The 57,671-nt window shown below is 72.0% G+C and carries 48 protein-coding genes and 1 pseudogene (1 of these 49 running past the window's edge); 29 read left to right on the top strand and 20 right to left on the bottom strand.

What is annotated here, in order from left to right; genetic code table 11:
- Positions 1 to 609, top strand: the 3' portion of a protein-coding gene (locus AB0C96_RS21295; RefSeq protein ID WP_362919236.1) for a serine hydrolase domain-containing protein. It extends 213 nt beyond the left edge of the window; 609 of the gene's 822 nt are visible here — the last part of the coding sequence; its start codon lies off the left edge, out of view; it ends in the stop codon at positions 607 to 609.
- A 76-nt stretch (positions 610 to 685) separates the two neighbouring features.
- Here the strand turns inward: AB0C96_RS21295 and AB0C96_RS21290 are convergent, their stop codons facing one another.
- Positions 686 to 1,381 (bottom strand): pirin family protein, encoded by a 696-nt coding sequence (locus AB0C96_RS21290; protein ID WP_362919235.1) that lies wholly within the window; start codon positions 1,379 to 1,381, stop codon positions 686 to 688.
- 58 nt (positions 1,382 to 1,439) lie between these two features.
- Here AB0C96_RS21290 and AB0C96_RS21285 point away from each other — a divergent pair, with 58 nt between their 5' ends.
- The 5 genes from AB0C96_RS21285 (at position 1,440) to AB0C96_RS21265 (ending at position 6,429) form a co-directional block, all read left to right on the top strand.
- The gene (locus tag AB0C96_RS21285; RefSeq protein ID WP_362919234.1) at positions 1,440 to 2,624 is read left to right on the top strand and encodes a helix-turn-helix domain-containing protein; all 1,185 of its coding nucleotides are present in this window, start codon (positions 1,440 to 1,442) and stop codon (positions 2,622 to 2,624) included.
- 89 nt (positions 2,625 to 2,713) lie between these two features.
- The gene (locus AB0C96_RS21280) at positions 2,714 to 3,670 is read left to right on the top strand and encodes an ACP S-malonyltransferase (protein WP_362919233.1); all 957 of its coding nucleotides are present in this window, start codon (positions 2,714 to 2,716) and stop codon (positions 3,668 to 3,670) included.
- A 13-nt stretch (positions 3,671 to 3,683) separates the two neighbouring features.
- On the top strand, positions 3,684 to 4,730 hold the full coding sequence (locus AB0C96_RS21275; RefSeq protein ID WP_362919232.1) for a ketoacyl-ACP synthase III: 1,047 nt from the start codon (positions 3,684 to 3,686) through the stop codon (positions 4,728 to 4,730).
- Between the two features lie 105 nt (positions 4,731 to 4,835).
- Entirely contained in the window at positions 4,836 to 5,084 is a 249-nt protein-coding gene (locus AB0C96_RS21270) for an acyl carrier protein (RefSeq protein ID WP_362919231.1), read from the top strand.
- 79 nt (positions 5,085 to 5,163) lie between these two features.
- The gene (locus AB0C96_RS21265; protein ID WP_362919230.1) at positions 5,164 to 6,429 is read left to right on the top strand and encodes a beta-ketoacyl-[acyl-carrier-protein] synthase family protein; all 1,266 of its coding nucleotides are present in this window, start codon (positions 5,164 to 5,166) and stop codon (positions 6,427 to 6,429) included.
- 78 nt (positions 6,430 to 6,507) lie between these two features.
- On the opposite strand, the gene AB0C96_RS21260 is transcribed toward AB0C96_RS21265, so the two are convergent.
- Both AB0C96_RS21260 and AB0C96_RS21255 read right to left on the bottom strand, forming a co-directional pair.
- Positions 6,508 to 7,428 carry an NAD(P)-dependent oxidoreductase gene (locus AB0C96_RS21260; protein WP_362919229.1) on the bottom strand — a complete coding sequence of 307 codons (921 nt, stop codon included), beginning with the start codon at positions 7,426 to 7,428 and terminating at the stop codon, positions 6,508 to 6,510.
- A gap of 90 nt (positions 7,429 to 7,518) precedes the next feature.
- A complete protein-coding gene (locus AB0C96_RS21255; protein WP_362919228.1) occupies positions 7,519 to 8,013 on the bottom strand; it encodes a DUF3145 domain-containing protein in 495 nt (164 codons plus the stop codon).
- 323 nt (positions 8,014 to 8,336) lie between these two features.
- Here AB0C96_RS21255 and AB0C96_RS21250 point away from each other — a divergent pair, with 323 nt between their 5' ends.
- The 3 genes from AB0C96_RS21250 (at position 8,337) to AB0C96_RS21240 (ending at position 11,244) form a co-directional block, all read left to right on the top strand.
- Entirely contained in the window at positions 8,337 to 9,242 is a 906-nt protein-coding gene (locus AB0C96_RS21250) for an SGNH/GDSL hydrolase family protein (RefSeq protein WP_362919227.1), read from the top strand.
- A 71-nt stretch (positions 9,243 to 9,313) separates the two neighbouring features.
- Positions 9,314 to 10,375, top strand: a complete 1,062-nt coding sequence (locus tag AB0C96_RS21245) for an aldose epimerase family protein (protein WP_362919226.1) — start codon at positions 9,314 to 9,316, stop codon at positions 10,373 to 10,375.
- A gap of 170 nt (positions 10,376 to 10,545) precedes the next feature.
- A complete protein-coding gene (locus AB0C96_RS21240) occupies positions 10,546 to 11,244 on the top strand; it encodes a DUF4097 family beta strand repeat-containing protein (RefSeq protein WP_362919225.1) in 699 nt (232 codons plus the stop codon).
- A gap of 122 nt (positions 11,245 to 11,366) precedes the next feature.
- Here the strand turns inward: AB0C96_RS21240 and AB0C96_RS21235 are convergent, their stop codons facing one another.
- A complete protein-coding gene (locus AB0C96_RS21235; RefSeq protein WP_362919224.1) occupies positions 11,367 to 13,955 on the bottom strand; it encodes a glycoside hydrolase family 3 C-terminal domain-containing protein in 2,589 nt (862 codons plus the stop codon).
- A 238-nt stretch (positions 13,956 to 14,193) separates the two neighbouring features.
- Here AB0C96_RS21235 and AB0C96_RS21230 point away from each other — a divergent pair, with 238 nt between their 5' ends.
- Positions 14,194 to 14,742, top strand: a complete 549-nt coding sequence (locus AB0C96_RS21230; RefSeq protein WP_362919303.1) for a TetR/AcrR family transcriptional regulator — start codon at positions 14,194 to 14,196, stop codon at positions 14,740 to 14,742.
- Positions 14,743 to 14,761: 19 nt separating this feature from the next.
- Here the strand turns inward: AB0C96_RS21230 and AB0C96_RS21225 are convergent, their stop codons facing one another.
- A complete protein-coding gene (locus AB0C96_RS21225; protein ID WP_362919223.1) occupies positions 14,762 to 15,604 on the bottom strand; it encodes a hypothetical protein in 843 nt (280 codons plus the stop codon).
- Positions 15,605 to 15,750: 146 nt separating this feature from the next.
- Here AB0C96_RS21225 and AB0C96_RS21220 point away from each other — a divergent pair, with 146 nt between their 5' ends.
- Positions 15,751 to 17,022 carry a pyroglutamyl peptidase gene (locus AB0C96_RS21220; protein WP_362919222.1) on the top strand — a complete coding sequence of 424 codons (1,272 nt, stop codon included), beginning with the start codon at positions 15,751 to 15,753 and terminating at the stop codon, positions 17,020 to 17,022.
- A gap of 66 nt (positions 17,023 to 17,088) precedes the next feature.
- The gene (locus AB0C96_RS21215; protein ID WP_362919221.1) at positions 17,089 to 18,540 is read left to right on the top strand and encodes a nitrilase-related carbon-nitrogen hydrolase; all 1,452 of its coding nucleotides are present in this window, start codon (positions 17,089 to 17,091) and stop codon (positions 18,538 to 18,540) included.
- Between the two features lie 52 nt (positions 18,541 to 18,592).
- Here the strand turns inward: AB0C96_RS21215 and rbsK are convergent, their stop codons facing one another.
- The 6 genes and pseudogenes from rbsK to AB0C96_RS21185 all read right to left on the bottom strand — a co-directional run bounded on the left by rbsK (position 18,593) and on the right by AB0C96_RS21185 (position 26,689).
- Positions 18,593 to 19,516 (bottom strand): ribokinase, encoded by a 924-nt coding sequence (gene rbsK / locus AB0C96_RS21210; RefSeq protein ID WP_362919220.1) that lies wholly within the window; start codon positions 19,514 to 19,516, stop codon positions 18,593 to 18,595.
- 175 nt (positions 19,517 to 19,691) lie between these two features.
- Positions 19,692 to 21,634 (bottom strand): annotated as a pseudogene (locus AB0C96_RS21205) (substrate-binding domain-containing protein).
- A 28-nt stretch (positions 21,635 to 21,662) separates the two neighbouring features.
- Positions 21,663 to 23,336 carry a sugar ABC transporter ATP-binding protein gene (locus AB0C96_RS21200; protein ID WP_362919219.1) on the bottom strand — a complete coding sequence of 558 codons (1,674 nt, stop codon included), beginning with the start codon at positions 23,334 to 23,336 and terminating at the stop codon, positions 21,663 to 21,665.
- Positions 23,337 to 23,536: 200 nt separating this feature from the next.
- Positions 23,537 to 24,538 carry a LacI family DNA-binding transcriptional regulator gene (locus AB0C96_RS21195; protein ID WP_362919218.1) on the bottom strand — a complete coding sequence of 334 codons (1,002 nt, stop codon included), beginning with the start codon at positions 24,536 to 24,538 and terminating at the stop codon, positions 23,537 to 23,539.
- 542 nt (positions 24,539 to 25,080) lie between these two features.
- Complete coding sequence (locus tag AB0C96_RS21190; protein ID WP_362919217.1) at positions 25,081 to 25,509, bottom strand: organic hydroperoxide resistance protein; 429 nt, start codon at positions 25,507 to 25,509, stop codon at positions 25,081 to 25,083.
- Positions 25,510 to 25,669: 160 nt separating this feature from the next.
- Positions 25,670 to 26,689: an NADP-dependent oxidoreductase gene (locus AB0C96_RS21185; protein WP_362919216.1), complete on the bottom strand. Its 1,020-nt coding sequence runs from the start codon at positions 26,687 to 26,689 to the stop codon at positions 25,670 to 25,672.
- Positions 26,690 to 26,778: 89 nt separating this feature from the next.
- Between AB0C96_RS21185 and AB0C96_RS21180 the strand changes: the two genes are divergently transcribed.
- Complete coding sequence (locus tag AB0C96_RS21180; RefSeq protein ID WP_362919215.1) at positions 26,779 to 27,219, top strand: MarR family transcriptional regulator; 441 nt, start codon at positions 26,779 to 26,781, stop codon at positions 27,217 to 27,219.
- Between the two features lie 248 nt (positions 27,220 to 27,467).
- The gene (locus AB0C96_RS21175; RefSeq protein ID WP_362919214.1) at positions 27,468 to 28,112 is read left to right on the top strand and encodes a disulfide bond formation protein DsbA; all 645 of its coding nucleotides are present in this window, start codon (positions 27,468 to 27,470) and stop codon (positions 28,110 to 28,112) included.
- Here the strand turns inward: AB0C96_RS21175 and AB0C96_RS21170 are convergent.
- Entirely contained in the window at positions 28,105 to 29,739 is a 1,635-nt protein-coding gene (locus AB0C96_RS21170) for an MFS transporter (RefSeq protein ID WP_362919213.1), read from the bottom strand. The two genes, AB0C96_RS21175 and AB0C96_RS21170, sit on opposite strands and share 8 nt — an antisense overlap.
- 170 nt (positions 29,740 to 29,909) lie before the next feature.
- Here AB0C96_RS21170 and AB0C96_RS21165 point away from each other — a divergent pair, with 170 nt between their 5' ends.
- A complete protein-coding gene (locus AB0C96_RS21165; RefSeq protein ID WP_362919212.1) occupies positions 29,910 to 30,950 on the top strand; it encodes a TetR/AcrR family transcriptional regulator C-terminal domain-containing protein in 1,041 nt (346 codons plus the stop codon).
- Positions 30,951 to 31,286: 336 nt separating this feature from the next.
- On the opposite strand, the gene AB0C96_RS21160 is transcribed toward AB0C96_RS21165, so the two are convergent.
- A complete protein-coding gene (locus AB0C96_RS21160; RefSeq protein ID WP_362919211.1) occupies positions 31,287 to 32,585 on the bottom strand; it encodes a helix-turn-helix domain-containing protein in 1,299 nt (432 codons plus the stop codon).
- A 31-nt stretch (positions 32,586 to 32,616) separates the two neighbouring features.
- Positions 32,617 to 32,763 (bottom strand): hypothetical protein, encoded by a 147-nt coding sequence (locus tag AB0C96_RS21155; protein ID WP_362919210.1) that lies wholly within the window; start codon positions 32,761 to 32,763, stop codon positions 32,617 to 32,619.
- A 314-nt stretch (positions 32,764 to 33,077) separates the two neighbouring features.
- On the opposite strand from AB0C96_RS21155, the gene AB0C96_RS21150 reads away from it, so the two are divergent.
- The 11 genes from AB0C96_RS21150 (at position 33,078) to AB0C96_RS21100 (ending at position 48,702) form a co-directional block, all read left to right on the top strand.
- Positions 33,078 to 34,139, top strand: coding sequence for a DUF3068 domain-containing protein (locus AB0C96_RS21150; protein ID WP_362919209.1), 1,062 nt, complete (start codon positions 33,078 to 33,080; stop codon positions 34,137 to 34,139).
- 574 nt (positions 34,140 to 34,713) lie between these two features.
- Positions 34,714 to 35,979, top strand: a complete 1,266-nt coding sequence (locus AB0C96_RS21145; protein ID WP_362919208.1) for a glycosyltransferase family 4 protein — start codon at positions 34,714 to 34,716, stop codon at positions 35,977 to 35,979.
- Positions 35,980 to 35,986: 7 nt separating this feature from the next.
- Entirely contained in the window at positions 35,987 to 36,712 is a 726-nt protein-coding gene (locus AB0C96_RS21140) for a class I SAM-dependent methyltransferase (protein WP_362919207.1), read from the top strand.
- Complete coding sequence (locus AB0C96_RS21135) at positions 36,709 to 41,550, top strand: alpha-(1->3)-arabinofuranosyltransferase family protein (RefSeq protein WP_362919206.1); 4,842 nt, start codon at positions 36,709 to 36,711, stop codon at positions 41,548 to 41,550. The genes AB0C96_RS21140 and AB0C96_RS21135 overlap by 4 nt, the downstream gene beginning before the upstream one ends.
- On the top strand, positions 41,547 to 43,340 hold the full coding sequence (locus tag AB0C96_RS21130) for a condensation protein (protein WP_362919205.1): 1,794 nt from the start codon (positions 41,547 to 41,549) through the stop codon (positions 43,338 to 43,340). The genes AB0C96_RS21135 and AB0C96_RS21130 overlap by 4 nt, the downstream gene beginning before the upstream one ends.
- Positions 43,337 to 44,215 carry a class I SAM-dependent methyltransferase gene (locus AB0C96_RS21125; RefSeq protein ID WP_362919204.1) on the top strand — a complete coding sequence of 293 codons (879 nt, stop codon included), beginning with the start codon at positions 43,337 to 43,339 and terminating at the stop codon, positions 44,213 to 44,215. The genes AB0C96_RS21130 and AB0C96_RS21125 overlap by 4 nt, the downstream gene beginning before the upstream one ends.
- A 312-nt stretch (positions 44,216 to 44,527) precedes the next feature.
- Positions 44,528 to 45,583, top strand: a complete 1,056-nt coding sequence (locus AB0C96_RS21120; protein ID WP_362919203.1) for a DMT family transporter — start codon at positions 44,528 to 44,530, stop codon at positions 45,581 to 45,583.
- Between the two features lie 12 nt (positions 45,584 to 45,595).
- Entirely contained in the window at positions 45,596 to 45,820 is a 225-nt protein-coding gene (locus AB0C96_RS21115) for a Trm112 family protein (RefSeq protein WP_362919202.1), read from the top strand.
- A complete protein-coding gene (locus AB0C96_RS21110) occupies positions 45,817 to 46,668 on the top strand; it encodes an FkbM family methyltransferase (protein ID WP_362919201.1) in 852 nt (283 codons plus the stop codon). The genes AB0C96_RS21115 and AB0C96_RS21110 overlap by 4 nt, the downstream gene beginning before the upstream one ends.
- A 139-nt stretch (positions 46,669 to 46,807) precedes the next feature.
- Positions 46,808 to 47,362 (top strand): hypothetical protein, encoded by a 555-nt coding sequence (locus AB0C96_RS21105; RefSeq protein ID WP_362919302.1) that lies wholly within the window; start codon positions 46,808 to 46,810, stop codon positions 47,360 to 47,362.
- A 308-nt stretch (positions 47,363 to 47,670) separates the two neighbouring features.
- Positions 47,671 to 48,702 carry a rod shape-determining protein gene (locus tag AB0C96_RS21100; RefSeq protein WP_362919200.1) on the top strand — a complete coding sequence of 344 codons (1,032 nt, stop codon included), beginning with the start codon at positions 47,671 to 47,673 and terminating at the stop codon, positions 48,700 to 48,702.
- 194 nt (positions 48,703 to 48,896) lie between these two features.
- Here the strand turns inward: AB0C96_RS21100 and AB0C96_RS21095 are convergent, their stop codons facing one another.
- The 4 genes from AB0C96_RS21095 to AB0C96_RS21080 form a co-directional block, all read right to left on the bottom strand.
- Positions 48,897 to 49,493, bottom strand: coding sequence for a histidine phosphatase family protein (locus AB0C96_RS21095; RefSeq protein ID WP_362919199.1), 597 nt, complete (start codon positions 49,491 to 49,493; stop codon positions 48,897 to 48,899).
- 11 nt (positions 49,494 to 49,504) lie between these two features.
- Positions 49,505 to 49,897 (bottom strand): thioredoxin, encoded by a 393-nt coding sequence (gene trxA / locus AB0C96_RS21090; protein ID WP_362919198.1) that lies wholly within the window; start codon positions 49,895 to 49,897, stop codon positions 49,505 to 49,507.
- A 340-nt stretch (positions 49,898 to 50,237) separates the two neighbouring features.
- Positions 50,238 to 50,600, bottom strand: coding sequence for a cupin domain-containing protein (locus AB0C96_RS21085; protein ID WP_362919301.1), 363 nt, complete (start codon positions 50,598 to 50,600; stop codon positions 50,238 to 50,240).
- Between the two features lie 399 nt (positions 50,601 to 50,999).
- Positions 51,000 to 51,152, bottom strand: a complete 153-nt coding sequence (locus tag AB0C96_RS21080; RefSeq protein WP_362919197.1) for a hypothetical protein — start codon at positions 51,150 to 51,152, stop codon at positions 51,000 to 51,002.
- Positions 51,153 to 51,169: 17 nt separating this feature from the next.
- On the opposite strand from AB0C96_RS21080, the gene AB0C96_RS21075 reads away from it, so the two are divergent.
- Complete coding sequence (locus AB0C96_RS21075) at positions 51,170 to 52,045, top strand: glycosyltransferase family 2 protein (protein ID WP_362919196.1); 876 nt, start codon at positions 51,170 to 51,172, stop codon at positions 52,043 to 52,045.
- A gap of 164 nt (positions 52,046 to 52,209) precedes the next feature.
- Positions 52,210 to 52,929: a GNAT family N-acetyltransferase gene (locus AB0C96_RS21070; protein ID WP_362919195.1), complete on the top strand. Its 720-nt coding sequence runs from the start codon at positions 52,210 to 52,212 to the stop codon at positions 52,927 to 52,929.
- Between the two features lie 70 nt (positions 52,930 to 52,999).
- On the opposite strand, the gene AB0C96_RS21065 is transcribed toward AB0C96_RS21070, so the two are convergent.
- On the bottom strand, positions 53,000 to 54,412 hold the full coding sequence (locus AB0C96_RS21065; RefSeq protein WP_362919194.1) for an amino acid permease: 1,413 nt from the start codon (positions 54,410 to 54,412) through the stop codon (positions 53,000 to 53,002).
- Positions 54,413 to 55,082: 670 nt separating this feature from the next.
- Entirely contained in the window at positions 55,083 to 55,745 is a 663-nt protein-coding gene (locus AB0C96_RS21060; protein WP_362919193.1) for a hypothetical protein, read from the bottom strand.
- A gap of 1,309 nt (positions 55,746 to 57,054) precedes the next feature.
- On the opposite strand from AB0C96_RS21060, the gene AB0C96_RS21055 reads away from it, so the two are divergent.
- Positions 57,055 to 57,582, top strand: coding sequence for a hypothetical protein (locus AB0C96_RS21055; RefSeq protein WP_362919192.1), 528 nt, complete (start codon positions 57,055 to 57,057; stop codon positions 57,580 to 57,582).
- Positions 57,583 to 57,671 lie beyond the last annotated feature (89 nt).

Raw genomic sequence — 57,671 nt, 5'->3', positions numbered from 1 at the left:
ACGGTCCGTCATCTGCTGGCGCACACCTCGGGCGTCGCCTTCGACGAGCAGCGGGCGATGGCCGCGCCGGGCAGCCGCCGGATCTACTCCAACGCCGGGTTCGAGGCGCTGGGCGACCACATCGCCAAGGCGACCGACATCCCGTTCCCGCAGTACCTGCACGAGGCGGTACTGGAGCCGCTCGGGATGACCGCGACCGACCTGCCCGGCTCGCCCGCCAAGGACGGCGTCTCCACGGTCGCCGACCTGATCCGGTTCGCCGCCGAGTTGCAGGCGCCGCGGCTGCTGGCGCCGCAGACGCTGGCCGCGGCGACGCAGGTGGTCTTCCCCGGTCTGACGGGTGTGCTGCCGGGCTTCGGGTACCAGAAGCCCAACGACTGGGGGCTCGGCTTCGAGATCCGCGACGGCAAGTCGCCGCACTGGACGGGCGCCGGGTCCTCGCCCCGCACCTTCGGGCACTTCGGGCAGTCCGGGACGTTCCTGTGGGTGGACCCGGACGCCGGGGCGGCCTGTGTGGCGCTGACCGACCGGGCCTTCGGGCCGTGGGCGATCGAGGCCTGGCCGAAGCTGACGGACGCGGTGCTGGACGAACTGGCACGGTCGGCCTGACGCGGCGAAAAAGCGGGCCGACGCGGCAAAAGAAGCGGGCCGGGCGGCGCCGGGAGGCGGCACCGCCCCCACCGACTCACCCGGAACCCGGCTCCGCGCCCATCTCCCACACCAGGCACTCCGACGCCGCCAACCCGGTCAACTCCAGGCCCTTGCCGTCGGTGATCCGCGCCGCGTCGCCCGCCTCCAGGCGCACGTCACCGAGCCGTACGGCGCCGCGCACCACGTGCAGGTAGCCGCGGGCGGCGTCCGGGACCGCGGTGCGCCCGCCGTCGGCCAGCCGGCGCAGGTGCAGCACGGCACCGGCCCGCGGGACCGGGTACGGGGTGCCGTCGGCGATCTCGCGCACCAGCTCGTACGACGGCTCGTCGCCGTCGTGGCCGGTGCGGCCGGCGTCGCGGGGCCGCTCCGCCAGCCACATCTGCACGAAGCGCAGCGGCGCGGTGCCCGCGTTGCGCTCCACGTGCCGTACGCCGCCGGCCGAACTGAGCCGCTGGAGATCGCCGGGGCGTACGGTGGTCTCGTGGCCGGCCGTGTCGCGGTGGGTCAGTTCGCCCTCGATCACCCAGGTCACGATCTCGGTGTCGCGGTGCGGGTGCTCGTCGAAGCCGGCGCCGGCCGCCAGCCGCTCCTCGTTGCAGGCGATCAACGCCCCGAAGCGCAGGTTGTCCGGGTCGTAGTGGGGCCCGAAGGAGAACGCGTGCAGTGACTCGATCCCGACGTCCCGATCGCCGCCCCGATACCGCTCCCCGCCCCTGCGCACCTGAATCATGGGCCCACGGTAGCCCCCGGCCCCTCACCACCTCGCCCCGATAGTGCAGGCTTGTCCCGTGTCTGAACCCGCATCGCGCGACGCGCACCCGCACTCGGCGACCCTCCGGCGTCTGGAGAACTCGTCCGGCAAGCTGGCCGCCGCGGCCATCGCCCGTATGGACGCCACGTTGCCGTGGTACCGCGCGATGCCGCCGGAGAACCGTTCCTGGATCGGCCTGGTGGCACAGGCCGGTATCGCCGCCTTCACCGAGTGGTTCCGGCACCCGGAGACCCCGCAGGCGATCAGCACCGATGTCTTCGGCACCGCTCCGCGCGAGCTGACCCGGGCGATCACCCTGCGCCAGACCGTGGAGATGGTCCGCACGACCATTGAGGTCATGGAGGCGGCGATCGACGAGGTCGCGGCCCCGGGTGACGAGTCGGTGCTGCGCGAGGCGCTGCTGGTCTATGCGCGCGAGATCGCCTTCGCCACCGCCCAGGTGTACGCCCAGGCCGCGGAGGCGCGCGGCGCGTGGGACGCCCGGCTGGAGTCGCTGGTGGTCAACGCGGTGCTGTCCGGGGAGGCGGACGAGGGCGCGGTCTCCCGGGCCGCGGCGCTGGGGTGGAACTCGCCGGAGCACGTGTGCGTCGTGCTGGGCACCGCGCCGGACGGCGACAGCGAGCTGACGGTGGAGGCGATCCGGCGGGCCGCCCGGCACGCCAAGCTCCAGGTGCTGACCGGTGTGCTGGGGTCCCGTCTGGTGGTGATCGCGGGCGGCTCGGACAATCCGCTCAAGGCCGCGAAGGCGCTGATCGGCCCGTTCGCCGCGGGGCCCGTGGTGGCCGGCCCGGTCGTCGCCGACCTGCTGGCGGCGACCCGCTCGGCGCAGGCCGCGGCCGCCGGACTGCGGGCCTGTGCCGCCTGGCCGGACGCCCCCCGGCCGGTGCTGGCGGACGATCTGCTGCCGGAGCGCGCGATGGCCTCGGACCCGGTCGCGCGGGAGCAGTTGGTGGAGGAGATCTACAGACCGCTGGAGGAGGCGGGCTCGGCACTCCTGGAGACGCTGAGCGTCTATCTTGAGCAGGCGAGCAGTCTGGAGGGCGCCGCCCGGATGTTGTTCGTCCACCCCAACACCGTGCGCTATCGGCTCCGACGTGTGACAGACGTCACCGGATGGTCACCTTCCGATGTGCGCTCCGCGTTCACCCTGCGTATCGCACTGATCCTGGGGCGTCTGGCTGACGGTGAGGCGCAACTCTAGACTTTTGTCGGAGACCAACAATTCCCCCGATGGTTCTTCGTCCTTGTCCCCACGGGCGGGCGGAACCACCCACAAGAGAGAGTGTGAGGGTGCTCGTACTCGTCGCTCCCGGCCAAGGCGCTCAGACGCCCGGCTTCCTGACCCCCTGGCTCGACCTCCCCGGTGTCGAAGACCGGCTCCGCGCCTGGTCGGACGCCATCGACCTGGACCTCGTCCACTACGGCACGAAGGCGACGGAGGAGGAGATCCGCGACACCGCGGTGGCGCAGCCGCTGCTGGTGGCCTCCGCCCTGATCTCCGCCCGCCAGCTGTTCGCGACGGCCGACGACGTCGCCGCGCGGGTCGGTGCCACGGCCGGCCACAGCGTCGGTGAGCTCGCCGCCGCAGCCCTGACCGGCGCTCTGACCGACGAGGTCGCGATGGGGCTGGTGCGCCGCCGTGGTCTGGCGATGGCCGAGGCCGCCGCGGTCACCGAGACCGGTATGGCCGCGCTGCTGGGCGGCGACGCGGACGTCGTCATCCCGCATCTGGAGCGGCTGGGCCTGACCCCGGCGAACGTCAACGGCGCCGGGCAGATCGTCGCCGCGGGCACCGCCGAGCAGATCGCCGCGCTGGTCGAGAACAAGCCGGAAGGCACTCGTCGGGTCGTACCGCTGAAGGTGGCCGGCGCGTTCCATACTCACCACATGGCACCCGCCGTCTCGGCCCTGGAGGCCGCCGTCCAGGAGCTGTCCCCCGCCGACCCGCGGACCCGTTACGTTTCCAACAAGGACGGGCAGGTGGTCTCCTCCGGCCAGGAACTGGTGGAGCGACTGGTCGGCCAGGTGGCCAACCCGGTGCGCTGGGACCGGTGCATGGAGACGTTCAAGGAGCTCGGTGTCACCGCGCTCATCGAAGCCGCCCCCGGCGGTACCCTCACCGGTCTGGCCAAGCGCGCCCTGCCCGGCGTGAAGACGCTCGCCCTCAAGACGCCCGACGACCTGGACGCGGCCCGCGAGCTGATCGCCACGGCAGCGGACGCCGCTCCCGCAGCATCGGCCGAATAGGAGTCGGAAGCGCATGACCTCGAAGATCAAGCCCTCGAAGGGCGCCCCGTACGCGCGGATCATGGGTGTCGGCGGTTACCGTCCGACCCGTGTGGTGCCCAATGAGGAGATCCTCAAGCACATCGACTCGTCCGACGAGTGGATCCGCTCGCGGTCCGGCATCGCGACCCGCCACTGGGCAAGCCCCGAGGAGACCGTCGCGACGATGGCGATCGAGGCGTCCGGCAAGGCCATCGCGGACGCCGGCATCACGCCCGAGCAGATCGGTGCCGTGATCGTCTCCACCGTGTCGCACTTCAAGCAGACCCCGGCCGTGGCGACCGAGATCGCGCACCGCATCGGTGCCGGCAAGCCGGCCGCGTTCGACATCTCGGCGGGCTGCGCGGGCTTCGGCTACGGACTGACCCTGGCCAAGGGCCTGGTGACCGAGGGCAGCGCGGAGCACGTCCTGGTCATCGGCGTCGAGCGGCTGTCGGACCTGACCGACCTGGAGGACCGTGCGACGGCCTTCCTCTTCGGTGACGGCGCCGGCGCGGTGATCGTCGGCCCGGCGAAGGAGCCGGCGATCGGCCCGACCGTCTGGGGCTCGGAGGGCGACAAGTCCGAGACCATCAAGCAGACCCTGGGCTGGGACGTCTACCGTTCCACCCCGCTCCCCGGAGGCGACGGCCCCGAGCGGCGCCCGGCCCCGGAGGAGATCCGATACCCCGCCATCACCCAGGAGGGCCAGGCGGTCTTCCGGTGGGCGGTGTTCGAGATGGCGAAGGTCGCCCAGCAGGCGCTGGACGCGGCCGGCGTCAGCCCGGACGACCTGGACGTCTTCATTCCGCACCAGGCCAACATGCGGATCATCGACTCGATGGTGAAGACTCTGAAGCTGCCGGAGAGCGTGACGGTCGCCCGTGACGTGGAGACCACCGGCAACACCTCGGCAGCCTCCATTCCGCTCGCCATGGAGCGGCTGTTGGCGACCGGGCAGGCCAAGAGCGGCGACACCGCGCTGGTCATCGGCTTCGGGGCGGGTCTCGTCTACGCCGCGACGGTCGTTACCCTCCCCTAGGCAAGATCTGCGCAGCGCAGTACGTCTTCGGATGTGCCGCCCGCCGCACGGATCTTCACCGCAAGTAACGCAGTTTCCCCTTAAAATGACCGAAGGAGCGCCATCATGGCCGCCACTCAGGAAGAGATCGTCAAGGGTCTCGCCGAGATCGTGAACGAGATCGCCGGCATCCCCACCGAGGACGTCCAGGTGGACAAGTCCTTCACCGACGACCTGGACGTCGACTCGCTGTCCATGGTCGAGGTTGTCGTCGCCGCCGAAGAGCGCTTCGACGTGAAGATCCCGGACGACGACGTCAAGAACCTCAAGACGGTCGGCGACGCGACCAAGTACATCCTCGAGCACCAGAGCTGATCCAGCTCTCCCGCGCATGTCGCCACCCCGCGGTGGCGCCGTCTATTCAGACCCCTCTACCCGTGGAGTAAGAATTCCCGTGAACGCGACCAATCGCACCGTGGTCGTCACCGGTATCGGCGCAACCACACCGCTGGGTGGCGACAGCGCTTCGACGTGGGAGGCCCTGCTCGCCGGACGCTCCGGTGTCGGTACCCTCCAGCAGGACTGGGCTGCCGACCTGCCCGTCCGCATCGCCGCCGAGGCGGCCGTCGACCCGGCGGAGGTGCTCCCCCGGCCGCTGGCCCGCAAGCTGGACCGCTCGGCGCAGTTCGCGCTGATCGCCGCCCGTGAGGCCTGGGCGGACGCCGGCTTCACCGCCAAGGCCGGCGAGGACACCTCGATCGACCCCGACCGGCTCGGTGCCGTCATCGCCTCCGGCATCGGCGGCGTGACGACCCTGCTCGGCCAGTACGACGTTCTCAAGGAGAAGGGCGTCCGCCGCGTTTCTCCGCACACGGTGCCGATGCTGATGCCCAACGGCCCGTCCGCCAACGTCGGCCTGGAGGTGAACGCCCGCGCGGGTGTGCACACCCCGGTCAGCGCCTGTGCGTCCGGTTCCGAGGCGATCGGCTACGCCATCGAGATGATCCGTTCGGGCCGTGCCGACATCGTCGTCGCGGGCGGTACGGAGGCGGCGATCCACCCGCTGCCGATCGCCGCGTTCGGCAACATGATGGCGATGTCGAAGAACAACGACGACCCCGAGGGCGCGTCCCGGCCGTTCGACACCGCGCGCAACGGCTTCGTCATGGGCGAGGGCGCCGGCGTCATCGTCCTGGAGTCGGCCGAGCACGCCGCCAAGCGCGGCGCCAAGGTCTACGCCGAGGCCGTCGGCCAGGGCATCTCCGCCGACAGCCACGACATCGTGCAGCCCGAGCCGTCCGGCAACGGCATCGCGCACGCGCTCCAGAACCTCCTCGACAACACCGACCTCGACCCGGCCGAGATCGTGCACGTCAACGCGCACGCCACCTCCACGCCGCAGGGCGACCTGGCCGAACTGAAGGCGCTGCGCAAGGTCTTCGGCGACGACACCGACCACATGGCGGTCTCCGCCACCAAGTCGATGACCGGCCACCTCCTGGGCGGCGCGGGCGGTATCGAGACGGTCGCCTCGATCCTGGCGCTGTACCACCGGGTGGCTCCGCCGACGATCAACATCGAGGAGCTCGACCCGGAGGCCGAGGCGGACATCGTCCGCGGCGAGGCCCGCAAGCTGCCCGCCGAGGGCCGGATCGCGGCCCTGAACGACTCGTTCGGCTTCGGCGGCCACAACGTGGTGCTCGCCTTCCGCACGGTCTGACCCGTACGCGCCGAGGCCGCCCGTCCACACGGACCGGGCGGCCTCGGCCGTTTCCGGGCGAACACCGCCCCTGAAGGTTCAGCCGCTGAACGAGGCGAAGTAAGCCGCCGCGCCGTCCTCTTCACCGTGACCCTGCGCCTCCGCCCGCCGGAACCGCTCCGCGGCCGCCTCGCCCAGATCCATCCGCACGCCGGCGTCCCGGGCTGCCTCCAGGATGAGCCGGGTGTCCTTGCGGGCCGCGGAGACCGTGAAGCTCGCCGGGTAGTTCCCGGACCGGATCAGCTCCGACTTCATCCGCAGGTACGGAAGGTCCAGCGATCCGCCGGCGATCGCGTCGAGGAAGTCCTGCGGGTCCACGCCGAGCCCCCGGGCGAGCGCCAGGGTCTCGCCGGTGCCGTTGATGACGGTCAGCACCCAGCTGTTGATGACGAGCTTGAGGCGACTGGCGGACCCGCTCGCGCCGTCCTCGCCCACCCACCGGGTGGTGCGCCCGATGACGTCGAAGACCTGGGCGGCGCGGTCCCGTACGTCGTTCGGGCCGGCCGCCAGGATCGTCAACTCGCCCTTCTCCGCCGGGGCCTTGGTGCCCAGAACGGGGGCGTCGACGAAGCGCAGTCCGTGCTCGTCGGCGAACCGGGCGAGGCCGGCGAGCCGTTCGGCGCCCACGGTGCTGGTCTGGAGCCAGAGGGCACCGGCCGCCAGCGCGGGGGCGGCCTGCCGCACGGCGTCGAGGACGGCGTCCCCGTCGAGCAGCATGGTGAGCACCACGTCCGCGCCGTCCACCGCCTCGGCGGGGGTGTCGGTGACGTGGGCCCCGTCGGCGGCCAGCGGCTCGGCCTTGGCGCGGGTGCGGTTCCAGACGCGGACGTCGAGCCCGGCCCGGGCGAGGTTGCGGGCCATCGCCGCGCCCATGATTCCGGTGCCGAGCACTGCTACTGAGAGGGTGTCGGAAGCGTGGTCGCCGGCCGAACCGGCGACGGAAGAGGTGTTGTCGACCATGGCCGGCACGCTAGGTGCTGGAGCGGACTCCAGGGCAACCTCGGCCGCGTGTCGGCCCCGCCGTGCCGTCGGCGGGGGCCCGGGACGGTGTCAGACGACCTGGTGGAGCCAGCGGACCGGGGCGCCCTCGCCGGCGTACCGGAACGGCTCCAGTTCGTCGTCCCAGGGCTTGCCGAGGAGCTTGGCGACCTCTTCGGCCAGTTCGGTCTCGCCGCGCGCGGAGCGGGCGAGCGCGGCGCGCAGCCGCTCCTCGGGGATCAGGATGTCGCCGTGGATGCCCGTGACGGCATGGAAGATGCCCAGGTCGGGCGTGGAGCTGTAGCGTTCGCCCTCCGCCGTGGCGCAGGGTTCCGCGGTCACCTCGAAGCGGAGCAGATGCCAGCCGCGCAGCGCGGAGGCCAGCTTGGAGGCCGTGCCGGCCTCGCCCTGCCAGGAGAACTCGGCTCTCCAGGTGCCCGGGGCCGCCGGCTGTCGGATCCAGTCGAGATTGACGCGCACACCGAGGACGCCCGCCACGGCCCATTCGACGTGCGGGCACAGCGCGCGCGGAGCGGAGTGGACGTACAGAACTCCACGTGTCGTCACCGGGACCTCCAGTGCGGTTCGAGGTTCGCCTTCCCCAGCGGCCTCGTGCCCGTTCCGGTTGCGGCCGGGACAGTTGTCATTCTGCCCCAGTGATCACTTCGGCACCAGCATGCGAGGTGACCTACAGTAAACACCATTAGGCGGAATTTGCCGCAAAAGGGACAGGAAATGACGTGATGTAATTTGTCTGTGCCGACTGCACATGCCACTTTGCGTCACCGCCCGGCGGGCACGGGGCAAAGCTACCGCGCGGTGCCGGGCGAAGGGGTGACGTACCGTCGGTACCCGAAGAGATATCACTCGCACGCCGGAGGGGACAGGGGATGACGCAGATCGATCGGCGCTTTCGCCTTCGGCCACGCCGCTTCGGCCATCGATTCTCACGTTCCGTCACCACCGCTCTCGCGCTGCTGATCACCCTCACCGCCTGTAGCGCCGACGGCACGCCCGGCTCGGGCGGATCCGGCGAACGGCGCAGCCCACCGGCACCCGTCTGGCGCACCGACCCCGGATCGATCGCGGCGCTCGGCGATTCGATCACCGTCGGCTTCGACGCCTGCACGGTGCTCTCCGACTGCCCCGAGGTCTCCTGGGCCACCGGCACCGATCCCGCGGTCGACAGCCTCGCCCGACGACTGGTCAAACACCCGGCCACGCACAGCTGGAACCTCGCGCGGACCGGCGCGCTGATGAGCGACCTGCCCGGCCAGGTCGCCGCGGCCGTCCGGCGGAAGCCCGCATTGGTCACGGTCCTGATCGGCGCCAACGACGCCTGCCGCCGCACCGTGGGGGCGATGACTCCGGAGGCCGACTTCCGCGCCGGCTTCAGCCGCTCCCTGAAGGAGCTGCGGCGCGCCCTGCCGCACACCCAGGTCTATGTCGCGGCGGTGCCCGACCTGCTGCGGCTGTGGTCCGAGGGGCGCAAGAACCCGCTCGGCAAGGAGGTCTGGAAGCTGGGCATCTGCGGGTCCATGCTGCGCGATCCGGACGATCTGACGAAGGCGGCGCAGGACCGGCGGACGACGGTGCGGAAGCGGGTGATGGCGTACAACGCGGCGCTGGCGGAGGTGTGCGGCAAGGACCCGCTGTGCCGGTTCGACGGCTCGGTCTTCGACTACCACTTCACCGACCGGCAGTTGAGCACCTGGGACTGGTTCCATCCGGGCACCCGCGGCCAGAAGGAGCTGGCCGAGCTGGCGTTCCGGACCATCACCCGCAAGGGAGCGTAGCGCCGGCCGGGCGGCCGATACGCGCTCCCCGGACGCTGCCGCCCGGCCCCGTCGGGCATAGGCTCGCGACCATGAACACGCAGGTCAGCAGGGAACCGTTCGGCACGCTGGACGACGGCACGCGCATCGACCGGTGGACCCTGGAGACGGGCCGGGGGCCCGGCGCGCTACGGGTGGCCGTCCTGACGTACGGCGGGATCGTCCAGCGCATCGAGGCACCGGACCGGGACGGGAAGCCGGCGCAGCTGGCGCTGGGCTTCGCCGACCTCGCGTCGTACGTCGCGCACGGCGGGTCGTACTTCGGCGCGCTGGTCGGCCGCTATGCGAACCGGATCGCGGGGGCCTCCTTCCCGCTCGACGGCACCTCGTACCGGCTGACGGCGAACGACGGGCGCAACACCCTGCACGGCGGGGCGCGGAACTTCTCCCAGGCGGTGTGGGCCGCCCAGGAGGTCGAGGACGGGCTGGAGTTGCACCGGACCAGCCCGGACGGCGAGGAGGGCTTCCCCGGCGCCCTGGAGGTGCGCGTGCGGTACACCCTCGAAGCCGGGGTCGGCGGCGGTGCGTTGCGGATCGCCTATCGCGCGCGGACCGACGCGCCGACCGTGGTGAACCTCACCAACCACACCTATCTGAACCTGGGCGGGGACGGCAGCGGCAGCGCCACGGGGCACGAGCTGCGGCTGGCGGCGTCCGGCTACACCCCCGTCGACGGCACCGGCATCCCGGTGCCGGGCGGGCCCGTGGAGGTCGCCGGCACCCGCTTCGACTTCCGGACGGCGCGCCCGGTGGACGGCGCGTACGACCACAACTTCGCGCTCGACGGCGGGACGACCGCGGTGCCGTGCCCGGTCGCCGAGCTCCACGATCCGCGATCCGGCCGGGTGCTTGAGCTGTCCACGACCGAGCCGGGCCTTCAGCTCTACACCGCCGACCACCTCGACGGGTCCTTGACCGGCACCTCGGGGTTCCCCTACGGGCCGGCGGCCGGCATCGCCCTGGAGACCCAGCACTTCCCGGACTCCCCGCACCGCCCGGACTTCCCCAGCACCGTCCTCCGGCCCGGGGAGAGCTACCGCTCGGAGACCGTCTACGCGTTCTCGGTGCGGCCGCGGAGGGACGGCGACGGCTGAGCGCGGCGCGCGTCGGCGGCGGCGCGCCCCTTAGGGGGCGTCATACCGTGCGGTGACGGGAAGGTCATACCGTGCGGCGACGACGACGGGGGCGGTGAGGGCCGAAGATGGTCTGTGATCGGTTCCGTCCGTTCCGATTGTTCGTTTCCTGCTTCGGGAGTACCAGCACCATGGCCCGCCTCCGCGCTTCGCACCTCGTCCTTCCCTGTGCGGCGTTGACCGTGTTGATCACCGGCTGCTCGCTGTCGGGGTACGGCCCGACGAAGAGCGCGCAGCGCACATACAGCGTGGACGGCACGATCACCGCGCTGACGGCGACCACGCACGGCGGGAACATCGACGTGGTGCCGGTCGACGCCGGCGGGAAGGTCAGAGTGACCGAGAAGTACCGCTACAACGACAGCAAGCCGACGCCGGCGCACGAGGTCGAGGACGGCCGGCTCACGCTGAAGGCCGAGGACTGCGGTATGGGCCGCAGGTGCGAGGTGGACTACCGGGTGCTGCTGCCGCGGAACGCCTCGGTCAGCCTGCACACCAGCGGCGGGAATATCACCGTCCGGGGGACCGCCGGCCGGATCGACGCGGAGACCAGCGGCGGCGACATCACCGTCGCCGATTCCACGGCCCGTACGACGAAGGCGCGGACCAGCGGCGGTGACGTGGACCTCGCGCTGTCCGCGGCGCCGGACGAGGTCTCGGGCCGGACGAGCGGAGGCGACGTCACCATCCGCCTCCCGAAGGGCAGCTATGCGGTGGACGCCTCGACGAGCGGCGGCACCAGCAAGGTCTCGGTGCCGACCGACAAGCGGTCCGCGCACAAGGTGACGGCGCGGACGAGCGGTGGTGACGTGCGAGTGACCACCTCCTGAGGTCGATCCGAGGTCGATGGCCCGGTGGACGGGGTGGTCCGGTGAACGGGGTGGCCCGGTGAACGGGGTGGCAGGGCGACGGGCGACAGCAGGTGGTCAGAGCTGCGCGGGCCCCTGACCGGTCAGCCGACGGTGACCTCGGCGGTCAGGCGACGGTCGGCGACGCTGCGCGCGGCCTCCACGGTGTAGACACCGGTGATCCGGCGCCAGCCGCCGGTCGGCTCGCTCCGCCGCGCTCCCCCGCCGCTCACCGCCGGCGCGTCGCCAGCGGCGTCCCAGACCGCGAACGCGCGGTCCGGCAGCGGGACCTCGACCTCGGCGCTCTCACCGGGACCGGCCTCGACCACCGCGAAACCGACCAGCCAGCGGGCCGGTCGGTCCGGGGCGTCCACGGCGGCCTCCGCCGTCGGCGCCAGATAGATCTGGACGACCTCGCGGCCGGGCCGCTCGCCGACGTTGCGGACCCGGACCCGCACCGAGTCGGGAGTGGGGTCCAGCGACTCGTACTCCCAGTCGGTGTAGCCCAGCCCGTGGCCGAAGGGGTAGGCGGGTGCGGGAGCCGCGTCCCGCCAGGCGCGGTAGCCGATGAACACGCCCTCGGAGTAGGCGAGTCGGCCGCCGGTCGGAGTGACGGTGGTGACCGGCGCGTCGTCGAGGCGGGCCGGCCAGGTGGTGGGCAGCCGGCCGCCCGGTTCGTGCGTGCCGAGCAGCACGTCCGCCAGCGCCGCACCGGCCTCCTGACCGGGAAACCAGCTCAACAGGACGGCGGGGACCCGGGTGCGCCACGGCAGCTCCACCGGCGAGCCGGCGTTGACGACCACGACGGTGTGCGGGTTCACCGCGGCGACCCGGGTGACCAGCTCGTCCTGTCGGCCGGGCAGCCGCAGGTCGCGGCGGTCGAAGCCCTCGGACTCGACCTCCTCGGTGGTGCCGACGACGACGATCACGGCGTCGGCGTCGGCCGCCGCACGGACCGCCTCCTCGATCTCGGCCTCGGGGTCCAGCTGTGGCTCGGCGTGGCCGAGGGTGAAGCGGAGCCCGTCCATGCTCTCCCCCAGGCCGTGGCTGAGCGGGACGAACCGCAGGCCGACGGCCACGCTCTCACCCGCCGTCAGCTCCGCGGTCACCCGCCGTTCGACGGGGTTCATGAACGCCTCGAAGGGGTCGTTGCCCTCCGGTGCGCAGTTGCCGTCGAAGAGGACCGCACCGCCGACGGTCAGCCGCAGGGCTCCGGTGCCGCCGACGGCGAAGGTGTGACGGCCGGAGATCCGCGGGGTGAACCGGCCGGTGAGCTCGACGGCGCCGAGGTTCTGCCGGGTCACGCCCTCGGGGAAGCGCCCCATCGTCTGCACCTCCCCGTCGAACTGCGGCGCCTCGGCGAGCAGTTGACCGTCCTCGGTGAGGTAGTGGGCGCGCAGCGCGAAGCCCTCGCGGGCGTACGGGACCCGGGTGCGCGGTTCGGCGCCGACCGCGAAGGTGACCTCGACGCGCTCGGGGAGCGCGGCGCACAGCCCCTCCAGCGGGGAGACCACATGGTCGGGGAAGACGGTCGCCGAGCCGCCGCCGAGCACCCGTGCGTCGCGCGCGGTCGCCCCGATGACGGCGACCCGGCGGACCGTCGTGGCGTCCAGCGGCAGCGCCCGGCGCGCGCCGGCGACGGGCTCGTTGCGCAGCAGGACGAAGGACCGGCGGGCGATCTCGCGGGCCACCGCCCGGCCGTCGATCCGCTGCGGCACCCCGTCCGGGTCGACGGCGGCCGGCACGCCCTCCAGGCACCCCGTCCGGGCGGCGAGCAACAGCACCCTGCGCACCGCGTCGTCCACCTCCGACTCGGCCACCTCGCCGGCGCGGACGGCCTCGGCGAGCGGGGCGCCGTAGACCGTGCGGGGTCCGGGCATCGCCACGTCCAGGCCACCGCGCAGGGCGCGCACGGTGTCGCGGGCGGCGGTCCAGTCGGAGACGTTGCAGCCGTCGAAGCCCCACTCGCCGCGCAGCACCTCGTTGACGAGGTGCCGGTGCTCGGTCATGGTCGCGCCGTTGACCTGGTTGTAGGCGGTCATGACGCCCCAGGGGCGGGCGCTCTTCACGATGTGCTCGAAGGGCGCCAGGTAGAGCTCGCGCAGCGGGCGCGGGGCGATGCGGTTGTCGACGGTGAGCCGGTCGGTCTCGGCGTCGTTGCCGACGAAGTGCTTGACCGTCGTGCCGACGCCGCCCTCCTGGACGCCCCGTACGTATCCGGCCCCGATCGCGCCGGTGAGCAGCGGATCCTCCGCGTAGCACTCGAAGTGGCGGCCGCCCAGCGGCGAACGGTGCAGATTGACGGTCGGGGCGAGGAGGACGTGCACGCCCTTGCGGCGGGCTTCCTGCGCGAGGAGGTGACCGGCCCGGCGGGCCAGCCCGGGGTCCCAGGTGGCGGCCAGCGCCGTGGGACTGGGCAGTGCGACGGAGGGGTCCGCGGCGCTCCACTCCTGGCCCCGCACCCCGACCGGCCCGTCCGACATCACCAGCGACCGCAGCCCGATCGCGGGCACGGCCGGGAGTGTCCACATGTCCTGGCCGGACAGCAGCCGGACCTTGGTGTCGAGGTCGAGTGCGGCGAGCGCACGCTCCACGGCCGCGGCATGGACGCCGGCACGGCCGTGCTGCGGACCGCCGGCGGCGGAGTCGTGGGCGAGTTCGAGGTCGAGGTCGTGGGGCTGATCGTCGGTCATACGGCTCTCCGGTGCTCCCTGAACGGACATGCGGGCCCCCTGTCCGGATTCTCACCTCCCACCTGTTGGCCGGTAAGCATCGTTACCCGTCCGTTACGCCAGCCGTACGGGATCTCCACGGCGGCGTTACGCTCGGCCGGTGACTGCACGAGACCGGGGCGCGCCCCACGGCGGCCGACCGGGCCCACGGCGGGGCGGCGGCGGGCGGGAGGCCCGGCGCGCGGAGCGGCGGGAGGCGATCCTGGAGGCCGCCATGGAGGTCATCTCCGAGCGCGGCTACCGCCGTACCTCGCTCGCCGCGGTCGCCGAACGCGCCGGGCTCACCCCCCAGGGGCTGCTGCACCACTTCCCCACCAAGGAGTTGCTGCTGGTCGGCGTCCTGGAGGCGCGGGACCGCTGGGATCTGGCCTCCTCGGCCGCGGCGTCCGGGACCTGGCGCACCGACGCCCTCGCCCAGCTCGTCGACTACAACGCCACCCGCCCCGGCATCGTGCAGACCTACACCGTGCTGTCCGCCGACAGCGTCACCGAGGACCACCCGGCCCGCGCGTTCTTCGAGTCCCGCTTCCGCTCCGTGCGCGCCTCGATGGCCGCGGCGCTGCGGGCCGAGTTCGGCGAGCGGCTGCCCGGCGGGCTGACCCCGGAGCGAGCGGCACCCCTGCTGGTCGCGGTGCTGGACGGGCTGCAACTCCAGTGGCTGCTGGACCCGGAGAACGTGGACATGCCGGAGGCGTTCCGGGACTTCCTGGCGTTGCTGGGGCGCGCGGAGGAGTCGGACGAAGGCTGACCCCGCGCGCCCTGCGCCGCTACCGCAGTGGCGCGAGACAGGAGATGGTCATCTTGTCGGGGCCGTACTCGGGGTCGCCCAGCATGTCGCCGTGGTCGCAGTGCGCCGCCGAGGTGTCGAGCAGGCGCCTCACCTTGTACTGCGCATCGGCGGAACCGCAGTCCACCACTTCCAGGTCCTCGTTCCGCCAGTCCCCGTCATTGCGTACGCAGTCACCGACGGCGAGGGTCGGGGTCTTTCCGAAGCCGGTGCCGTCGGCGACCAAGCCGACGACGAGCAGCGCGGGGATCGCCAGCGCGACCAGCACCGCGGGTATGAGGAACAGCAGTGCCTCGGGGCGGCGCAGCAGCGACCTTCCCGGGTCGAGCGGCGGCCGGAAGCCGCCTGCCGGGGCGGCCAGTTTGCGGAACCGGCTCCGGGGGCCGAGGTTCAGCAGCAGGGTGATCGGGGTGATGACCACGGACAGCGGGCTCCACCAGCCCTGCCACAGGGTCTTGGCGGACATCTCGCGGTAGGTGGCCAGTCCGCAGGACCGGCAGAACTGTCCGCTGCGGCTGAGGAACCGCATGACGTACAGGATGCCCTGGTGCCCTCGCACGGTGGCCCGGACGGCCGGCTGGGCACCGCAGAACGTGCAGCCGGTGTCGGTGGCGTGCGGCGGGAGGTGCGGCTGCGGCCCGTATCCGTACGGGCCGGGCGCCGGCGCCGGGTGACCGGGAGACGGCGCGTACGGGCCGGCGGGCGGCTGCCCGGCGGGCGCCATGGGCTGCTGCGGATATGCCTGCGGATACGGCTGCGGGTGCGGCTGTGGGTACGGCTGTGGGTACGGGTAAGGGCCGTGTGGTGGTGGCGGGCTGGCCACGGAGATTCCCCCTGAGGTACATGGTGCGTGGGCGTGCGTGCCGTGGGTGAAGGGCGCACGCGACCCCGAACCCTATCCGCGGGTCCCGCTGTTCCCCGCCCCCGGCCCCCTACCGCCCGACGGGACGGACCGCTTTACTCGCCCGCATGACACGCTCACCCCTACCCGCCAGGCGGGCCGTGCTCGGCCTCGCACTGGCCGCCGCCCTCCCCCTGACCCTGACCGCACCGGCCACCGCGTCCGCCGCGCCGGCCACCACCGTAGAGGAGGGGCGACTCACCCAGGCCGCGCCGCAGGAGATCCTCCGGCGGAGCGGATTCGACTGCTGGGCCCGGGAGTTCGGGCGGGGACTGGCGCGGATGACCACCTATCAGGAGGCCAGGCGGTATGTCGCGGGCGAGGGGCGGGCGCTGTGGCGGCGCGCCGTGGACCGGGCGCAGGGGCGCGGACCGGCGGGCGGCGACCTGAGCCGGGACGACGACCGGCCGCTGTACTGGGCACGGCTGGGCATGACGAGGGAACTGCGCGGCTGGCAGCCGAACTTCGGACTCACCGACACCCAACGCAGCGCGCTGATAAGCGCGTTGGAGCGTGGATCGCGCGGACAGGACTCGATCCGGCTGCCTGCCGGGAAGCACGTCCTGCGGATCGTGGTCACCGGATTCGACCCGTTCCAGCTGGACGCCGATCCCCGGCGGAGCAACCCCTCGGGCGCGGCGGCGCTCGCGCTGGACGGGACGACGGTGCGCACCGCCTCCGGCAGACCGGCACGGATCGAGGCCGCGGTCTTCCCCGTACGGTGGGCGGACTTCGCCGACGGCACGGTGGAGCGGACCCTGCTGCCGCACTTCCGGAGCGGGCCTCGGCAGGTGGACCTGTTCACGACGATCAGCCAGGGGCGGCCCGGACGGTTCGACGTCGAGCGGACCAACGGGGCCTGGCGGGGCGGCTATCCGGACAATGCCCGGGAATCCCGAACGGAGACCGTGCCGATCCCGGCGGGGGTGCCGACGGTGACCCCGCAGCCGCAGTGGACAACCACCACCCTGCCGTACGCGCGAATCGTGGCGGCCGGCACCGGGCCCTATCCGGTGGTCGACCACACCGCCGTCACCGAGATCCCGGCGGGCGGCACCGCACCGGTCGAGCGGCCCGACGGGCCGACTCCGGGCTCCACGGCCCGCGCCGGGGGCGGCGGGGACTACCTGTCCAATGAGATCGCCTACCGGGCGACGCTCCTCCGGGACGCGGTGCGGCGGCCGGCCCTGCCAGGCGGGCATCTGCACACTCCGGTGCTGGAGTTCGGCCCCGGCAACACCGATCCGGCGAGCGGGCGGATCACCGACCCGGTCTTCGTGGCGAACCGGGTCGCGATCACCGGGCAGGTGCGGGCGATCGTCGCGGTGGCGGCCGGGTGAGCTCGGGCACACAGCAGTTGTCCACAGGCCCGCACGCGGCGCGGTCGGCCCGGGCATCATGGACGAATGATCATCGCTGCCGCACAGTTCAGCCCCGTACCGGGGGACATCGACGCCAACGCCGCGCGGATGGCCGCACTGCTCACCCAGGCCGCCGAGCGCGGCGCGAGCCTGCTGGTCTTCTCCGAACTCGCGCTGACGCACTACGACCTGCGGCTGATAGCGGCCGATCCGGGCGGCATGACGGTCACCGCCGACGACGCCCGGCTGGCGCCCGTCCGCGCGGCGTGCCGGTCGACCGGGGTGGCTGCGGTGGTGAACGCGGCAGGCCGGGCCCCCGAGGGCGGCAGCGGCCCGACCATCGCCTCGTTCGTCTACGGGCCGGACGGCACGCTGCTCACCCGCTACGACAAGGTCCACCTGACCGAGGAGGAGAGCAAGGTCTTCGCACCGGGCACCGCGGACGGCCGTTTCACCCTGGGCGGCATCCGGTTCGCGCTGGCGACGTGCTTCGACAACGCCTTCCCCGAGGTGCCGGCGCGGGCCGCGGCGGACGGCTGCCGGGTGTACCTCTCCAGCGCCTTCCATGACGCACCGGAGCGGGTCACGCGCTATGCGGAGCTGGCCCGGGACAACGGTCTGCACGTGCTGCTCGCCAATGGCACGGGCATCGGCAGCCCCGGCCCGGCGTGCGGTCTCAGCGGTGCCTGGCTGCCGTCCGGGGAGCGGGTGGCGACCGCCGCCGCGTGGACGGGACCGGTGCCGGACGACGGTGCGGAGCTGGTGCCGAGCGACGATGCAGAGCTGGTGCGCAGCGACGTCCGGGACCGGATCACGCTGATGGCGGACCCGGCGGTGGCGGCGGTCCGGGTCGAGGAGTGCGGTGAGCCGCTGGTGGACGTCCGCACCGCGGCGCCCGGGCTGCTGGTCGCCCCGAACCGGCACGACGAGGGGGGCTCCTTCGCCCATCTGCGGGAAGGGGTGCTGCGGCGACTGCTCACCGCGCAGGAGTCACTGCCGGACGGGCTGCGGCTGGAGTTCGTCGAGGGCTACCGCCCGCCGGCCCTGCAACGCCGTTACTTCGAGGAGTACGCGGACGAACTGCGCGCCGCGTTCCCCGGCCGGGACGCCGAGCGCATCCACCAGGACGCCAGCCGCTATGTGTCGCCGCCCGACATCGCGCCGCACAGCGCGGGCGGCGCCGTGGACCTCACCCTCGTCACGGCGGACGGCGCACCCGTCGACATGGGAACGCCGATCAACGCCTCCCCTGAGGAGAGCGACGGCGCCTGCTACACGGCCGCCCCGGACCTTACGCCCGCCGCCCGGGCCAACCGCCGGATCCTCAACTCCGCACTGCGCGCCGCCGGTCTGGTCAACTACCCGACCGAGTGGTGGCACTGGTCCTACGGCGACCGTTACTGGGCGCTGGCGACCGGCGCGGAGCACGCGCTGTACGGCCCGAAGGAGCTGAAGGAGTTGAAGGAGCTGAAGGAGCTGGTCGACGAGCCCCGATAGACAACATGCCACGCGCCGGAGCGCGTTCCCCGGCCGGGGCGCCGCCCGGACCTCAGTCCTGCGGCACCTCCGGTGCCAGCACCTCCAGCTCTGCGCGCGTGGGGTAGGACGGCTGGGCACCCGGCTTGGTGACGGCCGCGGCGCCGACCCGTACGGCGAAGCGTGCCGCCTCGGGAAGGGCGTCGCCGCGGGCCAGGCGGGTGGCGAGGGCACCGGTGAAGGCGTCACCGGCGCCGGTGGTGTCGACGGCCCTGACCCGTACGCCGGGGATCTCGCCCGCCCCGGAATCGTCCAGGACCAGCGCGCCGTCGCCGCCGAGGGTGACGACCACGGAGCGGGCGCCCTGGTCGCGCAGCGCCTGCGCCCACTCGGCGGGCGTGCCGTCGGCCCGGCCGGAGAGCTGCCGCGCCTCGTGCTCGTTGACCACCAACGGGTCGGCCACCGCGAGGAGTTCGGGCGGCAGCGCCGTTGCGGGCGCCGGGGAGGGGTTGAGGACGACCCGGGTGCCGGCCTCCTCGGCGGCCGCCGCGGCGGCCCGCACGGACTCCAGGGGGATCTCCAGCTGGAGGGAGACCACCGAGGAGGCGGCGATGGTGTCCTTGGCGGCGGCCACGTCCTGCGGGGTGAGCGCGGCGTTGGCGCCGGGCGAGACCACGATGCTGTTGTCGCCGTCCGGGTCGACGATGATCATCGCGGTGCCGGTGCGGGCTGCTTCGTCCACGATGACCGGGGTGACGTCGGTACCGGCCTCGCGCTGGGCGTGCAGCAGCAGTTCGCCGTAGGCATCGCCGCCGACCCGCGCCAGCAGCGCGGTGCGGCCGCCGATCCGGGCCGCCGCGGCGGCCTGGTTGGCGCCCTTCCCGCCGGCCGACTCGACCAGGTCCGTGCCGAGCACGGTCTCGCCCGCGCCGGGCCGCCGCTCGACCCGTACTGTCAGATCCGCGTTGGCCGAGCCGACCACCAGGACGTCATACATGCGCCGTTCTCCCATGTCCGAGCGGCGCGCTCCGATGTGCCCGCGCCGCTTCGCCGTTCTCTCTGCTCGTGTGCCGACCCGTACGGCATGTCTGATGTCGTGTCATGCCGTGTCGTGTGTCGTGTTTATGCGTCATGCGTCGTGCGTCGTGTCAGTCGTCATGCCGTTCGCCGCGTCATCCGCCGTCGAACTCGGCGGCGTTCTCCGCCGTCACCAGTACCACCGGCACCTTGACGGACTGCGGCAGCTTCTCACCGTGGGCCGCCTTCATCGCCCAGTCAACGGCCTGCTTGCCGAGGAGTTCCGGCTGCTGGGCGACGGTCGCGGTCAACGTGCCGCCGCGGACCGCCGTGACGCCGTCCGGTGTGCCGTCGAACGCCACCACCTTGACGTCCTTGCCCGAGCGGGCGCCCAGCGCCTTGGACGCGCCGAGCGCCATCTCGTCGTTGGCGGCGAACACCCCGGCGATGTCGCGGTGCGCTTGCAGCATGTTGGTCATCACGTCCATGCCCTTGGTGCGGTCGAAGTCGGCGGGCTGCCGGGCGACGACCTGGATGCCGGGGTACTTCTTGATGCCCTCTTCGAAGCCCCTGCCGCGTTCGCGGGCGGCGGAGGTGCCGGGCTGCCCTTCCAGGAAGGCCACCTTGCCCTTGCCGCCCAGCGATTCGGCCAGCGTCTTCGCGGCCAGCCGGCCGCCCGCGACGTTGTCGGAGGCGATGGTCGAGCCGACCGTACCGCCGTTGACGCCGCGGTCGATGGAGATGACCGGCACGTTCGCCCGGTTGGCGACGCCGACGGCCGGGACGGCGGCGTCGGAGTCGACCGGGTTGATGATGGCGGCCTCGACGTTCTGACTGGTGAACGTCTCCATCTGGTTGATCTGCTGGGTGGGGTCGTTCTGCGCATCGGTGATGTTGATGTGCAGTCCACGGGCGTCCGCCTCGGCCTGGGCGCCCTTCTTGATGCCGACGAAGAACGGGTTGTTCATCGTGGACAGCGCCAGGCCCAGGTCGGTGTCGCCGCCGCGGTCGCAACCGACCAGGCCGAGGGCGAGGGTCGCGGCCAGCCCGGCCGCCAGCGACACCCGGAGGCGGCCGGTCCTGACCGGGGCGACGACCCTGGTCCGGGCGCCGGGGCTCCTCCGGGCGCTCATCGGGCGCTCCGGCGGCGCAGCGTGTCCAGGAGCACCGCCAGCGCGATGACCAGTCCGGTCGCCACCTGCTGCCAGAACGCCGAGACGCTCAGCAGGTTGAGGCCGTTGCGCAGCACGGCCAGGAACAGCGCGCCGATGAGGGTGCCGGACGCCTTGCCGGAGCCGCCGGAGAGGCTGGCCCCGCCGATCACCACGGCGGCGATCGCGTCCAGCTCGTAGCCGACGGCCGCCTGTGGCTGGGCGGAGGTGAGCCGGGCCGCGAGCACGATGCCGGCGACCGCGGCGAACAGGCCGGACAGCGCGTAGACGACCAGCTTGCGGCGCTTGACGTCGATGCCGGAGAGCCGGGCCGCCTCCTCGTTGCCGCCGATCGCGAACATCGCTCGCCCGGTGTAGGTACGGGCCAGCACCAGCGCGGCGATCAGGCCCATCACGATCATGACGAGGACCGGCACCGGCAGCCAGCCGCCGAGGGTGTCACCGAGCCGGCTGACCGCGCCGGGGAAGGCGATCGGCGAGCCGCCGGAGAGGACCAGCGCCAGGCCGCGGCCGACCGACAGCATCGCCAACGTGGCGATGAAGGCGGGCAGTCTGCCGTACGCGACCAGTGTGCCCGAGACCAGGCCGGCCACCACCCCGACCACGAGGCCGAGCAGCACCGCCGCCCAGACCGGCACGCCCTGGTCGGTGGCCGCCCAGGCCACGACCGTGGCGGAGAGCGCGGCGACCGAGCCGACCGACAGGTCGATGCCGGCCGAGACGATCACGAAGGTGACGCCGAAGGCGAGGATCGCGGTGACCGACGCCTGGACGCCGACGTTGAGGAGGTTCTGTCCGTTGAGGAAGTCCCCGGACAGCGCCGCCATCACCACGACCAGGGCGATCAGGCCGCCGAGCGGACCGTTCGTCAGGACCGCCCGGGAGAACCACGGCCCCGGGCCGCCCCGGTCGGGTACCCGTCCCACCGCCTCGGCTGCGGCCGCTTCCTTGATCTCAGCGGACATCGAAGCTCTCCCTCGCGCTCTCGTTGGGGTCGTTGCTCTTGTGGGTGCTGTCCGAAGACGGGGTGCCGTCCGATGGCCGGGTGCCGTTCGAAGACGGGGTGCCGTCCGATGACCGGAGCGCCAGCTCCATCACGGCGTCCTGGGTGGCCTCTTCGGCCGACAGCTCACCGGTCAACCGGCCCTGGGACATCACCAGCACCCGGTCGCTCATCCCGAGCACCTCCGGCAGATCGCTGGAGATCATCAGCACCGCGCGGCCGGACGCCGTCAGTTCGTTGATGAGCTGGTAGATCTCGACCTTGGCACCGACGTCGATACCGCGGGTGGGCTCGTCGAGGATCAGCACCCTGGTGTCCGCCAGCAGCCACTTGCCGATGACGATCTTCTGCTGGTTGCCGCCCGAGAGCGTCCGCGCATGCTGCGCCAGGCCGCTCATCCGTACCTTCAACTGCTCGGCGACGGTGGCCGCCCGACGCCGCTGGGCGCCGCGGTCCACCAGGCCGCCGCGGGTGTCGCGGTCGAGGCGGGCGAGGGTGAGGTTGTCCTGGAGCGACGCGTCCAGGACCAGGCCCTGGCCCTTGCGGTCCTCCGGTACGAGGCCGAGTCCGGCACGCATCGCGGCCCGTACGTCGCCGCGGGCCAGCTCCTCGCCGTCGATCTCGACGGTGCCGGCGTCATAGCCGTCCACACCGAAGACGGCCCGGGCGACCTCGGTACGGCCGGCACCGACCAGGCCGGCCAGGCCCACCACCTCACCGGCCCGCACCTCGAAGTCGATGCCCTCGAAGACCGGCCCGGCCGTGGCACCGTGGCGGGTCAGCCCGCGGACCCGCAGCAGCGGCGCGCCCGGGCCGTCGGGGCGCTGCCGGGGGTACTGCTCGGCGATGTCCCGGCCGACCATGAGGCGGATCAGCTCGTCCTCGTCGGTGTCGGCGGGCACCTCGGCCACCGAGCGGCCGTCGCGCAGGACGGTGACCCGGTCGCCGAGCGCGCCGATCTCCTCCAGGTGGTGGGTGATGAAGAGGATGCCGACGCCGGCGTCGCGCAGCTCGCGGACGATCGCGAAGAGCGTCTGGACCTCCTCGGAGGTGAGGACCGCGGTCGGCTCGTCCATGATCAGGACGCGCGCCCGCAGGCTGAGCGCCTTGGCGATCTCGACCATCTGCCTCCGGGCGATGCCCAGTTCGGCCACCGGGGTGTTCGGGGAGACGTCGAGGCGTACCCGGTGGAGCAGCTCGGCGGCCCGCGCCCGCATGGCCTTCCGGTCGACCAGGCCGAGCGCGGTGCGCGGCTGGCGGCCCAGGAAGATGTTCTCGGCGACGGTCAGCCCGGGGACGAGGTTGAACTCCTGGTAGATGGTGGCGATGCCGAGGCGTTCGGCGTCCTGCGCGGAGCGGATGGGCACCTCGTGCAGACCGCTGTGGGCGCCGTTCCGCCCGCCGTCCACGAGGATGCGGCCCGTGTCGGGGCGGTGGGCGCCGGAGAGCATCTTGATCAGGGTGCTCTTGCCCGCGCCGTTCTCGCCGAGCAGGACGTGCACCTCGCCGGTGCGCAGGCTGAGGTCCACGCCGTCCAGGGCGCGGACGCCCGGGAACGACTTCGTCACCCCCTCCACGCACAGCAGTTCGCGGCCGCCCGGTACGTCGTCGTTGACGCCGGTCATGCGCTGCCCCTCTCTCGTTCGGGTGGACGTTCTCGGGGTGGAACTCTTCGGGTGACGTGCTGGGTGTCGCGCTGGGTGTGGTGCTGCGTGTCGTGCTGGGTGGCGGGGCCCGGCGGGCCGGGACCGCCGTCGGCCGGGACCCGGTGGGACGGCCCCGGTGGGAGGCACCCGGTGGGCTCGCCCCGGTGGCGGGGCAGGGCTCAGGGGGCGGCCGGTTCGCCGCACGAGCGGCGGGTGACGAGCCGGGCCGGCAGCAGCACCGACTCCACGGGCCGGCCCTCGATCCGTTCCAGCAGGGCGTGTACGGCGGCCCGGCCCAGTTCGCGGGTGGGTTGGGCGATGGCGGTGAGCGGCGGATCGGTGTGCGCGAACCACGGCACGTCGTCGTAGACCACCAGCGCCATGTCGTCGGGGACCCGCAGCCCGCGGGCACGGAGTTCGTCCATCGCGCCGAGGGCCATCAGGTTGTCGGTGGCCAGCACCGCGTCCGGCGGCTCGGGGAGGTCGAGGAAATCGCGCATCACCCGCCGGCCGCCGGTGTGCTGGAGGTCGGGGGTGGCACCGACGCGTTCGTCGGGCAGGTCCAGGCCGTGTGCGGCCAGCGCCGTACGGAAGAGGTCGAGGCGCTCGTCGCCGGTGGGGGTGCCCGCCGGGGCGACGATGATCGCGGGCCGGCGGCGGCCGAGCGCGGCGAATCGGGCGGCGAGTTCGGTGAGTGCGGCGCCACCGTCGGCGCGGACACAGGGCGCGTCGACGCCGGGCACGGTGCGGTCCAGTAGGACCAGCGGGGTACCGGAGGCGACGACCTCGGTGAGCATGGCCGAGCCGGTACCGGCCGAGCTCACCAACAGGCCGTCGATCCGGCGGTCGAGCAGGGTGCGGATGTAGTCGTCCTGCTGCTCGGGGCGCTCGCCGGCGTTGCCGATGACCAGGCTGTAGCCGAGGCTCCGGGCGGCGTCCTCGACCGCGTCGGCCAGCTCGGTGAAGAACGGGTTAGTGAGGTCGCTGATGATCAGGCCGAGTGCGCCGGTGCGCGCGGTGCGCAGGGCGCGGGCGACGTTGTTGGGGCGGTAGCCCAGCTCGCGTACCGCGGCGAGCACCCGCTCACGGGTCTCGGCGACCGGGCTGTGGCCGTTGAGCACCCGGGAGACGGTGGCGACGGAGACCCCTGCCCGCTCCGCCACATCCTTGATGTTCGCCATGGCGCCGTTGCCGTTCCGTCCGTGCGACCGGGCACCGCCCGGGCCGGACGGCTTCGCGGATCGCGATGTCAGCGTGTAATCGATTTCTTGAGGGTGTGCAGGGGCTACGAAATCGATTACACGGCGGGTACGTCAAGACGCCGTGAAGGTGGCCCACATCACAACGGAGTGGCGGCCGAACCGGAGGCGGGAGCAAGGGGGGCGATGAAGTCCGCCGAGAACAGCGCGAGTTGGGGCGCCGGCACGCCGACTGAGCGGCACCCCTACGGCGCCCTTACGGCATCCCTAAGCCGCCCCTGCAACGCCCCTGCGGGCATCTACGCGCCAGGGGCCGCACCCCGTCATGGGATGCGACCCCTGGCACCGATTCTCCGGTTCGCCGGTTGGTTCGCCGGTTCTCCGGTCAGCGACGGATCAAGCGACGCCCAGCCGGACGTCAACGCGCGTCAGAAGACACTCCGCTCGACATCGACGGGCACCAGACGACGCCCAGCTCGACATCGACGGACACCAGACCACGCCCAGCTTGATGTCGATGCAGATCAGGCAACGCTCAGCTTGACGTCGATGTTGCCGCGGGTGGCGTGGGAGTACGGGCAGACCTGGTGTGCCTTCTCCACGAGGTCCTGGGCGGTGGCCGCGTCCACGTTCGGAATCGAGGCGGAGATCTCGACCGTGAGGCCGAAACCGCCGTCCGGGGTCTTGCCGATGCCGACCTTGGCGGTCACCCGGGAGCCGGACACGTCCGCGTTCTCCCGGCGGGCGACGACGCTGAGCGCTCCCTGGAAGCAGGCGCTGTAACCGGCCGCGAAGAGCTGCTCGGGGTTGGTGCCGGCGCCGCTACCACCCTGCTCCCTGGGCGGGTTGACGACCACGTCGAGCTTGCCGTCATCGCTGGCGACGCGGCCGTCACGGCCGTTCTCAGCAGTGGCGACGGCGGTGTAGACGACGTCGACGGTCTGGATGGACATACGAAATCCTCCTGTGTTTCGCCGCGACTCGCGCCCACGGATCGCGACGGCTCACCCCGAGCCTAACGGGCGGACGCAAGAGGGCTCCGCCCCTCCCCGCCCCCGGACCGACCGGACCGGACCGGAGGCGGGGCCGCTGATCGACCGTCGCCGAGGGTCGTCAGCCCTCCAGGCTCACGATCATCTTTCCGGTGTTCTCACCGCGGAGCAGGCCGAGGAAGGCCTCCACGCCGTTCTCGATACCGGACACCTTGGTCTCGCTGTACTTGAGCTCACCGGAGCGGATCCAGGCCGAGACCTCCTCGACGAACTTCGACTGGAGGCCGTAGTGGTCGCCGACCAGCAGGCCCTGGAGGCGCAGCCGCTTGCCGATCACCAAGGCCAGGTTGCGCGGCGCGGGGCTGGGCTCGGTGGCGTTGTACATCGAGATCATGCCGCAGATGGCCGCACGTCCGTGGACCTTGAGGGTGGAGATGGCCGCTTCGAGGTGGTCACCGCCGACGTTGTCGAAGTAGACGTCGATGCCGTCGGGTGCGGCCGCCTTGAGCTGGTCCGTGACATTGCCGTTCTTGTAGTTGAAGGCCGCGTCGAAGCCGTACTCCTCGACCAGGAGCTTGACCTTCTCGTCGGAACCGGCCGAGCCGATGACCCGGGAGGCGCCCTTGAGCTTGGCGATCTGGCCGACCTCACTGCCCACCGCGCCGGCCGCGCCGGACACGAAGACCGCGTCGCCCTCCTTGAAGGACGCCACCTCCAGCAGGCCCGCGTACGCGGTCAGGCCGGGCATGCCCAGCACGCCGAGATAGGCGGTGAGGGGGGCGAGGGACACGTCGACCTTGGCGGCGCGCTCGGCGTCCAGGACCGCGTACTCGCGCCAGCCGAGACCGTGCAGTACGTGGTCGCCGACGGCCAGGGAATCGGCGCGCGAGGCGATGACCTCACCGACCGCGCCGCCGTCCATCGGCTTGTCCAGCTGGAAGGGCGGGACGTAGGACTTCACGTCGTTCATCCGGCCGCGCATGTACGGGTCGACCGAGAAGTGCTTGTTGCGGACGAGGATCTGGCCCTCGCCGACCTCGGGCACCGCGGCCTCGCGCAGCGCGAAGTCCTCCGGGGTGGGCCAGCCGTGCGGGCGGGCGACGAGGTGCCATTCGCGGCCGTTCGTGGGCAGTGCAGACATGAGCGCGGTCCTTCCTAATACTTCAGATGCTGAAACAATAATGGGCCTCGATATTTCATGTTGTCAAGCATTTGGGTATCCTGGTGCGTATGACACCGCGCGCAGACCCCTTGACCATCGAGGTCGTCGATCTCATCGGCACCGTCGTGGCCCGCTACCACGAGGAGTACGAGCACGCCGCGGCCGAGCACTCCCTCACCGGCACGCAGGCCCGGGTGCTCCATCTGCTCTCGGTCGGGCCGCAACCCATGCGCAAGATCGCCCAGTGTCTGAAGTGCGAGCCGTCGAACGTCACCGGCATCGTGGACCGTCTGGAGTCCCGTGGCCTGGTCGAGCGCCGCCCCGACCCGGCCGACCGCCGCATCAAGCTGGCCGCCGCGACGACCGAGGGCGCGCGTACGGCCGAGGCGCTGCGCACCTCGCTCAACTTCGCCCGTGAACCCCTCGGTAGGCTGACGGTCGCCGAGCGCGCCCTGCTCAAGCAGCTGCTCCAGCAGATGCTGGGCGTCGCGCCCGAGCGGGCCGAGTGAGCCGAGCGGGCCGAGTGGGCGGAGTGAGCCGAGTGGGCGGAGTGAGCCGAGTGGGCCGAGTGCGGCGACCGGGCTGAGCGCGGCGAATGGGCCGTGCTGGGCCGTATTGGGCCGTGCTGGGTCGCATGGGGTGAAGAGGCAGGCCGAGCGAGCCGTGCGGCCGACTGCGCGGGGCCGGCAAAATGGCCCAGGATCACGGCCGCCAGGTGGACCGGGCGACCGGGCCGGTGGCCCCCTAGTCTCGGCGTATGAACAACCCGAGCCCCGGCCGCACGGCCGGCCCGAGCGTCCGCCCCTCCGTCGACTTCTACTTCGACCCCATCTGCCCGTTCGCCTGGATCTCCTCGCGCTGGATCCTGGAGGTCGAGCGCCACCGGGACCTCGACCTGCGGTTCCGGGTGATGAGCCTGTCCGTGCTCAACGAAGGCCGCACGGACCTCCCCGAGAAGTACCGCGAACTGCTGGACGTGGGCTGGGGCCCGGTGCGGGTGTGCATCGCGGCCGCCCAGGAGCACGGCGAGGACGTACTGCGCGACCTGTACACCGCGCTCGGCACCCGTATCCACACCAACGGGCGCGAGGACACCGCCACCGTCATCGAGGAGGCGCTGGCCGAGGTCGGGCTGCCGGCCGGGCTGGCCCACGCGGCCGGCAGCGAGGCCTACGACGATGCGCTGCGCAAGAGCCACCACCAGGGCATGGACCCGGTCGGCGAGGACGTCGGCACGCCCACGATCCATATCGACGGGGTGGCGTTCTTCGGCCCCGTCCTGACGGCCATTCCGCGTGGCGAGGACGCGGTGCGGATCTTCGACGGCACCCGCCTCCTCGCCGGCTACGACAGGTTCTTCGAGCTCAAGCGGACCCGCACCGGCGAGTTGGACTTCAGCTGACCGATCCGGGGGCCGCGGCGGGCCCGGGGGTGGTGGAGAGGGCGGTGGCCGTAGCCTCGTCGCTCGCGTCGCCCCCCTCGCCTTCGGCTCCCGTGGTACGCAGGCCTCGTAGCAACGCCACCGCCAGCACCGCGCCGAGCACCATCACGCCCGCGGCACCCAGCACCGCCGTCTGAAGCCCGTCCATGAAGGCCGACCGGGCCGCCGTCAGCAGCGCCCCGCCGACCCGGCCGGGAAGGTGGCCGGCCACCGCGGCGGCGCCGGCCAGGGTCTCGCGCACCGCATCGGCCGTCCCGGAGGGGAGCCCGGCGGGCAGTGCGTCGTCCATGCGACCGCGGTAGACCGCGCTCCCGATGCTGCCCAGGATCGCCATGCCCAGTGCGCCGCCCAGTTCGGTGCCGGACTCCAGGACCGCCGACGCGGAGCCGGCCCGTTCGGGCGGTGCGACGCCGATGGCGAGTTCGTTCCCGAGGGACATCACCATCACCAGGCCCGAGGCGTAGACCGACGAGCCCACCAGGACGTACCAGAGGGCCGAACCCGGCTCCAGCCACGACAGCCAGACGAAGCCGCCGGCCGCGACGGTGAAACCCAGGGCGATGACGTACGCCCGGTCCATCTTCTGGGCGAGCACGGTGGCCATCGGCGCCATGCCGCCCACCGCGAGCGTCGGCAGCAGGTTCCACAGCGCCGCCTCCAGTGGGCTCATGCCCCGTACGGTTTGCAGGTACTGGGTGAAGAACACCGCGCAGCCGACGACGGCGAACATCGCCAGCAGGTTCATCAGCACCGAGACGCTGAACCCGCGGTGCCGGAACAACTCCAGGTCGAGCATGGGGTGTCGGGCGGTGCGCTGGCGGTGGACGAACGCCGCGCCGGCCAACAGGCCGACGACCAGGGCGATGACGGGCGGCGCGGCCAGGCCGTTGCGGGCCGTCTCCTTGATGCCGTAGACGATCGGCAGCATGGTGAGCAGGGACAGCAGCGAGCCGGGCAGGTCGAAGCGGCCGGCCGCCGGGTTCTTGAACTCCGGCAGCAACAGCGGGCCGCAGACCAGCAGCAGCACCATCGCCGGTGCGTTGATCAGGAAGACCGAGCCCCACCAGAAGTGTTCCAGCAGCACCCCGCTGAGCACCGGCCCGATCGCGATCCCGCCCGTCGTCGCCACCGACCAGATCGCGACCGCCTTGCCGCGCTGCTTGGCGTCGTGGAAGAGGTTGCGGATCAGCGCCAGCGTGGAGGGCATCAGAGTCGCGCCGCCGACCCCGAGCAACGCCCGGGCGGCGATCAGCATCTCGGCGCTCCGGGCGTAGGCGGCGAGCGCGGAGGCCAGGCCGAAGAGGAGGGCGCCGGACAGCAGCAGCCGGCGCCGTCCGATGCGGTCGCCCAGGGCGCCCATGGTGATGAGCAGGCCGGCCAGGACGAAGCCGTAGACGTCCAGGATCCACAGCTGCTGGACGCTGCTGGGCTCCAGTTCGGCGGTGAGGAACGGCACCGCGAAGTAGAGCACCGAGACGTCCATCGAGACGAGGAGGCAGGGCAGCAGGAGGACCGCCAGCGCGGTCCACTCCCGGCGGCCGGCCGGCGGCGCCGGCACGGAGGCAGGCGTGTACGCAGTAAACGACATGGCTGACACGGTAAGCAGTGTGCGCTTACAGTGCAAACAGCATGCGCAGCAGGGGCGTTGGAGGTACATCACACTAGTGCACTCACCTAGTGCAAGACGCTGGTGGGGCACACGCTGCTACGCTCGCAGGCGGCGAGACCACCCTGGTGCACTAGTACGGAGGTTGCCCCGTGGAGCAGGTGGAACAGGTGGAACAGGTGGAGCAGTCCATTCCGCCCTATCGCCGGATCGTCGAGGAGATCCGGCGCCGGATCGACGCCGGCGAGCTGGCGCCCGGCGACCGGGTGCCGTCGACCCGGCGGATCACCCAGGAGTGGGGCGTGGCGATGGCGACGGCCACCAAGGTGCTGACGACGCTGCGCCAGGAGGGACTGGTGCGGGCCGTACCGGGCGTGGGCACGGTGGTCGCCGAACCGGAACCGCATCCGCAGGCCCCGCCGCCGCGGGCCGCCCGCGGCGAGGCCGCAGGTGAGCGGCGGCCGCGCGAGGCGGACAGCGGGCTGAGCCGCGACCGGGTCGTTCGGGCCGCGGTCAAGGTCGCCGACGCCGAGGGGCTGCGGGCGCTGTCGATGCGCCGGGTCGCCGCCGAGTTCGGGGTGTCCTCGATGGCGCTCTACCGGCACGTGGCCAACAAGGACGAGTTGGTGCTGCTGATGGCGGACGCCGTGTTCGAGGAGATCGAACTCCCCGAACCCGCACCGGAGGGCTGGCGCGACCGGATGGCGGCCGGCGCGCGGCTGCAATGGGAGCTCTACCACCGGCACCCCTGGCTGGCGCAGTACCTGTCCCTGACCCGGCCGCGGCCGATGCCGCGGGCGATGGCGCTGATCGAGTGGACCATGGCGCGGGTGACCGGGATGGACCCGTTGACCCTGATCCACATGGCCCTGACGCTGCTGAGCTTCGTCCTGTCCACCGCCGCCGGCCTGGAGGAGGACCTGGAGGCCGAACAGGAGACCGGGTTGGACCAGAGCCAGTGGATGGCGGCGATGGAGCCGACCTTCGAGGGCATCCTCAGCTCCGGTTCGTACCCGATGTACGCGGAGATGTCCGGGACCGAGGAGGGCCTGCTGAACCTGGACACCCTCTTCGAGTTCGGGCTGGCCCGCATCCTCGACGGGATGGAGGTGCTGGTCGAGCGGCGGGCGGCGGAGGGCGGGACACCTAGCGAGACGCCTAGCGGGACACCTAACGGGACACGTAGGGGGTAGGCGAACACTTCCCGTAGGGGATGCATGCGCCCCCTGCGGGGCCACAACGTGGTGGGGCGGGGTGGCATTCCGACGCAGCGAGGCGGGACGGGACGGCGGCCCGGCGGGGCGGCACAGCCCAACACGGCGGGGCGACAGCGGACGTCCGACGCGGCGAGGCGGGGCGACGAGGCGGGGCGACGGCGGCAGTCCGACGCGGCGAGGCGGGGCGACGGCGGCAGTCCGACGCGGTGAGGCGGGACGGCAGTGCAGCGCAGTGAAGCAGCCCAACATGGCGGGCGGGGTGGGGCGAGGTGGCCGCCCAATGAAGCGGGGCGAGGTGGCAGTCCCCGGGGCTCAGGTGAGTTCCCCGCGTAGCCGGCGGGCACGTAGCACCAGTTCCAGTTCGAAGCGGCGGTCCGGGTCGTCCATCTCTGCGCCCCATAACTCCCGTATCTGGCGCAACCGGTAGCGCACGGTCTGTGGGTGGACGCCGAGTCGCGCGGCGATCTCGGGAGCCCCGCCGCGGGTCTCCAGCCAGGCGAGCAGGGTCTCCTCGAGCCGCCGTCCGTGGGTGGGGCCACAGCTGTCCAGGGGCGCGAGGCGGCGGCGGGTGAGGTCGTCGATCAGCTCCTCGGGCGGCAGCAGGACGAGCGCCTCGGTGTGCTCGGTGCACTGCAACAGCTCCCCCGCGGGCAGCAGCCCGCGCTCCATCAGGTCGACCGCTGCGCCGGCCCAGCGCAGCGACTTCGCGGCGTCCAGCAGCGGTACGGCGGGGCCGATCGCGCCCGACCAGCCGGCCGCCGCGCGACCCAGCAGCTCGCACCGCCCGGGCGCGTCCGGCTCCGGCACCACCATCCGCGGCCGTTCGCACTCCATGTCCAGCAGCACGTCCGGGGCGACGGCCGGCGCCACCGCCTCGCGGGCCGGCCGCAGCAGGACCGCCACGGCGACGCGTTCGGGCAGCGACCAGCCGATCCGCGCGGCGCGCTCGGCGAGCACCGGCAGCGCCCCGGCCGGCCCGGACGCCCCGGACGACCTAGACGACCCGGACGCCCCAGACGCCCCAGACGGCCCAGACGGCCCGGCGCCAGTTCCCCGTCTCCTCCTGTCGGGGACGGTGAACAGCTGCTCCATCAGGCGGCGTTGCAGTCGGAGCCGCTCACCGGCCTGGCGGGCCGCGGCCTCGGCGTAGCCGCGTACCGACTCGGCGACCAGCCCGTCCAGGTACTCGAAGCCGGACTCGGCGAGCTCGTACATCGCGGGTGCCGGGATCGCGACCTGCTGGCCGATCTCGGCGAGCCGGCGCCAGGCCAGCCGGACACCCAGCCGGTAGATGGCCTGGAGCACGTCCAGGCTCCGGCCCTGGATGCCCTCGCCCCGGCCGAACTCCTGGAAGACCCGGGGGTGCACATGCGGACGGTCCAGACCGGACGCCAGGTGCGCCACGAAGTGCTCCAGCGACTGACGGATGCCGACCAGCGCCCGCGGTTCGCCGAACTCGTCCGGAACCAATGGCAGTTGGGGGTACTCGCGACGGATCTCGCGCAGGATGTCATGCGCCAGGGAGGGCACCTCGTCCAGCGCCAGCGCGGCGAACTGCCGCACCTGGTACGGCGGGACGTCCCGCCACGCCGAGCGGACGGCAGTCACCATGCCCCGGCACTCCCTCCCACGACCGGCCCGCCTACTCGCCGGTCCGGTCGAAGGTCACCAGCGGCACATTGGGCTGCTCGGGAGTCGCCTGGAGCGCCGTGACGATCCCGAGGGCGACGCCCACCGCCAGAGCGGCGGCGGCCAATGCGGTCAGTGCGGCGGCGAGCGTTCGGTGCATGACGCGGCGGCCCTTCGTCGATGCCGGAGACCATTGCCGGTCCCCGTCGAGGCTGGTACGGCACACGGCACGGCCCGCTGCGCACGCATCCCGTACGCACGCCTCGCGGCCGGCTCGGCGCCACGTCCCACAGCGCGGCACCACTCCAGTCGTGGTGCCTGCCGAGTGTGGAAGGGCATTGACGCCCTGTCAAGAGTTGGCCTACGTTCCCGGCCCATGGCGCCCCGGGCGGTCCGGCCCCGTTCCGCGGGACGTGCCCCGGCGCCCCGCACGTGCACCAGAGCGTGATCCCCACCACCTCCAGGAGTGCCCGTATGCCTGCTCGTACGCCCTCGCACACGCCCTCGCACACACCCTCCCGTACGACCGAATCCAGCGCCCCCGCCCGCCGCGGCGCCGCCGGACGCGCCGCCCCGCCGGGGGCGCTCGCCGTGCTGGGCCTCGGCGTCTTCCTGCTGGCCCTGGCCCCCCTGCTGGCCTGGTACGTCGCACCGCGGGCCAAGGTCACCCCGATCGACGTCGACGTCACCACCGTCTTCACCGGCACCGGAAGCTACTTCGACACCGGGGCGCTGCGGACCAGGGACCGGCAGAAGATCACCATCACCCGGCACGTACTGGGCGATGTCGCGGAGAGCGAGCGGAGTGGCCGGGCGGTGTGGGACGTCTCCACTACGGTCGACACCCCGCAGACGCTGCCCCTGAGGGACCCGCGCAAGGCCTTCCAGTGGACCACCGAGCGCTGGGTCACCGACCGGCAGACCAATGCCCCGGTGCACTGTTGCGAGGAGGCCCCGACCCGCTTCGACGGCGATGCCTACCTCAAATTCCCCTTCGACGTGCAGAAGAAGGGCTATCGCTGGTGGGACAGCACGCTGGGCGCAGCCGTACCGCTCCGCTTCGCCGGCACGAGGGAGGTCCAGGGCTACCGGGGCTACCGCTTCACCGGGACCGTGCCGCCCACCAGAGCCGGCAGCCGACAGGTGCCCGGGCGACTGGTGGGACGACCGCGGCAGGGCCAGATCCAGGCCGAGGAGTGGTACGCCAACTCCGGTATCGAGCTGGTCGTCGAGCAGCGCACCGGCCGGATCATCGACGCCACCATCTCGCCGCTCAAGACGCTGCGGGCGCCCGGCGCCCGACGCGACGCGGTCACCCTGCTGCACGGTGACCGGTTGCGGTTCACGCCCGCGACGCAGCGGGCGCAGGTGCGGCTGGCGCGGGCGGACAGCGACAAGCTGGCGCTGGTGGGCCGGACGCTGCCGGTGGGAGCGGCGGTGGTGGGCGGGGTGCTGACGGTGGCGGGGGCCGCGTGGGTGGCGCGCGGGCGGGGTCCGCGGCGGCAGCGGGACGAGCAGGGGCAGAGGGAGGAGTAGGGGCAGAGGGAGGAGTAGGGGCAGAGGGAGGAGTAGGGGCAGGGGGAGGAGTAGGGGCAGAGGGAGGAGTAGGGGCAGGGGGAGGGGCAGCGGGAGGAGCGGGGACAGCCGGTGGAGCGGGGGACAGCGGGAGGAGCGGGGGCGGGGATCCCGCAGCCCGGTTGCCCGGAGGCTTGTCGCTGCGTGAAGTGATGACCCGTCAGTCAGGGTCGGCCCGGATTTTGTCACGCCGGTGAGTAGCCGCCGCGAACGGAGGAGCGAAAACTGTCCACCCCACACGCAGACGGCCGGCCCACCGGTCGGCACAATTCCGCTTCACCACAGCAACACCACGAGAACACACCCGCACCACGACCGCACAACCGCACAACCGCACAACCCGTAGTCCGCAGCCCCGCAGCCCCGCAGCCTCACAGCCCCCGAGTCCCGAAGTCCCCCAGCCCCGAAGTTCCCCAGTCCCCAGTCCCCAGTCCCCCCGAGCATCGCTCCGCTGACGCAGCACGGACCCGCACGACTCAGTACGCAGTACGTCCCCCACCGCCGGTACCGCACCCTGAGACGAGTTGGATCGCACATGCCCCAGCACGTACGCCCGTCGCCGCCCCCGGCGCCACCCGTCCTGCCAGCCCCGCCGACCCCGTTGGCTCCGCCAATCCCATTGGCCCTGCCGACACCATTGGCCCTGCCAGCACCGCCAGCCTTGCCGACCCCGCAGGCCACGCAGGCCACGCCGGCCGTCGGTTCCCCCACCGACGGCCGGCCCCCGCTCCCCCGGCGGATCGTCTTCCTCGCCCGCCGCGACCTCGGCAACCCCGCCGCCGGCGGCTCCGAGCTGCTGGTCGACCGGATCGCCGAAGGTCTCACCGCGCACGGCCACGACGTCACCCTGCTGTGCGGCGGACCCGCGGCCCAACGCGACTACCGGGTGGTCTCCGCAGGCGGCGACGCCGGCCACTTCCTGCGCGCACCGCGCCAGCTCACCCGCCGGGTCGGACCCTGCGATCTGCTGGTCGAGGTCTGCAACGGCATGCCGTACCTCGCCCCGCTGTGGCATCGCGGCCCGACACTGTGCCTGGTCAACCACGTCCACACGGACCTGTGGCAGCTGCGCTACCCGGGCCCGGCCGCCCGGCTCGGCCGCCGCCTGGAACACTGGGCGTTGGCCGGTACCCACCGCCGCAATCTGCTCGTCGCGGTCTCCGGTTCGACCGCGTCCGCGCTGCGCGGCCTCGGCGTGGACGAGGACCGGATCCGCCTGGTGTACAACGGCGTTGCGGAGCCGGGACCGCTGGTCCCCAAGGCGCCGGAGCCGCTGTTCCTCGCCATGGGCCGGCTCGTCGAGTACAAGCGGATCGATCTGCTGTTGCGGCTGTGGGAGCGGGTCCGACCGGTGACCGGCGGCCGGCTGGTGATCGTCGGCGACGGCCCGGAGCGCGACCGGCTGGCCGCGCTCGCCGGGCCCGACACCACCTTCACCGGCCACATATCCGAGCAGCGCAAGCACGAACTGCTCTGCTCCGCCTGGCTGTTGCTGCACCCCTCGCTGGTCGAGGGCTGGGGACTGGTGGTCATGGAGGCCGCCGCCCGCGGCACCCCCGCAGTCGGCTTCGACATCCCCGGCCTGCGGGACTCCGTCGAGGACGGCGTCACCGGACTGCTGGCCCGCGGCGAGAGCTCGTTCGCCGCGCACTGGTGCACCCTCGCGCTCAGCGCCCGGCGCCGCGCCGCGCTGGGCGCCGCCGCGCGGGAACGCACCGCCCGCTTCCGATGGAGCCACACCGTCCGCAGCTTCCGTGCGGTCGCCGCGGAGGCCGTCCTCACCACGCCCCCGGGGCGGTGAGGCCCCGGTGCGCGACCCCTCGCTGCGCAGGTCCTACGCCCTCTTCCGCGCCTTCCTCCGGGAGCAGACCGACCCCGAGCACTGCTACCGGCTGCTCGCCGTCGACGCCGCCGACCAGGTCGAACGCCACCTCCCGCTGAGCGGCGCGGTGGTCGCCGACGTCGGCGGCGGTGCCGGCCACTTCACCGAGGAGTTCCGACGCCGCGGCGCACACGGCTACCTCTTCGAGCCGGACGCCGCCGAGCTGACCGCCCGCGGCACGGCCCCCGAGGGCGCGGTGATCGCCGACGGCTACCTGCTGCCCCTCGCCGACGGCGCCGCCGACGTCTGCTTCTCCTCCAACGTCCTGGAACACGTCGCCGACCCGCAGACCTTCCTCAGCGAAATGGTCCGCATCACCCGCCCCGGCGGGCTGATCTACCTCGCCTTCACCAACTGGCTCTCCCCCTGGGGCGGCCACGAAACCGCCCCCTGGCACTACCTGGGCGCCGAACGGGCCCGTAACCGCTACCACCGACGCACCGGTCGCGACGCCAAACACACCCTCGGCCAGAACCTCTTCGCCGTCCACATCGGCCCCACCCTGCGGCACGTCCGGACCCGGGACGACATCGCCCTCGTCACCGCACGCTCCCGCTACGCCCCGTTCCTCGCCGAACTCATCCCCCGTCTCCCGGGCATCCGGGAGTTCGCCACCTGGAACCTCCTCCTCATCCTCCGGCGGTTGCCATGACCCAGACCCTGCGGCCCTCCCCGTCCCCGGGTTCGCCCGACGCCGGCGACCGGCCACAGACCGCTCCCGCCCCGCCGCCACCCGGCCGGCCCCGGAGCCGCCGCTGGCTGCTGGCGTTCTGGGCGCTCGTCCTGGTCGGCTTCCTGGCACCCTCGCCCGGGAAGATGACGTTCGAGACCAAGCTGGGCGTCACCTACGCCCCCTGGAGGTTCCTCGCCGACCTCGGGCAGCTGTGGCACGACCAGGCCGGCTTCGGCGGTATCGCCGACCAGTACATCGGCTACGCCTTCCCCACCCTCCCGTACTACGGGTTGGCCGACCTGGCCCACGTCCCGGTGTGGCTCGCCGAGCGGCTGTGGATGTCGCTGATCGTCACCACCGCGTTCTGGGGCGCGCTCCGACTGGCCGAACGACTGCGCTTCGGCACCCCGCCGACCCTCCGTCGGCCTCCGCTGGGAGGCGCGCCCCTGCTGGCCGCCGCCTGTTACGCGCTCTGGCCGACCTTCACCATCGTCATCGGCTCCACCTCCGCCGCCGCGCTGCCCGGTGCCCTGCTGCCCTGGGTGCTGCTGCCGCTGACCAACCCGCACACCAGCGCCCGTACCGCGGCCACCCGCTCGGCGCTGCTGATCCCCTTCATGGGCGGCGTCAACGCGGCCTCGACGCTGGCCTCGTTGCTCACCGTCGGCCTGTACCTGCTCTCCCGTACGGGACCCCGCCGCACCCGGCTGCTCGCCTGGTGGTTACCCGGTGTCGTCCTCGCCACCGCCTGGTGGGTGGTGCCGCTGCTGCTCCTCGGCATCCACGGCGAGAACTTCATGCCGTTCATCGAGCAGGCCGACACCACCACCGGCACCATGTCCGCCACCGAACTGCTGCGCGGCGCCGGCAACTGGGTCGGCTACCTCAACTTCGGCAAGCCCTGGCTGCCGGCCGGCTGGACCATGACCGCCAACGCCTTCGCGGTGCTCGGCTCGGCGCTCGCCGCGGCGCTCGGCCTGGCCGGCCTGGCCCGCCGCGACCTGCCCGAGCGGCGCTGGCTGCTGCTCACCGTGCTGAGCGTTGCCCTCGTCACCCTGGCCGGGTACGGCGGCGCCCTCGGCGGCCCCCTCCACGGGGCCTGGCAGGACTGGCTGAACGGCTGGCTGCGGCCCTTCCGCAACATCTACAAGTTCACCCCGGGCCTGGCCCTCGCCCTCACCCTCGGGCTGGCCCACCTGCTCGCGGTCGCCGGCGCACGGGCCTTCGCCGCACGCGGCACCGGCGCCCGGGCCGCCGCCCCACCCAGCGCGGACGGACCGGCCACCGGGGAACCGGCCGCCGCCCCGCCACGCGCCTCCGCCGCACCGACCATCGCGACACCCGGCCCGCACGAACCAGCCACCGGCGGCCGCCACCACGGCCGCCGCGCCCCGGCCCGCCACCACGTCCTGACGCTGCTGACCGCGGTCCTCGTCCTGCCCGCCCTAGCCCTGCCGTTCCTCACCGGCACCGTCCTCCAACCCGGCGCCTTCACCTCGCTGCCCACCTCCTGGCAGCAGACCGCCCGCTGGCTCGGCCGGCACGCCCCGCACAGCCGCGCCCTGGTCGTCCCCGCCACCGCCCACGGCATCTACACCTGGGGCTCGCCCATCGACGAGCCCCTCGACGTCCTCGCCCGATCCCCCTGGGCACAGCGCGACTTCGTCCCCTTCGGCACCCCCGGCTCCCGCCGCGCCCTGGACGCCGTCGAGCAGGCCCTGCTCACCGGAGCCGAAGTCCCGGGCCTACGGGACTACTTGGCGCGGGCCGGGCTGTACGACGTGGTCGTCCGCAACGACCTCGACCCGGACCAGATCGGCTACGTCCCCCCGCAGACCGTCAAACGCACCCTGGAGGCCTCCGGCTACCGCAAGGTGGCCGCCTTCGGCCCACTGACCACCAGCGGCCGGATCCCCGCCGAGGCCCCCGTACAGATCCAGGGCCTCTACCCGCGCCAGCGCTCCGTCGAGATCTACCAGCCGAAGGGCACCCCCGAACCCGGCCGGGTCACCGCCAAGGCCGTCACCGACACCGCACAGCTCAGCGGCGGCCCCGAGGCCCTCCTCCAGCTGTCCGCCGACCCCACCCTCCGCAACCGCCCCACCGTGCTGACCGGCGACAACCACCCCGGCCTCGGCGCCGCGCCGCTCCAACTGACCGCCGACGGCCTGCGCCGCGCCGACACCCGCTTCGGACTCGTCAACAGCAACACGTCCTACACCTACACCGCCACGGAGACCAACCACCCCGACAGCGTCCAGGACCCCGGCCGGCCGCCCCGGCAGATCCTGCCCACCACCGGCATCGCCCACCAGACCACCGCGGTACTCCGCGGCGCGGCCTCCGTCACCGCCTCCACCAGCGGCAACTGGCTCTTCCACCTGCCCCAGTACGACCCGGTCAACGCCTTCGACGGGGACCCCGACACCGCCTGGGCCGAGGGCAGCGCCGGCGACCCCGTGGGCCAGTGGATCACCCTCACCTTCACCCGGCCGACCGCCGTCCCCGCCACGCTGTCCCTCACCCCCCTGCCCGGCGACGGGCTGCGCGCCGCCCCCACCTCCGTACGGATCCAGACCGACCGCGGCAGCACCGAGGACTCCCTGCGCCCCGACGGGACGAAGCAGCAGGTCAAGGCCCCACCCGGGGTCGCGAAGTGGCTGAAGGTGACGATCCTCGGCTCACAGACCCCGCGGGCCGGACTCTCCGGCGCCGGCTTCAGCGAGATCTCCGTCCCCGGCGTCCAGGTCACCCGGCTGCTGCAACTCCCCACCGACGCCCAGTCCTCGGACGCACCCGCCGAGACCGTCTCGCTGCACCGCGGCAGCGACCCGGGCGGTCTGTCACCGGTCTCCGCCGAGGTCGGGCTGCACCGCCAGTTCAGGACCGGCCACCCCGCCACGTACGCGATCTCCGGCACGGCGCTGCCCGTCCCCGGCCCCGAACTCGACCGGCTCCTCGACCGGATCGCACCCGACCAGAAGGACCGCATCACCGCCACCGCCGACTCCACCAGCTTCGGCTTCGGCCAGTCGCTCAGCCCCCGCAACCTCGTCGACGGCGACCTGACCACCGCCTGGATCGCCGGCGACAAACCCACCCTGCACCTGCGCTGGCCCGGCAAGAAGAAAATCGACCAGATCGTGTTGGCCGCCGCCGGCGGCATCTCCACCCGCCCGGAGCAGATCCTGATCAACTCACCGGACGGGGCGGCCACGGCAGGCGTCGACGAGAACGGCCAGGCCCGCTTCGACCCGATCACCACCGACCGGCTCGACATCACCATCAGCAAGGTCAAGGAGCTGACGCTCCACAACCCGGTCGCCGGCCAGGCCCTCCAACTCCCGGTCGGCCTCAGCGAGGTCTACATCCCGGCGCTCGACGCCTACCGCACTCCACCGCCGCCCGCCGGCGCCCGCTTCTCGGTCGGCTGCGGCCAGGGCCCGATGCTCGCCGTCGACGGCGTCCTGCACGCCACCAAGGCCTCCGGCTACGTACGCGACCTCACCGAACGCCGGCCGATCGACGTCCAGTTGTGCGCGGGCGAGGCCCCCGACGGCCGGCTGGAGCTGCCGTCCGGCCGACACCGCGTCGAGGCCGGCGACCAGGGACCGCTGGCGCTCACCGACGTCACCCTGCGACGGGGCGACCCGGCGACGCGGAACGACGACCCCCAGGCACCCGCCACCGGCTCCACCACCCGCACCACGACGCTTGCCGGCCCGGCCCGCACCACACCCTCCGCCGCCGACCCGGCCCGAACCACAGCCTCCACCGCCGACCCGGCCCGAACCAGGGCAACCGCCGGCCCGGCCCGGAAGGCCACCGCCGGCGAATGGTCCGGTGACCACCGCACCGTACGGATCGACGCCGGCGAGGCCGTCTACCTCCAGCTGTACGAGAACGCCAACGACGGCTGGCACGCCACGCTCCACGGACGGCAGCTGACCCCGCTACGGGTGGACGGCTGGCAACAGGCCTTCCTGGTCCCGGCGGGCGCGGGCGGCACCATCGAGCTGACCTACGCGCCGGCCACCGCCTACGACCTGGGGCTGATCGGCGGGGCGCTGGGCATCCTGCTGCTGATCGCCTCCGCCGCGGTCCGCGGCAAGCCGGAGAGCGAGCCGGCGGCGGCGCCTCCACCGTCCGTCACGCCCTCGTCATCGGCCGCGTACGAGGCCGAGCCGCCCGCACCGTCATGGGTGCTGGGTGTCGTGGCCCTCACCGCGGTGGTGGCACTGGCCGCGGGGCCGTACGCGGTGATCGTGCCGCTGCTGGCGCTGATGGCCCGCTTCCGGCCGTCGCTGCTGGTCCCGCTCGCGCTGGTGGCGATGCTGGGAGCCGGGGTCGTCGCGGCCTTCGGCGCCGGTGAGCCGACCGCCGACGACGAGGGTGCCTTCAGCGGTGTCGCGCAGGCGCTGGCGCTGCTGGGGTTGGCCGCGGCAGTGGTGACCGTACCGGCCCGCCCGGCGAGCCGTACCGAACCGGCCTCACCGCCGGCCTCACCGCCGGCCTCACCGCCGGCCTTCCCTCTGGCCGCACCACCTGCCTCACCACCGGCCTCCCCCTTGGCCACACCACCTGCCTCACCACCGGCCCCGCCCACTCCTCCTCCGTCGCCCGCTCCTCCTCCGCCCGCGCTGCCCCGGCGACCGCTGGGCCGAACCGATGAGCCCGGCGCGTCCAGTGTCGGCCGCCCCATCGTGGCCCGCGGACGAACCCGGGGCGCCGGCCCCAACTGGGCCGACCGCCGCCGCCCGACGGACAACGCCGACCACCGCCGGCCGCCGCGCAACGGGGAGGGCCCGACCCGATGACCGCACTGCATCCGGCCGCCGCCTCGCCCTCGTCCCCCTCGCCCGGCCCACCGCCCCGCCAACCCGCCATCGCCCGCGTCCCGTTCCCCCTGGTCGACGAGATCGCCCGGCACTGCCTGACGGACGACGAGCCGGAGACCGTACACATCGAGGTACACCTCCCCGGCCGCGTCGATCACGCCCGGATCCGCACCGCGTTCCACCAGGCGCTCGTCCGACACCCCCGCATCCTGATGCGCCAGGCGCCGGCCCGTTGGTGGCACCGCCACCACACCTGGCAGCTCACCGCCGCCCCGGACGTGGAACCTGTCGTCTTCCCACCACCAGGACCCGAAGCCCTCGCACGCGCCCGAGAACGCGCCCTCACCGACTGCCCACCCCTGGACTCCGCACCTCCGGTACGACTGGAGGTCATCGATGTCGTCGCCGACAACGACGGCACGGGCGGCACGGGCGGCACGGGCGGCACCAACGCTACCGACGGCATGAACGTCAGCGACTGCGACTGCGACTGCGACTGCGACAACGGCAACGGCAACGGCAACGGCAACGGCAACGGCAACCACCAACCGCAATCGCCGCCAACCGGCACCGTGCTGCTGCTCACGATCAACCACACCGCACTGGACGGCCCGGCCTGCCTGCGGGTACTGGCCACCGCCGCCGAACTCTACGGCGGCGCCGACAACTCCCCCCGCCCGTCCCCCGTACGCCTCTCGGGCCCCGAACACGGCCCCGGCCCCGGCGTCGCCCCGTACCCTGGCCCCGGCGCCGGCGGCGGCCATCGGAACGGCGAGGTCCCTCCGCCCGACGGCGACACTCCGCCCAGCGGCGGCACTCCGCCCGGCGGCAGGTTCCGCTTCCCCTCCCGACCGGCCCGCATCGCCGCAGACCACCACACGCCGAACCGGTTCCCCGCAGAAGACCGATCAACAAACAACAACGCCGATAACAACAGCCACAACAGCCCAGCGCCCCACACCCACACCCACACCCACACCCACGGCAACGGCAACGGCAACACCGAAACCAACAAAACCGGAAACGGCATGCTCCTCAGCGAGCTCCCCATCCCGGCCCGCCCGCCCCGGGACGGTGGCCGTTCCCCGTGCACCGTCAACGACCAACTCCTCGTCGCCACCTGCCTGACGCTCGCCCGCTGGAACCGGCTGCACAACAGCCGCACCACCCCCGTCACCATCACCATGCCCGTCGACGACCGGCCGCGCGGCCACGACATGCCCATCGGCAACGGCACCCGGCTGCTCACGGTCGGCTTCGGCCCCGAGGAGCGCGAGGACGCCGAACCGCTCTCCGCCGACCCGCCGGACCCGGACGCGGTAGCCCGCCTGCTCCGCCGTACCGCCGCACACACCCGCGCCCTCAAATCGGCCCCGCCCAGCCACCAACTAGGCCTCTCCGGAACGCTCCTGACCACCCCGGTCCTCCCCGTCGGCCTGCGCGGCGCCCTCACCCGCGCGCTCCGTACCGCCGCCGCCCCCTGGACCTCCACCACCCTCCTCTCCAACATCGGCCGCATCCCCTACCCGCTGGACTTCGGCGACGCCGGCCGCCCCACCGCGGTGTGGTTCTCCGCCCCGGCCCGCACCCCACGCGGCCTCACCATCACCACCGTCTCCGTCGGCGGACGCATCCAGCTCGCCCTGCGCTGGTCGCGCGCCCTGCTGGACGACTCGGCCGGCATCCGCCTCGGCGCGCTCTTCCGCTCCTCCCTCGCCGCCACCGCCTGGCCGGGCCCCGCCGCACCCCCCAAGGGAGCCCCCCGATGACCCACCCCACCACCGACCCCGGCCCCGGCTCCGGCCCCGGGCAAGTCTCCACAGTCAGCCCCGAAGACCACCTGGGACTACGTCACTTCTACGAAAACCCCGCCGTACCCGTCGCATCCGGCACCCCTCGCAGCCGACGCCAAGCGCAACTGCTCGCCCGCGCCCTGGGCCCCGCACGCTCGGGGGTGCGGCCCGCGATCGTCCTGGACGTCGGCTGCGGCGACGGCACCGCAGCGGCCACCGCTGCCGAGTTCCTCCCGGGTCACCGCCTCATCGGCGTCGACTGGTCCCAGGACGCGCTGCGCCGCGCCATGCCCCGTATCCCCTCCCCCACACCCGGCGACCTGACCGCCATACGCGGCGAACTGACCGACGGCGGCCTGCCGTTCGCAACGGGCTCGGCCGACGCCGTCCTCTTCAGCGAGGTCGTCGAGCACCTCGTCGACCCCGATGCCGCACTCGACGAACTGCACCGCGTACTGCGACCCGGCGGCCACCTCATGCTCTCCACCCCAAACCTCGCCGCCTGGTACAACCGCGGACTCCTGCTCGCCGGAATCCAGCCCGTCTTCTCGGAAGTGAGCCTGCGCCATATCCACGGCCGACCCGGCACCCAGGTAGTGGGCCATCTCCGCCTCTACACCGCCCGCGCCCTACGCAGCTTCCTCAACGCCTCCGGCTTCGAGGTCCTCCGGATCGCCGGCGCCCCGTACCACGACGTCCCCCGCCCCCTACGCCCCCTGGACCGGGCCGCCTGCCACGTCCCCGCCCTCTCCTCCATCCTCCTGGCCCACGCCCGCCGCCGCCCCCGACACCCCAACAACACCAGACCAGCTGAAACGAACCAACAGAACCGACCAACCACCAGAGAGTGACCAACCGCAGGAACAAACTACTCTCCGTAATCGTTGCCGGAATATAAGGAGGCGTCACAAGGCACAGCCAAGCGCAAACCGCAGGACAGGACAGACACCCGCACACAACCGACCACGCACACGGCCGGCAGAGAACAGAGGCAGGGACAAGGGCCCACGCCAGGACACGCCAGGGGCAGGGAACAAGCCAGGGCCCAAAGAGCCCAGGAACGCGCCCCTCAACAGGCCCGCACCGGAGACCCCATCGAGACCCCCATCAGCGACCCCCGCCCATCAACAGCGGGGCCCGCGAGGGAGGAAGGGAGTGGCACCATGCTGTGGTGGGGCGTGGCGTCCGCACTGCTGGCCAACGTCCTGTACAGCACCGGCTTCGTGCTGGAGAAACGCGCACTGGCCGGGCTGCCTGCACTGAGCACCCGCCAGCCCGCCCGGGTCATACGCCATCTCCTCTCCAGCCCGCTGTGGCTGGGCGGTTCACTCGCGCTGGCCGCCGGATTCGCCGCCCAGCTCGCCGTCTACCGCACCCTGCCCATCGCCGCCGCGCAGGGCATCTTCGTCTCGGGCCTGGTTCTGCTACTGCTCCTGTCCTCGGTCGTACTGGGCGAGCGGACCAGTGGCCGGGAGCGGCAGAGCATCGTGGCGATCCTCGTCGCGCTCGTACTGGTCGTCGCCTCCCTCCAGAGCGACGACACAGGCGCCATCGCACGCACCGCGCCACCCGCGACGTTGCTCGCGATCGCCGTACCGTCACTGGCCGCCGGGCTGTTGCTGTACCGCGCGGCGGAGCGGCGGGCCCTACGACGTCACCGACTGCCTACCGCCGGCGTCCCCTACGGGGTGGCCGTGGGTCTGCTCTACGGGGTGAGCTCGTTGGCCATCAAGGGCGTCTCCGGGCTGCTGACCACCCATGACGTCCCGGCCGCCGCCGCGCAACTGCTCCGCTCGCCGTACCCCTACCTGCTGCTCTTCACTGGAGCCACCGGTCTGGTGTTGTCCCAAACGGCGTTGCAGCGCTGCCGCGCCTCCGTGATCGTCCCGGTCTGTACGACCGTCACCTGTGTCTTCACCGTTGCCTGCGGGACGGTGGCGTTCGGGGAACCGCTGCCGGCCGATCCGCTGCGACTCGCACTGCGGCTGGGCGGCACCGCTGTCGCGCTGTCCGTCCTGCTCACCCTCCCTCGCCATGAGACGACAACCACCGCAGCGTCGCTACAGCCACAACATTCGCCACAGCCACAGCCACAGCCACAGCCACAACTGCAACCACAGGCACAGACACAGCCGCAGCCGCAGCCGCAGGCACAGGCACAGCGACAGCGACAGCGACAGCGACAGGCAGTTAAGGGTCCGTCGGAGTATTCGGAGTAGAGGAGTTGAGGGATGAAGCCGGATGATCCGTTGTTGAAGATTCTCGTGTGCCCGCTCGACAAGGGGCCGTTGGTCCTTCTCGCGGCCGATGACGTGCTCTACAACCCTCGGCTGCGGCGTCGTTATCCGATCCTCGACGGCATTCCCCAGCTCCTGCCGTCCTCCGGGGAGCAGGTCACCGACGCCGAGCACGACCGTCTGCTGCGCCGCCTCACCGACCAGGAGGCGCGGCCGTGACACTCGCCGCGCGGCTGGGGCGCTGGTTGCCGGGCCGGCTGGTGTCGGCGCTGGCGGCCGGGCTCTATCCGCGCTTCGAGCCGGAGCTGCGGCGGCTCGCCGACTTCTGCCCGCCGGGCGGCACGGCCGTCGACGTCGGTGGGTGGTACGGCCCGTGGACCCAACGACTGGCCCGGCGGGCGGACCGGGTCGTCACCATCGAGCCGGTCCCCCATCTGGCCCGTCTGATCGCGTCCGTCGCCCCGCCCCACGTCGATGTGGTCTCCGCCGCCGCCACCGACCACGCGGGGTGCGCCACGCTCTGGCTTCCGCCGGACGGGCGCGGCGACCGCGGGGTCTCCTCGCTCGTACGCCGCGAACTGCACTCGACCGCCCTCGACGTGCCATGCCTGCCGCTGGACACACTCGGTCTGGCATCCGTCACACTGATCAAAGTCGATGTGGACGGCGCGGAGCTGGCGGTGCTGCGTGGCGCAGAGTGCACCATCAAGCGTGAACTACCGTCATTGTTCGTGGAGTTGGAGACGCGGATCCAGCCTCTGACGCCCGTACTCGACTGGATGGCGGCGCACGGCTATCGCGGCTGGGTTCTCCCGCACGACCAGTGGCTTCCGCTGGACGACTTCGATCTGGCCGCCCATCAGTCCCGTACCTCCCATGTAGCCGAACACGGTCTGCTGCGCCGCTCGCTCGTGCCGCACCGTCGCTATGTCAATTCCGTGCTCTTCCTCCCAGAGGGCGACTGCCCCGGTCTCCTCGTCTCCCCTGGTTCCACCAGTGGCCGCAGCCGCCGGCCTCCTGGAGCCTCTGCCGTCGACGACCATGTCCCCCATGAACCCCGCCGCTGACCATGACCCGTCACCCAACAGCCCCACCGGACCCACCGGCTCAGCCGGCCCAGCCGGCCCTGTCAGTCCCTCTGGCCCCACTGGACACTCCACTCCCACTGGCCACTCCGGCTCCACCGGCCGCGGCGCCCCCGCTGGCCTGCCAGGACCGGTCGCCTTCCAGCTGGTACTGCTGCGCCGGATGGCCGATCACCACCCCGGCTTGGTCGAGGACGCGCTGCGCGAACTGGGCGTCTCCCGCGCCGACATGCGGGAGGCCAATCGCCGCTGGCAGGCACGGATGCACGCCCCTGGTGCGGGCGGCGTCCAGCCGTACCGCGCGCTGCTGGGCAGCCCGGAGACCGTCGCCCCTCGCCGGATCGGCGACCTGACCTGCGAGGCCCTGACCTGGCCGGTCCCCCTCTGGCCCGATCTACGATTCGAGGTGCTCACCGCCGCGCGGGGCACCGTATGGAACGCCTGGCTCGTCCGTGCCCCCGGCGCTCCCGCCCCCGAATTGCGGACGACCGCGGATCTGACCCCCTGGTCCTGCACCGTCGACGAGGTCGCCCGCGCCTTCGCCCCGGCCCGCCCGATGGAGGGCAGTGCCCCCACCCGCTGGCGCCTGGCCTGCACGGTCCCCGGCCCCGACGGCGCCCCGCAGGACATCGTCGCGGAATTCACCTGGGGCCTGTACCAGCGCCGGGTCGACTGAAGACGTTCGTCGAGCGGCGATCATCTGCCCTACGCCCGCCCTACGCCTGCCCTATGCCCGTGCACCTCGCTCACCGACCGCGCTCACCGCGCTCACCGCACTCACCCGTTCGCCTCGCCTCCCCCTCCCCGTCCCCCGACCGGACCCTCCCAACAGGCGAACCGCCGTGCGCGCCCAGAGGATGGCGCACGAGCGGTCCGTGTGGACGGGTCGCGCGAGCGCTCCGTCCATCTCGGCCCGTCGTCCGTCTCGGCCCAACGTCCGTCTCGGCCCAACGTCCGTCTCGGCCCATCGGGGAGGAATCACCCATGACCATCAGCCTCGCCCAACTGCGGCGCTGCTCGGCCGCCGTCGATCTCGGCGCGGCCCGGACCCGGGTGTATGTGAAGAACCAGGGGCTGGTGGTCGACGAACCGACCGTCGCCGCCGTCAACACCCGCACCGGTGCCCTACTGGCCGTCGGTGCCCAGGCCGAGTTGATGGACGGCCGCACCCCCGAATACATCCGGGTGGTCCGTCCAGTCGCCGGGGGCACCGTCGTCGACATCGACATGGCCCAGCGGCTGCTGCGCACCCTGGTCGGCGACAAGCTCCGCAAGACCTGGCGTCGCCGGCCCACAATGCGGGTCGCGGTGTGCCTCCCGTACGGGAGCGAGCCGCTGGCTCAGCGGGCGGCTGTGGAGACGCTCACCGGGCTCGGTGCGCGCCGGGTGGAGCTGGTCGACACGTTGGTGGCCGCCGCGGTCGGCTCGGGACTTCCGGTGGAGCAGCCGGAGGCGACCATGATCGTGGTGTGCGGCGCGGGGACGACGCAGGTCGCGGTGTTGTCGCTCGGTTCGATCGTGGCCGCGGAGACCGTGCCGGTGGGTGGCAACGCCATCGACCACGCCGTGATCCAGCATCTGCGGCTCCACCACGAGCTGATGCTGGCGGGCCAGTCCGTGCGTCCGCTGCAACTGATCCTCTCCGGGGGTGACGGGCGGACGCCGGGCTCCACGGAGGTGCACGGCCGGGACGTGGTCAGTGGCATGGCACGCTCCGTGCACGTGGACACCGAGCGGGTGCTGGAGGCGATCACGACTCCGCTGACCGCGATCCTCGACGGCATCGGGGCCGTACTGCGCCGCTGCCCGCCCGACCTCGTGGCCGACCTGGGGGAACGGGGCATCATGCTCGCCGGTGGCAGTGCGCTGATCCCGGGTCTGGAGCCGATGATCCATCAGGCCACCACCATGCCGGTGCACACCGCGGACCGCCCCGACATCTGCGCCGTCATGGGGCTGGGCGCCATGATCGAGGGCAAGGTGCAGCCGTTGCACTTCGATCCGATGGCGCCGTAGCTCCGTCGCCCCGAGCACTCCGCAAGGCCCAGGAGCGCCCACCGCCTACCAGCACCGCTACGAGCCCCGGCTACCAGCGCCGCCATGAGTTCCGGCTGCCAGCGCCGCCACGCGTTCCGACCATGGGCGCCGCCACGAGCCCCGGCTATGGGAGCCGCCACAAGCTCCGGCTACGGGCGCCGCCACGAGCTCCCTTATGAACTCCGCGCGTTCCAGGCCACCACCGCGGGGCGGTCGTGTTCGGTTCCCAGCACTCCGACCGCACCGGTCTCGAACGTGAACAGTCCACCCGCCGCGGCCGGCAGCCCCAGCCTGCGGGCGGCCAGGACCCGGAGGAAGTGCGCATGGGCCACCAGCGCCACATCGCCCCCCTCCGCCGCGAGCTGCGGCGCGATCCGGGCCAGTACCCGGTCGGCGCGCGCCCCGACCTGCTCGGGTGTCTCCCCGGGGTGCTCCTCGGGGCCGGGGGCGACGCCGTCGGAGAAGAGGTACCAACCGGGTCGGTCACGGTGGATCTCGGCGGTGGCGATGCCCTCGTAACCGCCGTAGTCCCATTCCCGCAGGTCGGGGTCGATCTGGGGGCGCGGGAGACCGGCCAGCTCGGCGGTGCGCTGGGCCCGCAGCATGGGGCTGGCGTACACCCGTCCGATCTTCCGGCCCGACAGCAGCGGCCGCAGTGCGCGGGCCTGTGCCTCGCCTTTGGGGGTCAGCGGCAGATCGGTCCAACTGGTGTGCCGGCCGTTCCGGCTCCACTCGGTCTCGCCGTGCCGGACCAGAAGTAGCTCGCTCACGGCGCCTGAGCCTACTGGCCCTGTCCGGCCTGCGCCTGCTCGCTCTGCTGGGCCTCGGCGACCGAGGCCCGGACCTCGTCCATGTCCAGCGCGCGGGCCTGGCCGATGACGTCCTCCAGGGCGTCCGCCGGCAGCGCACCCGGCTGGGCGAACACGGCGATGTTGTCCCGGACGATCATGACGGTCGGGATCGAGCTGATCTGGAAGGCCTGTGCCAGCTCGGGCTGCGCCTCGGTGTCGACCTTGGCGAAGACCAGGTCGTCGTGCTTCTCGGACGCGCGCTCGAAGATCGGGCCGAACTGCTTGCAGGGGCCGCACCACTCCGCCCAGAAGTCGATCAGGACGAAATCCTTGCCGGAGACGATCTCGTCGAAGTTGTCCTTGGTGAGCTCAACGGTGCTCATGCGCGTGTCCCTGCTTCCGGTCTGTCGAGGGTTTTCTGGTGGGTCCGTGGTCCGGGTGTGCCTGTGGTCCCTGGCTGTGGGAACAGGATCGATCCCGTGACGTATTCCGTGCGCCGGACGCTCTCGCTTCCGTGCGCCGGGCCGTCCGCTTCCGTACGCCGGACCGTCCGGCTCCCCTGCCCAGCGAACGCGTTCCTAGACATCCGATCCGCGGGGAATCCAGGAGAATCCACATGTGTCGCTCGTCACCAGGTCCCCGGACCTGGACGGGTCCCGGGACCTGGTGATGAGCGGGCGCGGTCTGCGGGCGCGGTCTGCGGGCGCAGTCCTGCCGTGTCGGCTAGTCCTTCGCCTTGGCGTACTCCGTCGCCATCGCACCGGCGAAGTCGTACTCCACGACCTGTTCGTCGCCGACGACCCACGCATCGTGGCCGGGCGGGCAGACGAAGACGTCGCCGGGGCCCAGCTCGGACTCCGCGCCGTCGTCCATCCGTACGCGCAGACGTCCTTGGACGACGAAGCCGTTGTGGTGGATCTGGCAGCTGTCGGTGCCGGCGATCGGGCCCACCGACTCCGACCAGCGCCAGCCGGGCTCGAAGGTGACCACGGCGAAGTCCAGCCCGGTCAGGTGCACGGCTTCGAGGTGGCCACGGGGGAAGTCGCGCCGCTCGTCCGGCTTGTCGATCGTCTTGACCTCCATCATGGGGGCTTCCATGGCGGCTTCCATGAGGTTGCTCCCTTCACCCCCCGTCGGCCCGTCCGCGAGTACCCCTGGTCCTTCCATGGTGCGCCCATGGTGTCCGCATGCGCTGCGTGAGGGTTCCTACCGGTGCGTACGACGGAAGCGCTCCGGCTCGCACGCCGGAGGGTGTCCCGGGCCCGTACGCCGGGAGTGCCCTGGCTCCTACGACGAGGTGTCGCCGGGCGGGTGCCGTAGCGCGCGATCGCCCACCCCGACGGCTAGCATCCCGAAAGGCCACCAAGACCGTTCAAGACCGCCAAGACCACCAAGACCCTCACCAAGTACCCAGCCGAGACTCGTCAGCCGAGGTCGCCGCGGTGCCGCGACCGCCAGGAACGTCAGCGCCGTGAGCAACGTCTTCTAGGTCGAGAAGCCGAGACCACCGAGGCGGCCACGACCACCACCGGGCTCGTCCGGCCCACCGAGCCGGACGGACCGACCGACCTCGCCGACCTCGTCGAGCGCGTCGAACCGCCGAGCCCGTCGAGCCGTCGAACCCGTCGAGTCCGCCAAGAACGGAGCATCCTACTGTGCGTCATCTGCGCGTAGGCGTCGCCATCTTGACCATGGGAAACCGTCCCGCCGAACTCCACGCACTGCTGGATTCGGTGGCCAAGCAGGACCTCCGGCCGGCCCACGTCGTGGTCGTCGGGAACGGTTCGCCGCTGCCACCGCTGCCGCACGGCGCGATGGGCATCGAGCTGAGCGAGAACCTGGGTGTGTCCGGCGGCAGAAACGTCGCCCTCGACGAGCTGCGCAAGCTGGGAGACGTGGACGTGGTGGTCGGCCTGGATGACGACGGGCTGCTGATCAGTCCGGACGTCTTCAGTCGGCTCGCGGAACTGCACGGCAGCGACCCGGAGTTGGGCATCGTGAGTTTCCGCATCGCCGATGAGCTGGGCCGTACCCAGCGCCGGCACGTGCCCCGCCTCCGCGTCGGCGACCCGCAGCGCGGCGGTCTGGTGACGACGTTCCTCGGTGGCGGGCACTCGTTGTCGGTGCCGATGCTGGACCGGATCGGCGGCTGGCCCGACGACTTCTTCTACGCGCACGAGGAAACCGACCTGGCCTGGCGGGCGTTGGACGACGGCTGGCGCATCCGTTACGCGCCGGAGATCGTGTTGCAGCACCCGTACACCTCGCCGACCCGGCACGCCGTCTACCACCGCATGGTCGCCAGGAACCGCGTATGGCTGGCGAAGCGCCATCTGCCGGCGATCCTGGTGCCGCTCTACCTGGGCGTATGGGCGCTGCTGACGGCCGTACGCAGCCGCTCGGTGGCGGGCATGCGGGCCTGGGCGGCCGGCTTCGCCGAGGGGGTACGGACGCCCTGCGGACGGCGGCGGCCGATGCGCTGGCGGACGGTGTGGCGGATGACGCGGCTGGGCCGCCCACCGATCATCTAGCGACCATGGGGGCGTGGGCCGGTAGCGACCCTGGGGGCGTGGCCGGTAGCGACCCTGGGGGCGTGGGCCGGCGGCGCTCGGACGTGGGACCGGGCGGGGCGCGCAGCCGGTCACGGCGGGAAAACCGGGTGGTCCGGCACGGGACGAGTGGGCACAATCGCCGCGTGCAGCTGCTCTCCTTTCCCGAAGCCGCGACCCCACCCGAGCTCCGTGCGCAGGTGCGGGAACTCCATCAGGAGGCGTGGCCCGCGCCCGAATCCCCGGCCGACCCCGCGCCCGAGCCGCCGGCCGGCGCGTCGGCCGCTACGGGAGCCGGCGACAGCGCCGGACCCCACGACAACGTCCGCCAGGGCCTCGGCCTCCACCACGACCCGGCGTTGCGCCCCGTGTCGATGCTGCTGGTGGACGAGGGCACGGTGCTGGCCGCCCTGGACATCCTCTCCAAGCCGATCGTGCACGCCGGCCGTCGGTTCCTTGCCGGCGGGCTGAGCACCGTGGTGACCCGACAGGCCGTCCGCGGCCGGGGGCACGGCCGTCGCCTGGTGGCCGCCGCCCACCAGGTGATGGCCTCCGCGGACCCGGGCCCGACCCCGGACCTCCGCCTCGACCTGGACCTCCGCCTCAACCTGGACCTCCGCCTCGACCTGGGGCTGTTCACCTGCGACCGGCCGCTCCAGGGCTTCTACGAGAGTGCGGGCTGGCACGTGCTGCCCGGAGCGGTGCTCGTCGGGGGAACGCCCCAGGCTCCCTTCCCCAGTGACCAGCCCGGTTTCGACAAGGTCACCATGGCGGACTTCTTCTCCCCCGCGGCCCGGCAAGCCCGCGCCGCGTTCCGGAACACCCGCCTCGCGCTGTACCCGGGCGACATCGACAAGCTCTGGTGACGAGGCGCCCCGGCGCCGGAGACGGCCCACCCGCCGCCGGGGCCCCCGCTCAGCAGCAGCCGCGCCCCTCTCAGCGGGAAACCGAGGCCCTGCGGTCCCGGCGCTGCTTGAGGTGGCCGGCGCCCGCCAGTGCCGCCACGACGAGGGCCGTGCCGACGAGCTGTTGACGGCCGTCGTGGTTGGCGGCCATGACGCCGAAGACGCCGAGGATGGCGGCGAACGCCAGCCAGGTCAGGTAGGGGAAGCCCCACATCCGTACGGAGAGCAGTTCGGGGGCCTCGCGCTCCAGGCGGCGGCGCATCTTCAGCTGGGTGAGGCAGACGATGGACCAGACGACCAGCACCGAGCAGCCGGCGATGTTGAGCAGCCAGGCGAACACGGTGGTCGGCCAGACGATGCCGGCGATCACGGCTGCGAAGCCGAACATGCAGGACGCCAGTACCGCCGCCGCCGGCACGCCCCTGGTGACCTTGCCCAGGAAGCGCGGGCCCTGGCCCCGGCTGACGAGGGAGTACGCCATGCGCGACGAGCCGTAGATGTTGGCGTTCATCGCGGAGAGCAGCGCCACCAGCACCACGATCTGCATGATCGTGCCGGCCGCCGGGATGCCGAGCCGGTCGAGCACCGTGACGTACGGGCCGTTCGTGGCGACCTTCGGGTCGTTCCACGGCACCAGCGTGACGACCACGGCCATGGAGCCGATGTAGAAGACGGCGATGCGCCAGACGGCGGTGCGGACGGCGCGGGCCACGTTCCGGCTGGGGTTGTCCGACTCCGCCGCCGCGATGGTGACGGTCTCCAGGCCGGCGAACGCGGAGATGGCGGTCAGCAGCCCGGCGGCGAGTCCGGCGGCGCCGGTCGGGAAGAAGCCGCCGTGGTCGGTGAGGTTGCTGGTGCCGGGTGCGTCGCCGAACACCCCGAGGATGCCCAGTACGCCCAGCACCAGGAAGGCGACGATCGTGGTGACCTTGATGGCGGCGAACCAGAACTCGAACTCGCCGAAGTTCTTGACCGCGGTCAGATTGCTGGCGCAGAAGAACACCATGAAGATCGCCACCCAGCCGTAGGCGGGGATGAACGACACCCAGGTGTGCATGATCGTGCCCGCCGCGGTGGCCTCGGCGGCCACGCCCGCGCAGAGCATCAGCCAGTACATCCAGCCCGAGGTGGCCCCTGCCCAGGAGCCGAGTTCCTGCTCGGCGTGCACCGAGAACGAGCCGGTGGAGGGCCGGGCCGCGGACATCTCGCCGAGCATCCGCATGATCAGCATGACCAGCGCGCCGGCCCCCACGAAGAGGAGGATGATGGCCGGCCCCGCCGCGGCGATGCTGGCACCGGAGCCCACGAAGAGCCCCGCGCCGATGACCCCGCCCAGCGCGATCATCGACAGATGGCGCTGCTTGAGGCCGTGCGACAACACGGATTCGCCGTTCTGCACGGCCTGCGGGGAGTGCTGGGGTGATCGGGAGGTTGTCCGACTCATGGTCGTGCCTGTTCATTGCTTGAGACGTTCGGTGAGCCGGACGAGTGTGCGGGCGCGCGGTGCGCGAACGAGGTGAACGCCCGCTATTCGGACCTTTCCCTCACGTGCAGTGAGGAGGTGATCACCCTTTGGCCGCGCACCCGACGTGCCGACTTCACGCACGACATGTCGGCTCCAAGCTCACTGCACGGAGCCGGCGTTCACCCGACGCAGGTCGCGTATGCCTGCTTCACGCGCGGGGACAACGGCTTGGGATCGGCTCGACGCGCCCATCCACGCCGCCAGCCCTGCATCTGCGGGTGGGCCGTGAACCGCACGCCGCGCTCCGTGATCGAGTCGGCCGTGGCGCGCACGTCGGTGCCGTCGAACCGAATGCCGGTGTCAACGCCCGCCGTTGCACCCATACGGTCGTTCCGTGCAGCAGGGTCCCGTAGAAACGCCCTCCGGGGAGAACCATTGGGTGGGGCGGGTGGAACTCGAACCCACAGCCGACGGATTCCGAGTCCCATCAGGGCCATTCGACCCTTTACCGATCTTGCCGCAGACCGCCTGTTGCTGCAGGTCAGAGCCGCATTTCTGCACGTCCGAGCCCCTTGCTTTTCCGGCTTGCCCCGTGCCCTTCCGGTCCCTTGCGGGCCCCTGGGCACATGGCGATTCCGGCTTATGCGTCTTACGGGAGGACAAGGGCGAGAAGGATGTCAACCGCCAAGCCGATGGCACCGGTGATCGCCAGCCACTTCGAGAATCTGCCGGTCCATGTCCCGCGCGCCTCCGTCAGGGGACTGCGGCGCTCCCTGCGCATCATTCCCGGCCCGATCCCAAGGACGGCGCAGGGCAGCATGACAGAGGCCAACAGCAGCCCGGCGAAGGCGAAGGAGAGAAATCCCCAGGGCGAGCTGTGGCCGGGGCGCAGATACTCGCCGGTGCCCTGCCGGACCTCGATCACCTCGCCCGGCCGTAGCGTCCACGACGCGATGCGCGCCCGCGCGCCCCCTCCGCCGCCGTCCTCGCCACCCCGCCGATCGCCAGCCCGGTCGCCGTCCGCCCCTCGGCCACCGTCTGGCCGGAAGACCCCCTCGCAGTCCCGTGATGGCCCGGAGTGGGCTCCGCCCGGATGCTTCTGGCACGCGCTGATGGTCAGCGTGCCATGGGTGCCCGCGAGCCCGGTGGCGACGGCTGCGTTGGTCGCACCGTAGTAGCACAGAGCGAGGGCGAGAAGGAGACCAAAGGCCCCGAGTGCGTAACCGCCCGGACTGCCCCGGCGGCGAACGGCCGGATCATCGCCTTGCCCGAGCACGCTTCCCTGGTGATTGCCAGAACCCCCGAACGTCATGGACACGGAGCCTATCCACGCCCCCACCCTCGCTCCGTACCCCCCGCCACAGCGTTCGGCCATGGTCACCGAAGGGCTGAGTACAGAGACCAGGCGCCCGCCCAGCGCGGGGCCTTGCGGAAAACGTCGGTGAATATTTTGCACAAGTAGTCGACTCCGCCCGGCCCGGTGGGGTGCCGCTCAGGGACGCGAAGCCGCTGCGCCGACCTAACGCCGCAGGCCGGCGACAGGCGGCAACAGCCGTGGTCCCGGAGCGGGGCTCAAGCGCCACCTCTCGATCGACACCCTTGGCCTGTTTCTGGCAGCCCGCTCCAACCGCTTGCGCAGGACCAAGGTCAGTCGCGCACGTCCCGCTGCCGCACAGCTGGCACCACCGACGATCACCGCCGGTAGGCAATGAAGAGGTCGATCCGCCGTGCAGACTGTCCCAGTCTTCAGCACATATAACCATTGATGCGAACTAGGTGCACCAAATCCACCCGCCAACACGGGAAAGTCCTTATTGGAGCAAATTAAACTTGGCGCATTACCGACTCACCATCCTTGACCAGAAACGTCCCGGCCGATAGCTTCGCCGCGGTCAAGGGGGATACGAGTTGTTTGCTATGCGACGCCAAGCACCACCATCAGCTCCTTTTGTCGCCCGTCGCGCCTGTCTACGAATCGACCAACCCCCACCACGTCACCTTTAAGTCCATGCCAGCCTTAGGTTGACCAACTAAAGGCACGTATTCGCTGCGCGAATAGCTGCGATTTCCACGGACTGACGGTCGACGCAACAGCGAAGGGGGTTAAGCGTTGCAGATATCTCGCGACCGGTTCAAGCATGTACTTTTCCCACTGCCGGGATGGATTTTCGCCATCATCACCGCAATTGGTCCGGCCTGGTGGCCTCCGGCGCTCGGGTGGGCTTTGATCGGAATCTCGATCATCTTCTGGTTGACGCTCGAACTGAAGCATTCAGAACGCGAGGGGCACCGGAAGTAATTTGCCACCGCCGCGCCGCGCCGATATTGGCAACGAGGCCACGGGATGCATCGCGTCCCCTCGAAAAGCGGGCACTTGCGCTTGGCATGGAGGAGCGGGGCCATTGACCTCAGCCTTGCGCTTGTTCGTTACGTTTCAGGATGTGATGCAGTATCACCCTGCGCCACAAAACGACGATTAGTTCCAACAGGGGGTTGCATTGAATTCGCCTCGAAACGGCATTGACCCGAGGCAGAGGTTCGCAGACGGCCTGAAGTACCTGAAGGATAACTTCGCACAGTCGTCCTCCGAGTTATCCTCCAAAGGTCAGGCACTCGCCACCATGCGGGACAAGATCACTCAGAGCACAATTCCACTGCACTTGCCCAGTGGAGCCAACCTGTCTCCCGAAAAAGTCCGGGTTCTGACCGGCTCCGTTGGTGAAATCGTGATCGCGCACATTGAAGGCGGCGGCCTTGCCGAACAGAGCGCCGTGGTGACGCAGATCGGCCACGACTCCTCTATCCATACTGTCGAAACCCACTTCATCCCGATCGATGGGGAGTCTGGGCGCATCAAGCAGTGGGTGGATGGGCACTTCAAGATCGATAAGGCCATATCCAAAGAAGGAGCGGTTCTCGATCGAAGCGACGCGATTGTCGACAGCCAGGTAGTTCGACCCATGGACTGGTGGGACGATATCCAGCAGTGCATCGATGACGCAGGCGTCCCAAACTGGGTGTTCAACGCCATCTGGGTTGCTTGTGGCGTTGCATGTGTCCTCACCGCTGGCGGTGGATGTCTTGCATGCGCACTCGGCGTCGCCGGCATCTACGGTGACAAGGTAGCTAATTGCATCGGCGCCTACTGAGGTTGAACTCGTGGTGTCGTGCCGTTGCTCAGGTAGGTCTGATGGACAGGCCGGTCTCGGCGAGGCAGCCGTCTATGAGGTCGCTGCGG

This window comes from Streptomyces sp. NPDC048506 (genome assembly GCF_040651315.1).
Classification (GTDB): domain Bacteria; phylum Actinomycetota; class Actinomycetes; order Streptomycetales; family Streptomycetaceae; genus Streptomyces.
Note: the sequence above shows the minus strand (reverse complement) of the source record. Positions and strands in the feature narration are given on the sequence as shown.

Coding starts and splice junctions, on each gene's coding strand:
- AB0C96_RS21125 (WP_362919204.1), top strand. CDS start 43,337: ATGACCCACCCCACCACCGACCCCGGCCCCGGCTCCGGCCCCGGGCAA.
- AB0C96_RS21145 (WP_362919208.1), top strand. CDS start 34,714: ATGCCCCAGCACGTACGCCCGTCGCCGCCCCCGGCGCCACCCGTCCTG.
- AB0C96_RS21100 (WP_362919200.1), top strand. CDS start 47,671: ATGACCATCAGCCTCGCCCAACTGCGGCGCTGCTCGGCCGCCGTCGAT.
- AB0C96_RS21290 (WP_362919235.1), bottom strand. CDS start 1,381: ATGATTCAGGTGCGCAGGGGCGGGGAGCGGTATCGGGGCGGCGATCGG.
- AB0C96_RS21135 (WP_362919206.1), top strand. CDS start 36,709: ATGACCCAGACCCTGCGGCCCTCCCCGTCCCCGGGTTCGCCCGACGCC.
- AB0C96_RS21115 (WP_362919202.1), top strand. CDS start 45,596: ATGAAGCCGGATGATCCGTTGTTGAAGATTCTCGTGTGCCCGCTCGAC.
- AB0C96_RS21200 (WP_362919219.1), bottom strand. CDS start 23,336: ATGACCGGCGTCAACGACGACGTACCGGGCGGCCGCGAACTGCTGTGC.
- AB0C96_RS21160 (WP_362919211.1), bottom strand. CDS start 32,585: ATGGTGACTGCCGTCCGCTCGGCGTGGCGGGACGTCCCGCCGTACCAG.
- AB0C96_RS21185 (WP_362919216.1), bottom strand. CDS start 26,689: ATGTCTGCACTGCCCACGAACGGCCGCGAATGGCACCTCGTCGCCCGC.
- AB0C96_RS21270 (WP_362919231.1), top strand. CDS start 4,836: ATGGCCGCCACTCAGGAAGAGATCGTCAAGGGTCTCGCCGAGATCGTG.
- AB0C96_RS21150 (WP_362919209.1), top strand. CDS start 33,078: ATGCCTGCTCGTACGCCCTCGCACACGCCCTCGCACACACCCTCCCGT.
- AB0C96_RS21175 (WP_362919214.1), top strand. CDS start 27,468: ATGAACAACCCGAGCCCCGGCCGCACGGCCGGCCCGAGCGTCCGCCCC.
- rbsK (WP_362919220.1), bottom strand. CDS start 19,516: ATGTATGACGTCCTGGTGGTCGGCTCGGCCAACGCGGATCTGACAGTA.
- AB0C96_RS21190 (WP_362919217.1), bottom strand. CDS start 25,509: ATGTCCATCCAGACCGTCGACGTCGTCTACACCGCCGTCGCCACTGCT.
- AB0C96_RS21220 (WP_362919222.1), top strand. CDS start 15,751: ATGACACGCTCACCCCTACCCGCCAGGCGGGCCGTGCTCGGCCTCGCA.
- AB0C96_RS21275 (WP_362919232.1), top strand. CDS start 3,684: ATGACCTCGAAGATCAAGCCCTCGAAGGGCGCCCCGTACGCGCGGATC.
- AB0C96_RS21180 (WP_362919215.1), top strand. CDS start 26,779: ATGACACCGCGCGCAGACCCCTTGACCATCGAGGTCGTCGATCTCATC.
- AB0C96_RS21195 (WP_362919218.1), bottom strand. CDS start 24,538: ATGGCGAACATCAAGGATGTGGCGGAGCGGGCAGGGGTCTCCGTCGCC.
- AB0C96_RS21065 (WP_362919194.1), bottom strand. CDS start 54,412: ATGAGTCGGACAACCTCCCGATCACCCCAGCACTCCCCGCAGGCCGTG.
- AB0C96_RS21260 (WP_362919229.1), bottom strand. CDS start 7,428: ATGGTCGACAACACCTCTTCCGTCGCCGGTTCGGCCGGCGACCACGCT.
- AB0C96_RS21250 (WP_362919227.1), top strand. CDS start 8,337: ATGACGCAGATCGATCGGCGCTTTCGCCTTCGGCCACGCCGCTTCGGC.
- AB0C96_RS21215 (WP_362919221.1), top strand. CDS start 17,089: ATGATCATCGCTGCCGCACAGTTCAGCCCCGTACCGGGGGACATCGAC.
- AB0C96_RS21170 (WP_362919213.1), bottom strand. CDS start 29,739: ATGTCGTTTACTGCGTACACGCCTGCCTCCGTGCCGGCGCCGCCGGCC.
- AB0C96_RS21155 (WP_362919210.1), bottom strand. CDS start 32,763: ATGCACCGAACGCTCGCCGCCGCACTGACCGCATTGGCCGCCGCCGCT.
- AB0C96_RS21085 (WP_362919301.1), bottom strand. CDS start 50,600: ATGATGGAGGTCAAGACGATCGACAAGCCGGACGAGCGGCGCGACTTC.
- AB0C96_RS21060 (WP_362919193.1), bottom strand. CDS start 55,745: ATGACGTTCGGGGGTTCTGGCAATCACCAGGGAAGCGTGCTCGGGCAA.
- AB0C96_RS21055 (WP_362919192.1), top strand. CDS start 57,055: ATGCGGGACAAGATCACTCAGAGCACAATTCCACTGCACTTGCCCAGT.
- AB0C96_RS21235 (WP_362919224.1), bottom strand. CDS start 13,955: ATGACCGACGATCAGCCCCACGACCTCGACCTCGAACTCGCCCACGAC.
- AB0C96_RS21130 (WP_362919205.1), top strand. CDS start 41,547: ATGACCGCACTGCATCCGGCCGCCGCCTCGCCCTCGTCCCCCTCGCCC.
- trxA (WP_362919198.1), bottom strand. CDS start 49,897: ATGAGCACCGTTGAGCTCACCAAGGACAACTTCGACGAGATCGTCTCC.
- AB0C96_RS21120 (WP_362919203.1), top strand. CDS start 44,528: ATGCTGTGGTGGGGCGTGGCGTCCGCACTGCTGGCCAACGTCCTGTAC.
- AB0C96_RS21240 (WP_362919225.1), top strand. CDS start 10,546: ATGGCCCGCCTCCGCGCTTCGCACCTCGTCCTTCCCTGTGCGGCGTTG.
- AB0C96_RS21245 (WP_362919226.1), top strand. CDS start 9,314: ATGAACACGCAGGTCAGCAGGGAACCGTTCGGCACGCTGGACGACGGC.